This is a genomic window from Pedobacter terrae (assembly GCF_036946585.1).
Classification (GTDB): domain Bacteria; phylum Bacteroidota; class Bacteroidia; order Sphingobacteriales; family Sphingobacteriaceae; genus Pedobacter; species Pedobacter terrae_C.
Genome location: NZ_JAQIIV010000011.1, coordinates 115,343 through 159,733, shown reverse-complemented (window position 1 = coordinate 159,733; position 44,391 = coordinate 115,343). Strand labels below are relative to the sequence as shown.

Sequence of the window (44,391 nt, the reverse complement as noted above, 5' to 3'; positions counted from 1 at the left end):
GATTTCAGAAATCGTGCTGTAGTTGAAGAATTAAAATACTGGGGAGAATGGATCGTGGAGACCACCAAAGTGGATGGATTTAGGTTAGATGCTGTTAAACATATCAATCCTGATTTTATTGTAGAGTGGATTGATCACCTGAATCAAAAATATAACCGCGAGTTTTTTATCGTGGCCGAGGATTGGAATGTGGTGGATGTAGCCGGACAGTTGAACTATATTGAAATTACCGGCGGGCGAACGCAAATATTCGATTCGTTATTACACCATAATTTTTTCCTGGCGAGTAAGGAAGAAGATTTTGATATGCGGACGATTTTTGATGGAACGCTGGTACAGGTAAAGCCTGATTTAGCGGTAACCTTTGTCGATAATCACGATTCGCAACCGTTGCAAGCGCTGGAATCGTATGTCGATTTTTGGTTCAGGCCTTTAGCTTATGCCATGATCTTATTGCGGATTCAGGGCATTCCGTGTTTGTTTTTTCCTGATTTGTATGGAGGAATTTATGATGATAAAGACAAAGAGGGTGATGAGGTGCATGTTGAGCTGGTGGCCATTTCTGCGGTAGAAACCATGAGCAAAATCCGTACAACCCTGGCTTATGGCGAGCAACGTGATTATTTTGACCATGGCGTTTGCGTAGGCTGGACCCGTGCCGGTGATGAAGAACATGAAAATAGTGGTTTAGCCGTATTGTTAAGTACGGGAGAAGAAGGTTTTAAAGAAATGGAAATTGGAAAACACTTTGCCGGAAAAACCTTTGTTGATGCGCTGGGCTATCGCCAGCAGGAAGTAGTGATTGATGAAAATGGCTGGGCAGAATTTCACTGCAATGCGGGCAGTGTTTCGGTGTGGGTGTTGAAAGTGGGATAGGAGGAGGCTCGTGTCGTCTGTGGGGACACAGACCACAGCGAGGTTATTAATGAAAATGGCTGTGCGGAATTTCATTGCAATGCAGGGAGTGTTTCGGTATGGGTGTTGAAAGTGAGGTAGGAGAAGGAATGGCTGTTGTGGTCTGTGAGGACACAGACCACGGGATGGGATGACCATTCTTTTGATATCTGTCTGGACTTGCTATCTTTAACTATAATTTATTTTGTCAGATTTAAACGGCATGAAATCGTCATTGCGAGAAGGCTCTTTCAGCCGACGAAGCAATCTTCCCTGCAAGGATTACCAGAATGAAAGATTGCCTCGTCGTTCCTCCTCGCAATGACGATTTTTACTGTGGGATTTTTTAACTATCTACAAAAAATTATCCTCACTTCTATAAGCCGAAATTACGGCCAGCTCACCTTCTTTTCCGCCTTTTGAGTTGCCATGTTCCATACCCATCACACCTTTGTAACCTTTGCTATGCAGGTGTTTGAATAGGTTTTTATAATTGATTTCTCCGGTTGTAGGTTCTTTTCTGCCCGGATTATCGCCAATCTGAATGTAGGCAATTTCGTCCCAGCAACGGTCGATGGTTTTAATTAAATCACCTTCGGTACGTTGCATGTGGTAAATGTCGTAAAGGATTTTACACGAAGGACTGTTTACCGCTTTGCAAACGGCATAAGTTTCATTTGTTTTTTGCAGGAAAAGCTCTGGTGTATCGCTCAACGTTTCTAAAACCATAATCAGGCCATGGGGTTCAAAAATTTCGGCACCTGCACGCATCGCATCAATTACATTGGCGAACTGATTACCATAAGGTAAGTTGCGCTCATAAAAGCCGGGCACTACGGTAAGCCATTTGGCATTACAGCGTTTGGCCGCTTCTACTGATTTCTTGCAGGTTTCCACAAATTTATCTTTAAACTCCTTTTTGCCTGTAGTTAAAGAAGTTTTCCAGTTATCGCCACCATCTACTACAAAAACACCCATGCGCATGCCCAGTTTAGCCAGTAAATTTCCAATTTTCTCCTGTTCTTCAACGGAACGGCCCAGGTAACCGTTATCTTCAATAGAACGGAAACCTTTATCGTACATAAACTGGATCTGATCTAAAAAACTTTTGCCTGCATGGTTTTGGAACATGCCCTGGTGTGGTGCATAATCAAGATTAAAAACCTTGTCACCAGCGATAGTTGTCTTTTCAGCGGCAAAGGTATTGGTAATTCCTGCGCCGGTAGCCATTGCGCCTGCGGTAAATAAGCTGTTTCTTATAAATTCACTTCTTTTCATCAGTTTGTTTTTGAAAGGATCATGGTGTAATTAATTTTCTAAATCCCGTAGTTAGGGTGTCAGCTACCTTGCCATCCTTTTGGCGGTATACAAAATAAGCTTCGAGGTTTTTTCTGCTTTCTACAAAGGCTATGGCATCTTTGAGGTGCATGGCCATTAAGGCATTATCATATCCATCGGCTGTAATGGCATCATTGGCGTAAACGGTAACGCTGATCATCTCATTATCTAAAGGATAGCCAGTTTTAGGATCAATCAGGTGAGAAATTTTTTTCTTTCCACTCTGGTGAAATTTCCGGTAGTTACCTGAGGTCGTAATGGCGCCAGAATTTATCGCGGCGATATGCCTGATTACCGGGGTTCCATCTTTATCGGGACCTTCAATACCGATTTTCATGGTTTCGCCATTAGGTTTAGGTCCTGAAATGCGAATTTCCCCGCCCAGCTCGGCTACGTATTGTTTAATTCCTTTTTTTTCGAGATAAGCAGCAATTAAATCAACACTGTAACCCTGCGCAATTCCGTTTAAATCGATTTGAATACAGGGTTTTAATTTAGTCAGTACGCCTTCTTTTAGCTTTAGCTTTTGCATACCCACACAAGCCAATATTGATCTAATTATTGGCGAATCGGGTTCATTTTTTGCCTCTTTTGGCCCAAAACCCCAGGCTTGTACCAATGGCGCAATGGTTATATCGAAAATTCCCTTTGTATCCTGATTGATTTCGAAACTTCGTTTAAGCACGTCGTTCATAAAACGATCGGTTTTAATTTCTTTTCCGGCCGTATTAAATTGATTTATCAATGATCCCTTTTTGTAAAGCGACATCGATAAATCAATTTCGTTTAGTAAGCTATCTATGCCCGCTTTAGTGGCCACACTATCAGTAGCATAGTACATAATGGCATAATCGGTTCCCTGTGCAAAACCATTAATTTTATACTGCTTTAACTCTTTTTTCAGGGCGAAAGCAAAGATTAATGGCAAGATAAAAAGCAAAAACCTATAACGCATCTATTTAGTTTTAGATCACCTTTGTTTGTCCGGGTATGGCGATAGGGTATAATCCTTTTTCATCAGGCATTAACTTTGGATTGGCATCCCATGCAAAACGATCTGGCATTAAACTGATGTTCGAAGCTAAAGCCTCATCCCACTTAATGGTTTGACCAGAATAAGTAGCATAACGGCCAATAATAGACGAAAATGTACTGGTAGCGGCATAATCGACGTTACTGAATTTATATTCTCCCTTTGAAACCGCATCAAACAATTCATCATGCTCGGTTTGATATGGATTGGCGTTCCCTTTGGTATTGTGGTTATATAATTCTTTGCCGCTATAATCTTTCATAATGGCCTGGTTACTGCCTGAAAGATAAATTTTGCCTTTTGTACCCTGAAAAGTTTCATCCACACGGTTACTGATCCCTTCGAAATGGCGGCACTGGCTATTGATTACTGCACCATCGGCATAGGTTAATTCGATAGAGTGATTATCATAGATCTCTCCGTAGTCTTTTCCTGTTCTCCAGGCACGGCTACCCGTTCCCTGTACCGAAACCGGATGTCCGTTTTTGATCCAGTTGGCAATATCAATATTATGCACGTGTTGCTCTACAATATGATCGCCGCATAACCAGTTGAAATAATACCAGTTTCTCATTTGATATTCCATTTCGGTTTGGTTTGCTGTACGCGGACGTACCCAAACGCCACCGCTGTTCCAATACACCTGGCCCGACATGATATCGCCAATGGCACCATCGTTAATGCGTTTCATCGACTCGCGATAGTTGGTTTGGTAGCGACGCTGTAAGCCTACTACCACATTTAATTTTTTCTTTTTCGCTTCCTCCGCTGCGGCCAATACTTTTCTGATACCCGGTGCATCTACGGCAACCGGTTTTTCCATGAAAATTTGTTTATTCTGTTTAACCGCCTCTTCGAAATGGATCGGGCGGAAACCAGGAGGCGTGGTTAGCAGCACCACATCGGCTAATGGAATGGCTTTCAAATAAGCATCGAAACCCACAAACTGGCGTTCTTTCGGAACATCCATTTTTGCTGCAAATTTCGAACTTAAGGATTGGTAACTGCCGTCCAGGCGATCCTGAAAGGCATCGGCCATGGCCACCAGTTTAATATTAAATTTCGTGCTTAATGCCTGAAAAGCTGCTCCGGTACCACGGTCGCCACAGCCTATTAAGGCAATTTTAATCGTGTCTGACCCTGAAGCATAAGCGCCGGCCAATGGAATACTGCTTAACATCGCGCCGCCGGCCAGCATGGCTGTTGCTTTTAAAAAATCGCGGCGATCTTGTTGGTTGATTGGTTTTTTCATGTGTTTAGTTTTTATTTTTGGTTAGATAGTGTAGGGTTAAAAGTCTTTTATGGGTTGTTTATTATAATAAGCATCAATTTCGGCTTTAGATGGTGTTTTAGTTGGTCGGACTAAACGCATACCAACAAAGGGCGCTTCAGGGAACCACCAGTTACTTTTCGGAATCTGTGGATCTAACTGTTTCCATGCCGGATCGGATGCCAATCTGGCTGTTGAAGTTAAATTGTTGGGTGTTTCATCATAAGAACCACCGCGAACTACATTTGGATAAAGTTTATCGGGTATGGCCACCGGGTTTTCTGCAATTTTATCTTTGCTCTTACTGTAGAAATCTGGAAGGTATTGGTCGTAGGTCCATTCGCTCACGTTTCCGTACATATCAAATAATCCCCATGGGTTTGGTTTTTTTTGTCCTACCTGGTGTGTTTTGTTATCGCTGTTATCTTTATACCAGGCATAATCGCCTAATTTGGAAGCATCATCGCCGAAAGAATAATTGCCTTCTGTTCCGGCTTTGCAGGCATATTCCCATTCAGCTTCTGTTGGCAAACGATAAAAAACACCTGTACGCATGTAAAGCCATTTACAAAACTGGATGGCGTTATATTGGGTCATGGCTACTGCAGGCTGGTTTGCTTTACCCATACCAAAAGTCATATCGAGATAGGGTTTTGTAGGTCTGGTAACGGCATCCACTTCAGCAGGAATAGCGCCAACGCTGGCTTGCTTTTCGTAATCGCGGTAGAGGAAAGGCTCAAAGATATCCCAGGTTACTTCATGTTTTCCGATCCAGAAAGCATCGAGTTTAACCTCGTGAACGGGTTGCTCATCTGGTTTTCCTGTTTTACTGCCCATTTTAAATTTGCCTGCCGGTATAGCCTGCATATCGAATTTTAATTTGGTTCCATTAATGGATTGTGTGTACGATTGGTTGTTCGTTTGTGCTAAAATCTGTGCGCAAGGAGAAATGATTAACGCTAAGGCAATTAACTTTTTAAACATGATTATTGGTTAGATATGCTTGATCTTCTAGTGTTTATCTGGTAACTTTCTAAAACACTAAAGTAAATAACCACATTTAAAACAAAGAAAATTTATGTAACAATAAAGGTAGGTATATCAATATTAAAAGTCAATTTGACAATTATAGCTAAAGTCATCTTAAAAGATAATTTACGGCATAAAAATCAACATTATTGATGTAGATAACATCTTGCCACACAGCACAGTCTTGCCTCGGCTCGCCGCCGCCGGTTAGCTCCTTCTTTTTGGCGTCAAAAAGAACCAAAACCGAGGCCTTGCCGAGTTCATTAATACAAATAAAAACAGCACACAACCATTAATAAAACGCCGGCTGAAAATTTATTCATTCGTTTTAATAGTTTTCAGCTGCATTCATGAGGGCTACGCCGTTTTCTTTCAAAGCCAGTAGTAGGGCTCGGTCGGTGGAGTCCGAAAAATTTGTTAGGCCGGTTTTAAGTAGAACGAGGATGCAATGCTACGGCCTAGCTATGCGGAAATGCATGATGCCGTAACAAACTCATTAATAGGTAATCATAAAATAATGTCAATGGTAGGAATAATTTTTTTATAAAAATCAATATAAATGGACAGATGTTAAAGAAGGCGAATGGTATTGAAGTATCGTCATTTCGACCGTAGTGCCCGCCTGTGCGGACAGGCCTGCCCGTACAGGCGGGGAGAAATCTTTAAACTATGTTAAAAGATCTCTCCACTCCGCGTTGCTTCGGTCGAGATGACGACCACACTATTGGATTGTGTCAATGGTAACTAGTTTCAGGATCTAATTGGTGAGGAACCTTTGAATAAATTCCACTTGTATCTGGTTATATTAGACCGTTACAGGCAAAGGGTTTTACCATATAAGGGATGTAAGGTCATTTAAGCTTATGATTTTGTAATGGTACTGCTTACCTGTTGTCTGAAATTTTATTGCTTAAATTGGTAAAACCAACCAGTGTATTTCAGCGTGCACCCGGGCGGCGATAATAAACAAAAATCTGGTAACTGTTTTCGGTCTGGAAAAATGCACCCTCGAAAGGTCTGGTTTCCATTACTTTCGTATCCTGGTTGTACCAGGCATACTCGTAATCATAAAGACCTTGTTTAAGCATCACATTGCCATAAAATTGTTTTCTATTGGCATCATAAAGCAATTTGTTTTCATTGCTCATGGTATAATTATTAAACCGGCCAACCACATAGGCATCGCCATTAGGGCTGGGAGCAGGGGCATTTAAGGTAAATAAAACGCTCATATATTCTGCTTCCGTTTTATCGTCGCGCCCATCGGTATTGCGGATAAAAAAGTTTCCGTCTTCATCGAACTGGTTGGCAAAAGCACCTACTGTTCGCGGTGCATCCTGAAAAAGTATCACATTTACGGATTGATTATCGCGATAAATGTCTTTTACATTATCTGCCTTGTAACGCAAACTCCTGGTGTCAAACTTTCTAAACTCATTGTCTCCCCAAAAATCATTGGTATTGAGGTCGTTATAAACCAGTTGATTTGGTCGTACAAAGGCTGGTTTCGTATTCACCTGGATGGTATTGGCATTAAAATTCTGCATCACCACAGCTTTTATATCCTGATAGGGGTTTGAGATAGGGAAGGTATGATTGATGGTAAAGTTGATTTTCTGTTTGTAGTTCCGATTCTCCACCTGCATGGAATTGCTGATATCTGCTGCTACTGCTACCTGATTATCAAGCAGGTAGAAGCGCTGCGAAATAACCGGTTTGTTTTTATCGCCATCTAAATAGACTTTTAATACATAATTACCCCCAATTTTGGGTTGGATCTGATTATTAGGCAAGCTGATTTCGTAGTGCGTATATTTCCGTGCCGTGTTGGATGAATAGCGGTAGTTGATGATGCGGTCGTCGTTAAAACTCCCTAAATAATCGACGCTTGAGATTTTAGAGGTCTCCCACTCTGCGGTACAATGTTCAATAGTGTACCAGTAGTTTTGGGTGCCGGCAAGCAGATCATCAAAAGAAAAAGTGATGGTTTCTGAAGAATTAAGCGTGATTACCGGTAAACTTTGCTCTTTATTGCTGTTATAGCAAAGTACAGTTTTAATATTCGGGAGATAAATTTTGTTCTCGTTAGTAAACTTGCTATCATTTTGCCCAAAGGCGGATATAGAGATGAAAAATAAAACTGTAAATACTATCTTCTGCATGGTTAAAAGTAAAGTTTTATTGGGAAGGGACAAAATGGAGTTGTGAAGGGTTGCCACGGAAATACGGATTATTCGTGGTGTCAGCTATTATTATCTGACACAAATCTAATTTTCAGTTTGTACATCAATCCTGTTTCTATGGATTCAATTCAGGTCAGATGGTAACATCTGACCGCACAAAACAACAAAAAAGCCGTTCCGATGTAAAATCCGAACGGCTATATCTATACTAACTGGTATTTAAAACTAACCTTCCAGCTCCATAATTTCTGCAGCCAGTGTTTCCCATTTATTTTGGCTGTGATCTAACTCTTGTTTGGCTGCTAAATAACGTTTGTTCGCCTCGGCCAATTTATCGGCTTTGCCGTATACATTTTCATCGGCCAGTTCTGCCTCAATGCTTTTTATATTTTGCTCCAGTTCGGTAATCAATTTCTCTGTTTTTTGCAGCTCGTCGTTCAGCTTTTTTAACTGGTTAGCCGTGTTAGGCGTAACTGGTTTCGGCTGTTCCTTTTGTTTCTCAGGCATTTTAACCGGAATAGGTTTGGCTGCTGGAATTACCCTTTTGCTGTTCCATTCTTCATACTCGGCATAAGTACCAGGGTATTGTTTAATTTTTCCGCCTTCTATAAACCAGATTTTGTTGGCCACATTATCTAAGAAATACCTATCGTGAGATACGGCAATAAAAGTACCTTCAAATTGGTCTAATGCCTGGATCAGGATATTTACCGATTGGATATCCAAGTGGTTGGTAGGCTCATCCAGAATCAGGAAATTTGAATCCGTGGTTAAAGATTTAGCCAGGGCCACACGCGATTTTTCCCCTCCGGAAAGCACTTTGATCTTTTTGAAAACATCATCGCCGGTAAATAAGAAACAACCTAAAATGCTTCGTAATTCGGTATCGCTATGTTTTGGCGCAAATGCCTGTAATTCTTCTAAAATTGAATTTTCTAAATGCAGCGACTCTAACTGGTGCTGTGCAAAGAAAGTAGTGGTTACATTATGACCGGTTTCGCAGAGACCTTCAAATTTTTCGGTGCCGGCAATCATTCTCAATAAAGTAGATTTACCCTTACCGTTTGCACCGATTAAAGCAATTTTATCACCTTTTTCGATCACTCCTTCCGCATCATCCAAAATATGCACATTTGGGTAGCTCTTAGTAGCGTGTTCTATGCGCACCACGTGCCTGCCCGATGGTTTTGAGAATTTGAAAGCAAAATTTACGGTTGGGTTATCATCATCCACATCATCAATACGCTCCATCTTGTCTAAAGCTTTCATGCGTGACTGGGCCATTTTAGCCTTACTCGCTTTCGCTTTAAAACGCTCAATTAAACGCTCTTCTTGTTTAATTTTGGCCTGTTGATTTTTGAATTCACCTTTCTGGATTTCTCCACGTAAGGCTTTTTCTTCCACATAGAAGCTGTAGTTACCCGCATATACGGTTAACTTGCCTTTACGCGATTCTACCGTGCGGTTTACGATCTTATCCAGGAAATACCTATCGTGAGATACAATTACAATGGCACCTTCAAAACTCATTAAATAGTTTTCCAGCCACTTAATGGAAGGTAGATCCATATGGTTGGTTGGCTCATCCAATAAAAGGATATCAGGTGTTTGCAATAAAATCTTCGCTAACATTACCCGCATCCGCCAACCTCCTGAAAAGGTGTTTAACGGGCGCAATTGGTCTGCCGTACTGAAACCTAAACCCGCTAAAATCTCGTTTGCTCTATATTCGATGTTGTAGCCGTCCAAAGCTTCAAATTCCTGCTGTTTGTCGCTCAATTTAAATAAAACCTCTTCGCTATAATCCGTTTCGATTTTTTTTAGCAGTTCTTCAATCTCATCATGCAACTGGTTTTGGCGCTCAAAAGCTTCCATGGCCACGTGCAAAATGCTATGGTGCGAATCGTAAGAAAGTAAATCCTGGTTTAAGTAGCCAATTTTCAAGTCTTTAGACATGGAAACCGTACCTGAACTTGGTGCGTATTCGCCTACAATTATTTTTAAAAGTGTTGATTTTCCTGTTCCGTTGGCGCCAATTAAACCGGCTCTATCACCAGGTTTGATGTGCCAGTTTGCGTCATCGTATAAGGCTCTTGAGCCAATCAGGAAAGTTAAATTATTTATTGAAATCATTTCGGCTGCAAAAGTACGAAATTTAAAGGCTTTTCTCAGGGGGAAAGTTAAATAGGGAAACCTTGTTTTTTTTTATTAATAATTTGTTTTATAAAAATTAGTATGGATGACTTATCTGATTTCTTATGGCACGCAGCACCACCTTGCCTCGGTCTTGCCGCCGCCGAAGGGCTCTTTCTTTTTGGCATCAAAAAGAAACAAAAAATGCCGGCTGAAAATTTTTCTTTTAAAGTCAGTTATAGGGCTTGGTTAGTGGAGCCCAAAAATTTGTTAGGCCGGATTTAAGTTCAACGGAGATACAGTGCGAAGGCCTTGCTAAGTGGAAATGCATAATTTATCAAATAACCTATTAATAAATTACAAGATAACGTCAGTGGTAGCTCGGTAAATTTCTTTACCTACCGGCATAAACTCATTTATTATAAATAAATTTTGATATCTATAAAACCTTCTTACCTTTGTACTGTAATAAAAATAATTACAGAATGAGCACGAGCAGGTTTCCGATTGCCTTACATATTTTAACCTTATTAAATGAGGCAAAAGGTACTGTAGTGAGTTCGGCTTACCTGGCCGGAAGCATCAATGTCAACCCTGTTTTAGTGCGAAAGGAAATCATAAATCTACGTAAACATGGTTTTGTGGAGAGTAAAGAGGGGAAGGGGGGAGGCTCATTTCTGGCAAAAAATGCCAAAGATATTAACCTGGGCGAAGTCTATCAGTCGGTTAAAAGCGATAATATGTTGTTGGGGCAGCATAAAAATGAACCGAATCCTAAATGTCCGATCGGTAGGCAGATCAATCAACATTTAGATACCCTATATAGTGCTGCCGAGCAAGCGCTGATCGTAAATTTATCCAAACAGACATTGGCAGATTTTGCCGCTAAGTTTGAATAATTTTTTTTGAATATAACTGTAATAAAAAACATTACAATTTAAAATAGATACATAAACTAAAAATTAAATCACATGAAAGTAGCATTAATAGGCGCCTCCGGATTTGTAGGCAAAGCGATTTTAAACGAACTGGTAAGCCGCGGAAATGACGTGATTGCCATTGCGCGCAATACCGAGAAGATTGAAAGTAACGATGAAAAAGTAAGTAAGGTAGCTGTAGATGTTTTGGATACTGAAAAATTAGCAGCAGTTTTAGCAGGCGCTGACGCCGTAGTAAGTGCTTTTAATGCAGGGTGGACCAACCCAAATTTATACAATGATACTTTAGCAGGTGCAAACGCTATTCAGGCAGCAGTAAAAGCATCCGGTGTTAAACGTTACATATTTATAGGTGGAGCAGGTACACTGCAGATTGATGGTCAACAGATTGTAGATGGACCGGATTTTCCTGCCGAAATCAAACCGGGCGCAACGGCTGTAAGGGATTATTTTAACATGCTGAAACAGGAAAAAGAATTAGACTGGTTGTTTTTTAGTCCGGCAATTGAGATGCATCCAGGCATTACCATTGGCCGTACCGGTAAATATCGTTTAGGTAAAACCAGCCCGGTTTTTAATGAAGAAGGTCGTTCAATTTTATCAGTAGAAGATTTAGCGATCGTAATTGCCGATGAACTGGAAAACAATGCACATCACCAGGAGCAGTTTACGGCGGCGTACTAGAAAGGTAAGAGGGAAGATGTAAGACGGAGGAGGTAAGGGCAGGATGTAAAAGGGAAGATGTTGGGTGAGAGATACTGGATGGCTCGTATTCTGTTGCTACCTGGTTATTATCTGGTAGATTAGTGTATCATCATTCGGCTGATTGAGCCATCACCAGATTTTATAAACCGTAGGGTTCCCATCTTCCCTTTTCCATTTTACATCTTCCATATTTACCTATAAGTTCTTATCTTCGTGGCATGTATCGCCTTATTAAACCAATATTCTTCAAATTTGACCCGGAAAATGTTCATTATTTTGTAGTCAAGCGGTTAAAATGGTTTAATGATAACTTTCCACTAGGCAAAACCATAATTCGTAGCAGCTTTGATGTACATATTAAAGGTTTGGAACGCGAGGTTTTTGGCATAAAATTTAGAAATCCTGTTGGTTTGGCTGCTGGTTTTGATAAAAACGGGGAATATGTAGAGCCACTCAGTAATTTGGGCTTTGGCTTTATTGAGGTGGGTACGGTTACACCCATGCCGCAACCTGGAAATGATAAACCAAGGATGTTCCGCCTGCCTAATGATGAAGCGTTGATTAACCGTATGGGTTTTAACAATAAGGGGGTAGATGTGATGGCAGAACGCTTGCGCTTGCTAAAAGATAAACATCCTGATATTGTTGTAGGTGGAAATATTGGTAAAAATAAAGCTACTCCAAATGAAGATGCGGTAAGCGATTATATTAAATGTTTTGATCGTCTTTTTGATGTAGTAGATTATTTCGTGGTAAATGTAAGCTCACCCAATACGCCAGGCCTACGCGAATTGCAAGAAAAGGAACCGTTAAAGAGAATTCTCAACACCCTACAGGAGCGCAACCGCAAAAATGACATTTCACGTCCGATTTTATTAAAAATTGCACCTGATTTAACGGATGCGCAACTAGATGATATCATCGAAATTGTTGCGGAAACGAAAATAGCAGGCATTATCGCCACCAATACCACCATCAGTAGAGAAAACCTGGCTACAGAACAGCATTTAAAAGCCGAAACTGGTGGATTAAGCGGAAAGCCAGTTAAAGAACGCTCAACTGAAGTAATCCGTTATCTTTCAGAAAAATCAAATAAATCTTTCCCGATTATTGGGGTCGGGGGTATACATTCAGCCAAAGATGCTCAAGAGAAACTGGATGCAGGCGCCAGTCTGATTCAGTTATATACTGGTTTTATTTACGAAGGGCCAGGATTAATTAAAAGTATCTGTAAAGCGCTGGTTTAGTTGCAATTCGGCTTTGTCTCTCCCCACAGGATCGTCATTGCGAGAAGGCTTTTTTCAGCCGACGAAGCCTGTCGGCAATAGGCTGGCAATCTTAAAAGTAATAGTTTCTGGCAGGAAAGATTGCTTCGTCGTTCCTCCTCGCAATGACGACCAGTTGATTGAAAACAATCATTGTAACTCATCAAGGAATCTATTTAAGGCCGTTATTATGATATTCATTTTAGAATCCTACTTCTAATGCAATGTCCTAATTACGCGCTTTGTCAGTCTGAGCTTGTCGAAGACCTTGATTAGTTGAAAACAAAAAAGCATCCTTTGATCAGAAGGATGCTTTAAAATCTTTAAGAAAAATTTCTAAAAACTATTTTGCCAAAGCAGCTAAAACAGCATTGTTTTTAGCTAATTGATCGTTTTTAGGTTGGGCAGAGCGGCTACCTAACTCGATGTTAGTTGCTCTTTTTAAAAATGCTACCTCTTGGTGAGCTGTATTTTTATTTCTTCTGTCTTTTCTTTTTAATCTGGTAACTGCCATGGTAATAACCTTTTAATTATTTTATTTGTACAAATGGAGGTCGAGAGCGGATTCGAACCGCTGTAGAAGGTTTTGCAGACCTCTGCCTAGCCACTCGGCCACTCGACCTTAAATTCAAGGCTGCAAAAATAGCAATTATTAGTTAGCGCGCAAACATTATTTCAATAAATATCTAATTTAATTGCGAACTCGCACTAATTCAGCACAAAAGATTGCCGCACTTACGGCTACATTTAACGATTCGGCTTGCCCAACTCTCGGAATGGTAACCGGCTTATCTATCTTTTTGATCACCTCTGCCGATATTCCCTTTCCTTCGTTACCTAAAATCACCAATCCTTCGGTTCCCCATTGTGTTTTGTAAATCGACTCGCCATCTAATAGTGCACCAAATACGGGTATGGTATTTTTCGCGAGCAATGCCGGTAAATCGGCTTCCTGAATATTTATCCGCGACAGAGAGCCCATGGTGGCCTGTACCGTTTTTGGGTTGTATATTTCCACACAGTCGGGAGAACAGATGATGTGTTTAAAACCGAACCAGTCTGCCGTACGGATAATAGTCCCCATATTACCCGGATCCTGAACGCCATCTAATACCAGCGTAAATTGATTTTTTAATTCTTTTAGTGTCAATGCGCTGCTTTTGGGGATATGAACAAGCGCTAAAAAGCCTTGTGGTGTTTGCAGCGTACTAATCTTCTCTAATTCGGCATTCTTTACTTCAAATAAGTTTATATTTGCAGGTAATTTGGGTAACAAATGATATTGCTCGCTGTTATAAAATATAGTGTGGATCTGGTAGCTTGATTGAAAAAATTCTTGTATGGATTTTATACCTTCAACAATAAACAAACCATGTTCTTTACGATATTTTTTTTGATGTAACGATTTTATAAAACTAATCTGTGATTTTGAAAGCATACCAAAACTCAATAAATATTAAACTGAAAAGCACTGCAATATTACTATTTATTATTGTTTTAATTCAGGCCTGCTCCTCAACTAAGTACATTGCAGACTATCAATCGATAGTGAAAAAGGTAACTATTGATAGTGTTGATGCTAAATTTGAAGAACAGGCTTATAATTATGTTCAGAAAGACATCAGACCTGCATCGAAGCTGAGCATCAATGTGCCGATATATAATTTCTTCAATACCAAAGATGGCCGATACAAAACCAGTGATATAAAACCTTTCGGTACGCCACCAGCCATTTTAGATAGCACGTTGGTCGAAATTTCGAGAACACAGATACAGAAGTTTTTAAAAAGCAAGGGCTACCGCAGGGCCGAAGTAAAAGCGGCCATAAATGTTGCAGAGAAAAAGGCGGAAATTGTCTTTACGGCAAAACCAGGACCTGCTTATATCATCGATAAAATTTCTGATTCTATACCCAATGCCAACATTAAAAACCTTTACGAATCAAATAAAGCTGCAATAACTCATTTACATAGGGGAATGCAGTACGATGAAGATTCTTTAACGTACGAAAGGGAGCAGATTTATCGAATCATGAAAGAAAATGGGTATTTCTATTTTTTAAGACCCTACGTTAATTTCGACGTTTACGGTGCTGAATCCACCTCTAAAACCAATAAAATTGATTTAAACCTGAATGTAACCAATCCTGAAAATGGTGAGCATAAGCAGTTCAATATTGGTTATACCCATATGATTATTGCGCCTAATCCGGATGGTTTTCCAGATTCGGTACGATATAAGCTTAATAAAGACACGATTAATGGCATCATATTCACTGATTTTTCCAAGCGTTACCGCAGAAATCCGATAGTAAGATATGATTTTCTGAAACAGGGCGATCTTTATGATATCCGGAATGAAAACCTCACCTATGATCGATTATATGAACTCAACATTTTTAAAAATGTAAAGATTGACTATTATAGGAGGGACAGTACTTCAAATAAAATAAATACGGTAATCCAGCTGATTCCACAAAAGGTGATGAGTAACCGGGTAGAAGGTGAGGTGCCTTTTAATGGTGGTACGGTAGGGTTTACGATCGGAAATACGTATACCAATAACAATATTTTTAGAGGGGCCGAACGTTTTGAACTTCAAGTAAAAGGTGGTTTGCAATCAAGAATTGGTAATGGCGCCAAGCCCTTTAGCGATATTTATCAGCGTGATTTTTCAATCAGTTCGAGTATTACCGTACCAAGGTTGCTGATTCCTTTTTACAATCCGGTTTTGGGTGGCAACGGTATGCCGCACACTACTTTTGCATCAAGCTATATTTATGCGCTTCAAAAAGATGTATCGGTTAGAAGGATCTTTATCAACTCCATTACTTATGATTGGTTTGAAACCAAATCTAAATTACATTCTTTTACACCTCTAAATTTTGAATACCGTTTTGGCTATTTAGACCCCAACGTTGATGCGCAAACCGTATTGAACAACCTTTATTACTCCACCTTGTTAGGTCGTAAAGATTTAACGCTTGGGATGAAATATACCTACACCTTAAATGCAAATAAATTAAATGAATACCGCTCTTTTGTTTATTTACGGGCCGGAATGGATATTGCGGGTAATATGCTGCAGGGGATATCGGCATTAATCGGCAAAAAAGGAGATCCTGCCAATAACAACCCTGCAAGAATATTGGGTTTGCCATTTAATCAGTATACGCGTCCTGAGGTTGACTTAAGATGGTACAAACATTTAGGCGGTGAACGACAGTTTATTGCCCGTTTGAACGCTGGTGTAGCTTATGCTTATGGAAATTCAATATTAACAGGTATACCTTTTGAAAAGCAGTTTTTTGCTGGTGGATCAAGCGGGATAAGAGCCTGGCAGGCAAGAACCATCGGGCCTGGTAACTATGATAGAGGTCTTTTAAGGAGTGATACGCTCAGGAGGGCATTTTTTGGGCTTGACCAGCTAGGGACCATGCGGATTGAAACCAATTTTGAATACCGTTTTACCGTGGCCAAGAAGTTTTTGGGCGCAACATTAAAAGGTGCGGCATTTGTGGATATCGGTAATGTATGGAACCTGCGAAGAGGTGAATCAATTCTCGTTTCTAGTCCTACGCTTGATGAACAAACCATTTTTAGACTAAGTAAATTGGCACAACAACTAGCTGTTGGAACAGGTGTGGGACTAAGGTATGATGTGCAATATTTTGTATTTAGGTTTGATGTGGGTTTAAAGCTTAAAGATCCGCAGTTCGCAGGATCAGATCAATGGGTGATTAGTAAGTTTTTATCCGGGGCAAGAGATTTTAAAAATAGTTATAACGCCACACACGGACCTGATACCTATCGCTTCATACAATACAACTTTGGTATTGGAATGCCTTTTTAATTAATCGAAAAGGCTTAACACTTTGGGTTTTGTATCAGGATTTTTAAAAGGAAATTCTCTAAAGGGTTTCCATCTTTTATCCACGTGTTTATAAACTGAGAAAGATGAAACTAAAAATTCACGTTTAAATTTACGATCTTTAAATTCTAAACAAATCTGCCTAAATATAGGTCTTATATCTCTAAAGGCCAGGGTTAAATGTGGATTGAATTTTTCTTTTTTCTCGATCAGTTTGAAAGGTTGTAATGCTGTACTTATTTGTTTCTCCAGAAGCATTATTCCTTCATTTTGCTCTACATCGAGGTAAAAGGTATGTTCCGGGAAAGAATTGAAATTTCTGAGCACCTGTGTAAAGGGCTGATGGAAAGTGACATCTGACAAAGCTTTAAAAAAATTTTTTTCTGCATTATATCCTGAAATTTTTACCGGAGGATATAAAGTAATGTGTGCCGGACGCTTTAATGATTCATGTACATTAAATTTATTTGAAATGTAAGCTCTGATTTCGTCTATATCTTCCGCGATAGAAGCTGGTGGAATTAAACACACTAAAAATAGATTTTCCATAAAACAAATTTACTAAAAATATTAGTAAATATAAAATGGTTTTATGAAGCGGTAATTACAGCTTTAACTAATCTAAGCCATGGTTAATGTCCTCACGGACCATCTTATTTTAAATAAACTTTTTTCTGGCTAATTTATTGGTTTTGTGTCAGATGATATCAGACACCACAAAAATAACCCCTTTATATTTTTGCCACTAATACATGTATGAGCACGGAGAAATTCGATAGCGCAACAGACTTAGGTTCAATAAACTCAGATACCAAGGAAAATAAATTCAGGATCACGACCGTTTATGCAATTGTTCTCTCCAGACATCAAATCAGATTCTTTAACCCATCGAATATACTTTCGAAAAAGGTAGCGAGGTTAAGCCCGTTACTGTGGTTAAAATAGACGAACACTAAAAATACAATTACCACAAAAATGATGAGTTTGCGAAAAGCAAATGCAATGATAATAAGTGCAATAGGAATGATAAATAACCATAAACTATTGATGGTGTAAGGACTTAAATCAGTATCTTTTTTATAAACATATACGAGTTTACTATGTGTCCCCGCATCGTTTTGATGTTTGATATAAACGAAAGTAGATTTATCGATTGGTAAGGGCAGTACAGCTATACCATCGTTAAATTTTAGTACCTGTGTAAAACCACTCACACTAAAAGTATAGGTCCCGTTTATATTTTCGTTAGGGTTGTTAAGCGAATCGGCTGCTATAATGGCCAGTTTGCTATTTTTAAGCAGATTCTCTTTTACCAGAAAATTATTGATTGACGCGTTTTGTGCAAAGCTGAAAAGACCAGTTAAACACAGTGATAGCATGAGTACGATTTGTTTCATTCGATAGAACGTTTATTGTAAATTAAATAACCGATATGCAATAATACACCATTTCTTTTAATCGCATCATTATATAAATTATAACTTAGGCTAACCGGGCCCAAAGGGGAGTGATAAACCAGACCGGCTGTACCTGCATAACGTAATTTTGTAATGGCCTTCGCATAACTGATATCCTGGAAATTATTCAGCTCAAATTCTTTATGCGGTAAAAATAAATAACCCTCTAATCTAATGTCAAGATTTTTTTTAACATTATAAATGTTTTTTATTCCGCCTGCTGCATATGTCGTTGCCCTAAACTTATCCAGAAATAGTGAGCGGCTATCCTGCAGCGGATAAAAGGCCGGGGCGGTTAATAGTGTTGCATAATAGTTGCTGAACAAAGGCTGGTTCGAAATTACACCTTCTACAATATAGCCCAGCGTGTATTTTTTAAGGTGTAAAAAATAGTTCTCCTGTGTAAGCTTAATGCTGGCCCAATGGTGTAGCTGGCTACTACTTGGAACTGTCACAAAACCAGAGGTATTACGGAAAATGTTACCGGGATTGTAATTTTCGCGACCGGTGGTGTAATTAAAACTTAACGAAAAGCTTTGGCCATTGGTGGCATATTGTTTTCTGTTCAGCGAATTTTTTTCCAGGTTTAGCGAGCCCCTGAAGCCATTGAATATCGTTTGATCTAACAAATCGCCTACTGCAAAGGTATTATTTGGACTATAACGGTCGTTATTATTGATAAAGTTTGCATGGAGCACAATTTTGGTATTGTAATTTAGGGGCATTCCCATCATGAGATCGATCTTCCTGTCTGATTGCTCAATATAAATAGGGCGTGGATTTTCGATAAAGATCTGGCTGGTGTTATAGAAGTTCCAGTGATTATAGGTTAATTCTGCAGCCAGAAACAAAGGCAGTCTGGTTGGGTAATCTACCCGGCCATTTACCTGTACCGATTCATAAAAACGACCGGAGTAAAAGCTGGTTCCGAATGTGTACGATTTGCGGTTGAGGTAGTTGTACTGTGCACCCAGAAAAACATTACTGATGGGCCGGGTTGAAATATTGCCACCTAATTCGAGCTTAAAGCTCTTTTTCGGCTGTGCCACTACCTCAAAAGTGTAACTGTCTGTTGCCGCCTGATAAGAAATTTTAGGATATACCGTTTCGAAAGTCTGATCGGCAACGAGTTTGTAATACCCGCGTTTAACATCTTGCAGGTTAAATGTGGTTTTATCGCTTTTGAAAAGCCTTTCTACATACTTTTTCTGTTGACTGTTTACTCCGGTTACAATGATGTTGCTGAATTTGAGATCTGGTTTTTTCGAATTAAATTTTTCCCTTTTCTGCGCCAGTTCTTCATCACTCACCCTTCTGCTGATCAACGCTTTAATCCTTGGCATATCAGCCATGGTGGCATCATATCCTTTTCTGATTAATTCTTCTACCGGAGCGAAATTGGTAACGCTATAGGTAGCTAAATCGGGCTGGATGTAAACGCCGTTTTTACCGATCATGGTAGAATCTGATTTAGACAGAAACATGTATACCAGAAAGCGGTTCATTAAACGATCGTCGATATTTTTAGGATATTCGTTGTAGGTTTTGGAAGAGACATTGGCGCCAATCATATAATCGGGCTTAAAATCTCTTTCCATTACATCGGCTGGGAAATTATTGTAAAGCCCACCGTCAAAAACGTACTTGCCATCTAATTTGATCGGTCGGTAGATAATAGGTACCGTCATAGTGGCCCTTACGGCCTCAGCCAAACTTCCCTTGCTTACGGTGATGCTTTTTTGCGAAAGCACATCAGCCACCATACAGCGATAGGGAACGAACAGGTTATCAAAATTATCTTTGGAAACGGCTGAAGCCTGCGAGAAAAGCTCAAGAAAAGCAAAATTTAATGGGATATCATTAATCAGGTTAGAACGGAAACTAAAATGGAAACCGGTATCAATAGCCACTTTTGCGGTAAGCATCGAGGCATTAGGCGCATTTTTCTGGAAATAGTAGGTGTAGTCGCTCGTATAACGTCCGTTTACCCAGTTCTGAAAATCGCTGCTGATCGCTATTTCCTCAATCTGTTTTGGACTATAACCTGCGGCATACATGGCGCCAACAATGCCACCCATTGATGTGCCGGTAATGTAATCAATAGGGATGTGATTTTCTTCCAGAGCCTTTAGCGTGCCAATGTGCGACAATCCTTTTGCACCGCCACCACTAAATACAAGACCTACCTTTTGCGCCTGCAATTGGCTACAGCACAGAACGAACAGGATCAGCAAATATCTTTTAAAAGTTACCACCCCTAAAAATAAGTGTTTTTCTTTTAAAATCAGTTCAATATGAAAATGTTATAAGTTAAAAATGTAGCAAAACTTACCCACATGATGTATGGGATAAAGAGGAGTCCTGCCCAATTATTGATTTTGTAAAAAGTGAAGGCATTAATCACGATAATCAGCAATAGGAAAATGATTTCTGCCAGGGCAAAACCTATTTCATGCAGATAAAAGAATATGAAAGACCAGGCGAGATTTAAAATCAGCTGGATCAGGTAAATGGCAACTGTGCGCGGAAAATGAATAATTTTATCTCGTCTTATCCAAACCAGATAAGCAGCAATGCCGATCAGTACATAAAGTGTTGTCCAAACCGGAGCAAAAAGCCAATTTGGTGGATTAAAAGATGGTTTATTTAATGTTGGATACCAGGTTTTAACCGATTGGGCCGTTGCCCATCCTCCTAAAGCACCAACACCCAATGTGACGGCAATATTGATGATAAAAGCCAGCGGTTTGAATTTCATGCCTAAAATTTGAGTTTAAACAAAGACAAACCCAAAATGTTTTTAATTATCTGCCAATGCCTGGTACTACAGGTAAACTTTCGTTTCCATCATTTCCGATACTCTGAACAGCAAATAAATAATTGTCTTTACTGTAGGGCAATCTTAATTCGGTAGCTGAAGTGAAAAATTTCTTTTCCCAAACAGGACTGCTGGTTTCGCGCATTAATACATAGTAACCCTTTATGGTACCATTAAGCGGAGCTTTCCAGTATAAAAGAGTAGAATTGCTAAGGTTTTTAACATCAACTTTTACTTCGGTTGGGCTGGAAGGCGCTTTGGCCAGATTGGCCAGAACCGAAATATTCACACCAGTGTTTTTGCGTAAATATTCAAAATCCATAAATTCCTGCAGGTCGCCATACCGCACACCATTTTCTATTCTTAGGTCTTGGTGCTGGTGATCAAAGTTCTCGTTCATTTCGGTGATGCGTACGGCTGTAAAGCCATTTTCTACAAATGGGGTATGGTCTCCGCCACGCAGAAACCTGTCGTTTCTGTAAATGAGTTTAACTTCCAGCTGATCTACATACCGCTCGCCTATTTCTTTAACATAGCGGGCTAACTGACGGCTTTTACCATCGTTTTCTAAACCAAACTGGCGGATACTCTTCGAATTTTTATCCAGGTCAAAGCTGGGCAAACCCTCACTAAATACACGCAGCCTGGTATTATCAATAATTTGTGTTTCGCTACTGTTATTGCTGCCAATCATATCGTTGTTCAGCATGGCATCCACATTCCAGTTTTCTTTTTTTGCTTTTGCGGCCATAAAACCGGAGCCCAGTAGAGATTGTTCTTCGCCACTTACGGCCACAAATACGATGGTTGCAGGGAATTTATACTGACTCATAATTCGTGCAGCTTCTATTACGCCTGCAACGCCACTACCATCATCGTTGGCACCGGGTGCATCACTGGTTCTGTTCATTACGTCGGTAACGCGGCTATCCAGATGCCCGCTCACCACATAAACCCGTTTGTCATTTGTATCCGTGCCTTTTAATATGGCTACTGCATTTCCTAAAAGTGTAGGCTTGTCTACCCTTTTTCCATCAGGTTTAAATGTAATGGTATCCAGGTATGCCGTAAGTCTGCCATCGCTGTGCTTTGCAAATTGATTAAACTTATTGACAACCCAATTTCTGGCCGCTCCAATTCCCTTTGTGTTACTTTTAATATCGCTAAGTGTATTTCTTGTTCCGAAAGAAACCATTTTACTGATGTACGATTTTAATGAATCGGGATTTACGGCCTTAACCATTTTATCGATATCCTGATTTCTGTTAATTACAACCTGGGCGTTAAGTGTTAAACTAATGGCAGTAAAAGTGAGTAGGATATACGCTTTTTTCATTTGAAGGCTTTTTTAGGAAATGGTGGCTCTATTTAAAACGAAGATATTAAATGATTACTGGAATATGAACGGTTATAGCTCAAAGTCATGTAACAATTAAAGCATAAAAAAGCCCTTTGAAATGAATCAAAGGGCTTAAGCCTAATTTTAATATTACTTTGTGAGTTCTTGTGAACGGTTCCAGTTGCCAAACGCTTTTTTTACGGAAGCTTTTGCTGTATTTAAATCAACATTACCTGCAATGGTCAAAAATGTTTTTTCTGGAGAAATCTGGCTGTAAAAGTTTTGCACATCAACCAGGGTCAGGGCGCTGATCGAATTTTCAGTTACGGTCTGGTCATAATCGTAATCCTGATTTTTGATACTCGTCATTAATTTAGCCTTTGCTACATCAAAAATTCGTTGATCGAAACCTGGATTTTGAATTATTGAGGCCATTTGCACCAGGTCCTTCTCCAGATCGGTATTTAATGTGGACATCTTGCCACTATTATCTTTGAAACTGATGTTGGCGTTTTTGCTCACATTTTCATTTAATAAGGCATTTAATAGCTCAACTATGCCATCTTTTTTGTTATTGAATGCGTTAGCATCCAAAGTGAAGCTAGAATAAGCCTTTGAGGATTTACTATTTTCAGAAATAATAATGTTCATGCCATTCTTAAGTTTGTAGCCAAGCGGCTCTTTAAAAGTCTGTGCTTTAGTCGTAAATACAGAAAGGATGGCAATAGTAAAAATTGCAATTGTTTTAATTTTGTTCATTTTATTTGTATTGATATAAGGATAATCTTAGTCGATAGTGTTGCACAATACGATCTGATTGCATTCAAACAGGGTGGGGCACAAGAATCAAACTGGCCTATATACGTGGCATAAAGCCTATCGGATTTTGATAAATGTTTATTTCATTCATTTTGTTCATGATTTTAAACTTTGCCATTTACACTTCGTTTAAATGACTTCACGTCGGATGCAATTTTTAAGGTTTACAATTAACAAGAGGTTACTTCAGCTTTAAAAACTGATTGACAAGGCGAAAAATGTAAAGGTGCCAATAGGGATTATGCCATTAAAAAAAGGCTGTTGTTAACCCTGATTGATATCTAGGGTATGAATAACAGTTAAGACTTTCTGAAGGCAGTATGGGTGGCTGAGTCATTCAAACAAAATTACAACAATACAACAATTTAAGCACGCAATATTTGGCAATAAAAGTATCTTTGCGGTTATGCAATTGGCCAAAGAGGTTAAATATTTAATTCACAAAGAAGTATTGTTAGAGTGGCGTTCCAAATATACCATTAACGGCGTATTGCTCTATGTTGTTTCTACCATTTTTACCTGTTACCTCTCTTTTGTTAGCCTGGGCGATAAATTAACCTGGAATGCGTTGTTTTGGATCATCATGCTTTTTGCCTCCATTAATGGCGTATCGAAAAGTTTTTTACAGGAAACTAAAGGTCAGCAGCTGTATAGTTACGTTTTGGCAAGTCCGGCTGCGGTTTTGATTTCTAAAACGGTATATAATATGCTGCTGATGTTGGTGCTTACCACAATTGCTTTAGGTTTTTATACTTTGGTTTTCGATTCCTTTACCCCGCCGGATTTATTGTTGTACTACGTAGCTGTGGTATTGGGGAGCATCAGTTTTTCTACCGTATTTACTATGGTGTCGGCTATTGCGAGTAAGGCGGGTAATGGGGGAATGTTAATGGCGATCTTAAGCTTTCCGATCATCATTCCGGTACTGATTTTATTGATTAAACTGGCTAAAAATGCAGTCGATGGTTTGCCCTGGGAAAATAGTTACGATGAAATAACCATGTTGCTGGTGGTGAATGTACTTGTAGTGGCCACGTCTTTGTTGTTATTTCCTTACCTTTGGAGGGATTAAACACGGATGATGGAAGATGGAAAATGGAAAACGGGTAATGGAGTTAACATTCAAAATTAAATATACGCATGAATAAAACTTGGTGGAAAATCTTAGGTTCGGTTTTGGTAATTTATACTGCAATAGCGGGTTTATTGCTTGGTGTACCTCATTTGCCAATATTGAACGAAACGATCAGAAATCTTTATTTCCATGTACCCATGTGGTTTGCCATGATTGTACTGTTTTCGATCTCTGTTTTTTACAGCATAAAATCATTGAGTACCAAAAGTGAAATCGATGATATTAAAGCCGTTGAAAGTGTTAATGCCGGCATTGTTTTTGGCATTCTAGGTCTAATTACTGGTGCCATTTGGGCAAAATTTACCTGGGGACAGTTCTGGAGTTTCGATCCTAAACAGAATTTTGCGGCCATTTCAATCTTGCTTTATTTTGCATATTTGATTCTCCGGAATGCAATTGACGAAGAACAAAAAAGAGCGAAGATTTCTGCCATTTACAATATTTTTGCCTTCCCAATGATGGTGGTACTGCTTTTTGTTTTACCCCGTTTAAAAGATTCATTACATCCAGGCAATGGTGGTAACCCTGGTTTTAACAGTTACGACTTAGACAGTCGCATGCGCATGGTATTTTACCCTGCATGTTTAGGCTGGATCTTAATTGGTTACTGGGTGTACACCATTCGTTTCAGAATACGTACTATTGAGAATAAACAACAACATAACTAAAATGAAGAAGATATTTTTCTCCCTGATATTAATGATGGCTACACTACAGTTATTCGCACAGGATAATGGCGTAGAAATGGCCGATAATCTTCGTAGCAATGGAAAAATTTACGTCGTGGTCATCTGCATCGTAATTATCCTCGTAGGCTTACTCGCATATCTTTTCTCGATCGATAAAAGATTAAAGAAAATCGAAAAAGAAAACCACATCAGCAAATAAGTAAAGGCTCGTGATTACGAAAGCCAGAATAATTTTTTAGAGGGGATCAAATAATATTGATCTCCTTTTTTATGTTGCAAAATTATGATATTCGTAATTGTGGTGATGTTTTGAGCTATCAATTGATCAACATCGTAATAAAATAGCCGTGTGGATATTTTTTTTATAATTTTTTTTCAGTCAGATATAGCGTAATATAGCCTATCAAATTAGTCGTTTTATCCCCGCTAACGAATCGCGATATCCTGGTTTAAACCTGTTTAAATATTGTTTTTGGACGGATTTGCATGATCGGTATAAACTCTTTTATATGAGCTCCGGAACGTAGTGTTAGCTGTACACTAAGTATTTTTGCATTTGGATATGTGCATTTTTTTTAGGCAATTTTGCACCGAAAACTTATTCAATATAAAAAATAAATAATGGCTAATCTAGCAGACGAGAACAAGTTCTTTGCAGATGTTTGTAAGAACTTTGACAGTGCGGCTCAATTTACCAATCATCCCGAAGGTTTATTGAACCAGATTAAAACATGTAATAGTGTATATCGTTTCCAGTTCCCCATCCGCCGTGGAAATGGTTTTGAAGTAATTGATGCCTGGCGCGTGGAACACTCTCACCACATGAGTCCTACAAAAGGCGGTATCCGCTACAGCGAAATGGTAAACGAAGATGAAGTGATGGCACTTGCTGCCTTAATGACTTACAAATGTGCCATTGTTAACGTTCCGTTTGGTGGCGCAAAAGGTGGTATCAAAATTAACACTAAACAGTACAGTGTTGCGGAATTGGAAACCATTACCCGCCGTTATACTACAGAATTAATTAAGAAAAACTTTATCGGTCCCGGTATAGATGTTCCTGCGCCTGACTACGGATCTGGTGAACGCGAAATGAGCTGGATTGCCGATACTTATATGACCATGAACCCGGGTCAGCTTGATGCATTAGGTTGCGTTACCGGTAAGCCGATTGCTTTACACGGTATCCGCGGACGTAAAGAGGCTACAGGCCGTGGCGTGGCTTACGCTGTACGTGAGTGTGTAGAAGTTGCAGAAGATATGGCTAAGCTAGGCTTTAAGGCTGGTTTAGGTGATAAAAGAGTAATTGTTCAGGGTTTAGGTAACGTAGGTTATCACTCTGCTAAATTCTTAGCCGAATTTGGAGCAACCATTGTTGGTCTATGCGAGTTTGAAGGTGCTATTTACAATCCTAACGGATTAAACGTTGATGAGGTTTTTGCACACCGTAAAAACACAGGTTCTATTTTAGATTTCCCTGGTGCTACCAGCTTTAAAAATTCAATGGAAGGTTTAGAGCAAGATTGTGATATCATTGTTCCGGCAGCTTTAGAAAACCAGTTTACAGAACTTAATATCCGCAATATCAAAGCAAAAATTATTGCTGAAGGTGCCAACGGACCAACTACGCCGGAAGCTGAAGCCATTTTTACTGAAATGGGTGGTATTATCATTCCGGATATGTATTGCAATGCTGGTGGTGTTACGGTTTCTTATTTTGAGTGGTTGAAAAATCTTTCGCACGTGGCTTTCGGTCGCATGGAAAACCGTTATGCGGCTAACTCGAATGCAAATCTGATCAATACTTTAGAAAACCTGACCGGTAAAACGATCCTTCCGGAGCACCGTTTAATGATTGTGAAAGGCGCATCTGAGATGGAGCTGGTTAACTCTGGTTTAGAAGATACCATGATTCATTCGTACCACGAAATCCGCGAAACTTTAATGACCAAACCAGGTACACAAACGTTAAGAACTGCTGCTTTTGTTAATTCAATTGATAAAATTGCGGTTTCTTATATGAATTTAGGTGTTTGGCCATAAGGGCGCAAAGCCGAAAGACTAAAGCTTAAAGCTAAAATCCCTGCAGATTTAACATTTGCAGGGATTTTTGTTACTTGCCAGTTTTGCTTACTGTTCTTTAACAACCAGATGTTTTCTATTTATTTGGCTTTTAAACCGGCCTTAAGATGTAATACTCAACTCTTCTAAATCCAGCCTCCATTCTTCTTTTCTGATCACTTCATCATCATATTTTTTGTTCCGCTTTAAATGATGTAACTCGTCCCGCTGGAGTTGAATTAAAGTCAGCACGATTTCCTGATAAGCTTTTAAGTCCTCTTTGTCAATTTCGCCTCTTTTATAAGCGTGGATATTATCCCTTTTTTCTTTTAAAGAATGGTGTAGTTCTGCTTTCAAATTAACCATTAACTCATTGTGCGTGCATTGGTGCTGATAGTCAGCATTTAGTTTATCCAAAGAAAGATCAATCAATTTTAGTTTAATCTGATTAGTTTGCTCCTGTTCTGTTAATTTGCTTTTAGGCTCGGGAATTTTAAGCCATTTAATTACCAGCGGAAGGGTAAGTCCCTGCAAAACCAATGTAATGAAAATGACCACGAAAGTGATGAACAGAATCAGGTTTCTTAAAGGAAAAGCCACCGAATCAGAAATCATTACCGGAATGGAAAGTGCCGCGGCTAAAGATACCACGCCTCTCATTCCCGCGTAAATGATCACCACATAAGAATGCCATGTCATATCCCGATAACGTATGCGTGTTTTTTTATTGAAGAGTAGTGTAATCTGAGCAGTTGAAACCAACCATACCATGCGAACAACAAGCGCCAGTATACTGATCCCAACTCCATAACCGATGGCTTTGGTTATTGGATAATCAGGACCTAAGCCATTTACAATATCGGGTAGCGCCAGGCCGATTAATATAAATACGACACCATTGAGCATAAATATTAACGACGACCATACATTAACCGTTTTTATCCTGGAATTTGAGGTTAAGATGATATGCGATTGACTGGAGAGTAACAAACCTCCGGATACGACTGCCATTACGCCAGATGCTTCGAAATGCTCGGCAATAATGTACATAAAGTATGGTGTAAGTAAGGTAAGTACCGTATCAATATTATCGGTTGTAGGTAACCAGCGGTGAATAACATAAAATATGCCGCCAATGGCAAGACCAATTAAAATTCCCAGGCCCGCAACAGTCACGAAGCTTACTGCGGCATCCTGCATTACAAATGTGCCGCTAAGTATAGTAGCTAATGCAAATTTAAATACAATTAAACTGGAAGCATCATTTACCAAACTTTCTCCTTCCAGTAAAGCGCTTACCACTTTCGGAATCTTCATACCTTTTAATACTGCTGCTGCGGCAACGGCATCAGGCGGTGAAACAATACCGCCCAATAAAAAGCCGAGAGCGAGGGTAAAACCAGGTATAAATGCTACAGATGCATAAGCAACAGCCATTGAAGTAATGAAAACTAAACCCACGGCCATTAAAAATATGGCACCTTTATACTCCCAAAAATCTTTCCAGGAGGTAAACCAGGCCGCTTCATAAAGTAAGGGTGGTAAAAAAAGTAAGAAAACAATATCCGGGTCAATTTTGATATGTGGAATACCTGGAATAAAGCCAATAAGTAAACCGGCCAATACCAAAAAGATAGGATAGGAGATTTTTATCTTTTGGCCAATCATCACTAATAAGGTTACACCTAAAAGTAAAACCAAAATAAGAATCAAATTATCGTGAAGCATTTAAGATGTTTTTAGATTATTAACTTACGAATATACCAACGTTTAATTAAGAAAATAACGAACAAACAGAATAGGGCATATTTCTGTTTTATTTTGGAAAGGAGAGGCCTGTGTTCATAGCAGTGGGTTAGTCCTGCTGTACCTCCTGCCAATTGAAGGAATTGGCATCCGTCCCATCAGGTTTAGGTACAAAGGTCTGTTTTTAATTTCCCTATTGCATAGGGGGCTTAACCTGTTTTTTAAATCAACCTGTCTCCAAGGGAAATATTTTATTTGCTTACCGGAATGTCAACAGATAAATTAAGATCCAGCGCACTTTTGAAGCCATTTTGAAAAACTTTTAAAACTTGCATGAGGGCGTTAGCATCCTTGTTTAAAAATAAAAGTTCCGATTCCAGTTTAATCTTGTTTTTACCTATACTTTTTGCTTTAATCTCCAATTGACTAAAAGTACCCAATTTGTCTGCAATCAAGGGTATTGATGTTTGATTAATCAGTTTTTTAAAATCAACTTTAAAATAAAAAAAGTCGTCAGATGATGCCCTTTTCACATCTGGTTTAGCACTTTTAATCGTACTTAACTGAACATTACCATTGCTGCCTCTAAAATAAAACTGGTATAAAGGAATCATCGCGCTGCTAATCTTACCGGTAGATTGATCTAATGCGCCAAGCGATTTAAGATAATTGCTTACTGCTTTATCATCGGAATTCAGATTTATCGTAATCGAGGGAATTTTACGGTCCCGAAGTATTTTTTTCTCCACCTGCTCAAAGTCATCATTGTATTCATAGCCTACAATGGTATCTACCTGCGTAACGGTTTTTGTCCATTCAAAATCCACATAATCCTGATAAAACCTGAAAAAACTATCTTTTGAAAGCAGAGAAAGACTCATCGTATGATTTTTTTCAGTCAAATCCGATTTAATTTTTCCGTTTAACCAAAAACTCAATGTACTTTCAGGATTTAGCATCCGGTGCCTGGGTTCAGCAGCAGGTTCTATCCATTTATTCTCAAATTCACTGCTAAAATCAATTTTTCCATCTGTAAAATTGATCTTGCTTAAATTTTCTGCATCTTGAAAAGAGAGGTGATCGGAAAGGCTGGCCATTTGTGCGAACTTGCTATCGCTAATTTTAACCATGTTATTTTGATCATGTATCTCTTCCAGTATATGTCTTATTGGCTCCTTTGCCATGTTAAATGCAATGCTTACGGTTTTTTTGTTCACCAGCAGGCCAAATGTTGAGTCTGCAGATTCAAAAAAATGGGCATCCTTTTTTAGTAATGCAAGCTTTTTCAGGATAAAATGGTTAAATGCCGATGTATCGGCTATCTCTAAACGGGTAAAAAGCGTATTTTTAGCCGTTCCTTTTAAGGCGTATATATAAATGTTTGCCGGTATTCTTAAACCTGAATTTAAATCGGCTATCTTTTCCCTGATACTATTTTTGTCTGTTCCGGCATATTGACTGGGATGTTTGAGATAACTTACGGCCAAGGTTTTGTATAGTTCATCCACATTTATTTTGAACAAAGTTTGGGTAGTAGCAGGAATTAATATTTTGTTGGCCTGGATTTGCCTGTATTTAAAAAAAACAAAATAAAAAAGAAGCAGCAATATGACTATCGCTGCTGTTATTTTTAGAAATTTCACCATAATAAGATTAATTGTTGAAATCGGTTAACTGCCAATTGTAAATTGTTAACTGAAAATTGAACTACTTGGCTGCATTTTCAATTAGCGAGAACAAATATTTCAATGCATTTTCATGTCCGTTTGGAATTTCTGCACTGATATCCGCCGATACCACATTACCTTTAATTGGGTTAGATTTCATGTATACATTACCCATTTTTTCTAAAGTACTGTTGAATTTTTTAGCAGTTTCCTCGCCACCAATTTCAGAGGCAGGTACTTTGCCTACCAGGTTTTGGGCGTTAAATAAAAAGCTAAAATTGTTTTTGCTCAATAGTTGCTTGTGCATTTTACTTAATTTATAACTGCTGTATTGATTGTTTTGAATGCCCTGCATTTCAGTTAACGAACTACCAAAAAACACGATACCATCTTTTATCTGTAAATAAATATCAACGGGACTTTTCTTCTCCATTATTTTATAAATGGTACCCTCGGCACTTACAAAGTTTTTGTTTATACCATATTTAATCAATTTATTGATCAATCTGGTATCATCAGATGAGAACATGAAAAGGAAATCGGGTAACGTTTCATTTTTTGTTTTTGTTACTTCTTTCTGTTTGTAATCGTCATCATACTCATAAGCGGTATAAGTAACCTCTTTTGTTTTTAACCCATTAATCACAAATAAGGCGTCGCCCTTAATTACCTTGCTTACGGCTTCCTCGTCTAACAAAAGAGAAATCAGTTCAGCACCCAGGTCCATTTCTTCATCCATTCTCGCCCCCATAAAAGAACCATAAGTTTGTTTTAATAATTTGGGCAATTCTTCCAGGTAAGCTTTGGTATCAATAGCATAGCTCATGAAACCTAATGTTTTTTCGCTGTTCACATATTTCAAAAACTTTTTGTTTAACTTTCTGTCCAGGATTTTTTTGTAGGAATCTGCTTGTTCCTGTGATAATTCTAGGCGTGTGGAGATGCGGAAGCTTTTTTTATCCATAAAAAGTTTTGCATTTAAGCTGCCATAACCTTTCATTAGGCCTGCTTTTCCATACGTGCCAAAACCTGGCGAAATTGTGTTATAGGCATCCTGAAGGCTTGAAACCCATAGTTCCGCAATAGCTTTGGTGTCTAAACTCTCCGCGTATGATTTATTATTTTCTATAGACTTATAATTCCCATTAAAAATTTGATCGGCTTGAGCGGTCATCCAAACCAATGCCAGCCTTTTTTTCTTGGCATCCTGTTCTGCGCGTTCTTGCTGGTAGGTATCAAATTGTGCATCAATATTAGCTTTGGCAGTTGCAGTAGAATCAATAACTTCTTCGCTGGGATCTGCTTCCATTTCAAAATCGACGTTCTGAGTCCACGTTACTTTCTTTGATTTGACAGCTTTTTTCTTCCCTGTTTTTTTCTTTATGCTTCTTTTTTTTGATGTTTTGCTAAGAGACGCTTTTTTCTGAACTTTTGCTTTTTTAATAATTGGGGGGGCAACCACCTCTACCATTGGTTCGGCCGTAGTGGTGTAGACGGTATCTGACACGACAGCGCTACTATCTGCAATGGCTACATCATCATAATTATTCTGAAACCTGATTTCTTTTATCCCATAACGGGCAGATTTAGTAGAATCGGAAAAAAAAGAACTGTTAATGCTCCCTGTTACAAAATATAGCATGTTGTTGTTCCATTTAATGATGCTCGTACTATCTGGCATAATCATGGTGCGGATATCGCCCTGTTGCGTAAACTTTTTCTCTTTATTTTCAATCAGGCTCTCAAATTTATTAGCATCTTTTATCGGAATCAGGAAACAGTTGTAGGTAATACTATCGCTTAACTTGTTAAAGTAATACATGTTTTGCTCTACGTTAATTCCAAAATCTTCTATGCTGTTAAAGTTTTTATCAAGTGATTTTGAAGTTTCAGTCAATAGTTTCTTACCAAGAAAAGATTCGTTAAAATCTTTAATGAACATGAGCTTAAAAATATTATCGCCCTTAATGGTCGCAACGGTAAAAGCGTCTGAAGGTATTTTTTTGACCAAATCCTGTGCTTTGGTCAAATTAAAAAGTAGCAGGAGGGAGAAGGAGAATAGAATTTTTTTCATTGGTGATCAGTGCTATGCGCTATACGGCCTGCAGATGGGCAGGCAAGCTGCTATTTGTTATTTAGATAGTTGAATGTTATTAGATACGTTAACTTTGCCATTTATTAAATCGGTAATGCTGCTTTTTAACATCACTGCTTTTTTAGATTTTGATATGTTTGATGCAGGATTGCTACTACTTGTTACAACAGATTCAAAACGATAGATACTGGTGTAGGTGGCGCCGTTAAAAACGGCTTTGTCTTTGGCTTTCAATTTATTGAATTCCGTTTTAGCAGTGCCTGTAACCTGGTATTTTCGACTAAAGGTTTTGGTAGCCTTATTATAGGCATAAAATGAGGTATTGGCCGCCTTTATTTTTTGCCGGGCGAGAATGTTTTTGGTGATGTTATTGATATTGGAAACATCTTTGAAAGAAAAGCTAATGGCTGCAATGTAATTATCAAAATCGCTTGTGCTTTTTACGTTGGAAATACCTTCTGATTTTCTTAAATAGGCCACTGCCTCATTTAATTCTTGCTGTATTTTTTGTTTACTGGGCACTTTGTATCCCTGTACACTATCTAATAGCATAACTGATGCTACCTTAGTTTTACTTTGACTAAGATTGATTGTCAAAACAATGTCGCCGGTACCATCGTTTTTCATGGAAATTTCTTCAATGACCTCAAAGCAGGAGCTTAAAAGCGGGACTAAAGCAATAAATAACAAAAGTTGGTAAAACTGTTTCAAATTCATATTAATCCGGTTAATGTTTTACGGTAAATGTGTAAAGGAATGGTTATCTGAAAGGCCAAACTTAGCAATTTCGCCACAAACTTTTAAACGATTTAAAATATTCGTTTAGATTGATTATAAATACCGGTATGGTAAGAAAATATTTTGCTTCAAAAATCAGCTGATTGTCAATATAAAGACAAGAAAAATGTAAAAGAATGCTGGCTAAGCCTATTTTTCTATCTTTGTTGCCAGCTTTTACAACCAGTATAACCATGAAGAAAAGTGCCATCATTGGATTGATTACCATCGCAATTTCTGTTGGAATTTTATTTAGCTTAAACGCAAATACCGACACCTATTCTAATTTTAAACAGGCAGCCCTTTCTGAAAAAGAAGAGCACGTAATGGGCTATTGGGTTAAATCGATGGGTACTCACTACGACGCGGTAAAAGATGCGAACCGTTTTTCATTCCACATGAAGGATGAAAAAGGGGAGGTAAGAGAGGTTATTTACGCAGGTACCAAACCGCAGGATTTCGAAAAATCAGAAAAACTGGTACTTATTGGTAAAATGGATCAGGACAAATTCTACGCGTCGAAAATTTTAATGAAATGCCCTTCCAAGTATAATGATAATTTGGTAGAGATTAATAAAGATGGCAAAGTAGACACTGTAGGGAAGTACGGCGAGAAAAAATATAACTAATTTTAATGGATATTCAATTTGTAGGCGAACACCTGTTACCAGGTAAAATCGGACAGTTTTTTATTGTTTTGGCATTTAGTGCATCATTACTATCAACCATATCGTATTTTTTTGCCAGTCGCGATAAAAATCTAGAAGAAAAATCCTGGCGAAACTTAGGCCGGATTGGATACCTGCTTAATTTTGCCAGTATTATCGGTATCGGTGCCATTTTGTTCTACCTTGTATTGGGTCATTATTTTGAATATTATTACGTTCAATCCCATTCTTCGAAGCAACTTCCGGTATACTATATCATATCTGCATTTTGGGAAGGTCAGGAAGGCAGTTTTTGGCTGTGGGCTTTCTGGCAGTCCTTTTTGGGCGCTTTATTGATCTGGAAAGCTAAATCATGGGAAAGCCCTGTGATGACTGTTGTGGCCTTCTCTCAGGTATTTTTAACCTCTATGCTTTTAGGCGTTGAGATTTTTGGCGAGCGGATTGGAAGTTCTCCATTTATCCTTTTAAGAGATGCCATAGATTTAAAAGCACAGGCACCTGTAGTTTTTGCAAATCCTGAAAATTATAAAAACTATTTGAAGTTCATAACCGATGGAAAAGGTTTAAATCCATTGCTGCAAAATTACTGGATGGTGATTCACCCGCCGACCTTGTTTTTAGGTTTTGCCAGTATGGTGGTTCCTTTTGCTTACGGGATTGCAGCTTTGTGGCAGAAAAGATATAAAGAGTGGATTAAACCCGCTATGCCATGGACGCTTTTTGCTGTAATGGTTTTGGGAACAGGTATCATCATGGGGTCTTTCTGGGCTTACGAGGCATTAAATTTTGGTGGTTTCTGGGCATGGGATCCTGTTGAAAATGCTTCTTTAATTCCATGGTTAACCTTAATCGGTGCAGTACACGTCATGATCGCGTATAAAAACACCGGTCATGCTTATTTCACCGCCATTGCTTTGGTATTTTTAAGTTTCTTATTGGTATTGTATGCCTCTTTTTTAACACGAAGCGGAATTTTAGGTGATACTTCAGTCCACTCATTTACCGATATGGGGATGTTTGGTCATTTGGTGTTATACAATGTAGTATTTGCTGTTTTGGCAGTTGCTTTGATCATTAAGAGATGGAAAGAATTGCCTATTACAACCAAAGATGAGGAAACTTACTCTCGCGAGTTCTGGATGTTTATCGGTGCTTTGGTAGTAACCATCGCCTGTATTCAGGTGATCTTCTCCACTTCGGTGCCTGTGTTTAACAAGGCCTTTGGAACTAACTTTTCTCCTCCAATTGATGCTGTAAAATATTACAACCAGTGGCAGGCGCCTTTTGCGGTATTAATTACCTTAATTTCTGGTTTCTCTCAATATTTAAAATATAAAAGAACAGATCCGCGCAAATTTTACAGCAGTCTGGTATCTGTAATTATTTTTTCCATCGTATTAACAGCAGGTTTGGTATATATCACTCAGGTTTATACCAATACCATGTACATTCTGATTACTTTCAGTTGTTTATTTGCAGTGCTTTCTAACGCTGCCGTATTATATCAGGCTTTCGGTGGCAAGGCAAAATTGGCCGGATCGGCGATTGCACACATCGGTTTTGCTTTATTGATTTTAGGTGCTTTAATTTCTGCCGCTACCAATAAACCTTTATCCATTAATGCGAATAATTTCATTCCGGTAAAGGATTTTGAAAAAACAGAGAAGCCTGGCGAGAATATCATGTTGTATAAAAATGAGCCTAAAAAAATGGGCAAGTACACGGTAACTTATGTAAGCGATACTACTCAGGCCCCAAATACTTATTATACGCTTAATTTTAAGGTTGTAGATCAAGACGGTAAGGTTAAGGAAGATTTTAATTTACACCCTCATACCCAGGACAATGAAAAAATGGGTTTAATTGCTTCTCCTGATACCAAACATTATCTTACCTATGATGTGTACACACACATTACCAGTGCAGCAGTTAAACAAACTGCTCATGATGATCATGAAGGGCATTCTGATGATGAAAATTATAAGGCACCACGTATTGTTAAGGTTTCAGTAGGCGATACCATTCATACCTCGAGCGGAGTGGTTACGGTTAAAGAACTGGATAGAAAACCTACTGCCAAAGATTTAGCGCTGGCTCAGGGCGATTATGCTGTGGGTTTACCTTTAGAGGTTAATGCTGCAGGAAAAATTTACAATACAGAGCCTATTTTCTTGATAAAAGGAAACAATACATTCGATTTTGCACGTAAGATAGATGAATTAGATCTGAAATTCCGTTTTTCGAATGTATTGCCAGATGAGAAAAAAGTAGAACTTCAAATTTTTGAGAAACCACAGCAGGCTAAAGATTGGGTAGTTTTCAAAGCGATAGAATTTCCTTTCATCAATTTATACTGGGCTGGTACCATTGTCATGGTTGTGGGTTTCCTACTTTCAATTTTCAGGAGGAGAAAAGAGGCCAAAACCGCATAAAATCATGAAGATCGTTTTACTGGGGTCGGGTAATGTTGCCACAAACTTAGCAAAAGCACTAAAAGCTAATGATGAAGATGTAATACAGGTATACAGCCCGAATGTAGACCATGCAAAATCATTAGCTGATTTGATAGGAGCTGAAGGCATAAATGATCTTAGTGATGTTGAACAAGATGCTGATTTATATATCATCTCAGTAAAGGATGATGCCATTGAAAGCGTTGCTAAATCATTAAAAAATGTAACTGGCCTGGTGGTACATACCTCTGGCACTACCGATATTAATATTTTATCATCACAAGTTAAGCAGGCCGGCGTTTTTTATCCGCTGCAAACTTTTTCAAAAGATAAAGAGGTTTCATTTGAAAACGTTCCGCTTTGTATTGAAGCAAACGGTGAAATTCAATTATCGGTTTTAAAAAATCTCGCTGCCAAAATGAGTAGCGAGGTGTATGGGTTAAATGGCGAGAAGCGGAAAGTATTACACCTTGCAGCCGTATTTGCCTGTAATTTCCCGAATCACCTTTACGCTTTGGCTAATAAAATTTTAAGTCAGAACGGTTTGGATTTCGACATCATCAGGCCTTTAATTGCAGAGACAGCTGATAAGGTAATGAGTAACCTGCCAGAAAATGTGCAAACCGGGCCGGCAATCAGGGCTGATGAAAGTACTTTATCTAAGCATTTGAGCATGTTAAGCGATATGCCCGAATTGCAGAACATTTATCAAACATTGAGCAATAGCATAAAATTAACGCTGAAATAGCATAATTACGGCTTTTGCTTATTACTTTTGCAAAATAATTATGAGCATTTTTAAACTGAAAATAAATTTTGAAGAGGCAGATCACGAATCTATTGAGTTGCCAATAGCAGCTGGTGAATCTGTTTTAGACGTTTGCCTGGATAATGGAATCGAATTACAACACAACTGCGGAGGTGTTTGTGGTTGTAGTACCTGCCATGTATATGTAACCAAAGGGATGGATAATATCGAAGAGATTTCTGATAAAGAAGAAGACTTTATTGATAGGGCTGTTCGTCCGAAAATTACTTCGCGTTTAGGTTGCCAATGTGTAGTCATTAACGGCGATATCGAAGTGACCATTCCTGATCAGTCTGGTTTTATGGGGCACTAGCTAGTTTAGAGTTTAGCGTTCCTAGTTTGGAGCCTGAACTTTACAACATTAAAACATTTCAACTTTACAACAACAAACGAACAAAACATGAACAACGATAAATTTGCTTTACCTTTTTACTGGAACGATTATGAAGATATCGCCATGTCTTTATATGAGAAATTTGGCGATGATTTTACGGAAGCCAAAATTTACCGCGTTCGCTTTACCGAACTTTTAGAATGGGTTTTATCATTGCCCAACTTTAAAGGAACCCGTGAAGAAAGCAATGAAGGCCATTTGGAGCAAATTCAATCTGCCTGGGTTTACGAATGGAGAGATAACCAGTAATTTAGTTTGGAGTAAAGAGTTCGGAGTTTAGAGGCTCCATTCAACTCTCAACTCCAGGCTCTCAACTCCCAACTAGAAAATGTTCCTTCAGAAATTAAAAGAAATCACCACGTTCATTTTTGACGTAGACGGTGTGCTTACAGATGGATCAGTTCAGGTTACTGATAGCGGTCAGTCGTTGCGCACTTTTAACATTAAAGACGGTTATGCCATGCAGCTGGCCGTTAAAAAGGGCTATAATATTTGTATTATATCAGGAGGCGATGGGATTGCGATGGGCAAGCGTTTCTTTAATCTGGGTATAACCGATGTTTTCCTTGGAACAGGAGATAAGGTCGCCATCTTTAATCAATATCTTCAGGATAAGCGTATCAAAGCAGGAGAAGTGCTTTACATGGGTGACGATATTCCTGATTTAAAAGTAATGAAACTTGTTGGGCTTCCAACCTGCCCGGCTGATGCCGTAGAAGAAATAAAAGCGATATCTACCTTCATTTCTCCTTACAAAGGAGGCAAAACTGCTGTGCGTGATATTATTGAGAAAGTGATGAAAGTACAGGGCAGATGGCATGATGAAAATCCAAATGCGGCTGATTCGGGGAAATAGGTTTATTTCTTAGCTCAATAGTTGTTACCATTGGTTCATTCGTCATTAGTTGACTAGTGATCAGTTTATTATAACCGTTATTAGGTAATATTCCTCAAGAAATCGTCATTCTCAACATGATTGGGAATCACGTGGTGCTCATGAATGCTGATAAAAAAGAACTCATGAATTATCTTCGTGCAAGCGCTTTAAGATTAGCTTCGCTGAATACTTCTTGGTTCGAGCATACGCGGGATCCGATCGCTATCAGGTGACGCCTTGTAGATTCTGTCAATAGGAGCATAGTCGATGGATCTATTCTTATATTATAGATTTCTCCGTTTCGCTGCGCTTCAGTCGAAAGGAAGAAATTAAGAGTCAGAATGACCTTCCCATTATAATTCTTCCACTAGAAAATTTGCAATACATCGTATTATAGACGAAATTTGTTTAACAATATTAATCAATCGATTGATTAATATTAGGGTTTAAAGATGTAATTTTAATCATATGAGTAAGTACCTTGTACCTGTCGATTTTTCTAAAACAGCTGATCATGCTGCGAAATACGCAGCCAGATTGAGTGTCGCAATGGCGAACGCCAAAATTATATTACTGAATGCTTATTATGTTTCGACATACGAAAGCATCCTGCCGACTCCTGATTTAGTGGTTACTACAGACGAACATATTGCCGATGAAACAACACGCAGGCTTGAAGCACTTGAAAAACTGAAGTTGAAAATGTTGGAGATTAATCCTGATGCCGAAATCGAGATTTCTTTAACAAGAGAGACGATATTGAGATCAATCATCGAGCGGGTTAATAAAGAAGAAATCGATTTAATTATTATTGGCAGCAATGGTAAAAAAGCCAAAGATGAAAGTGATATTGGCTCAAATGCCATTAAAATTTCCAAATCCAGTCCTGTGCCGGTTTTAGTAGTACCGCCTAAAGCTGATTATCAATCCATCCGTAAGGCCGTTTTAGCCTGTGATTTTAAAAAGGTTAAAGAGGAGGTACCTATGCAGGCCCTAAAAAATATCTTAAGCAAGCATGCCCTACAACTTTTGGTACTTAATATTAATTCAGGTGATGCTGTTAACCAGGATGAGGAGCAGATTTTACACGAAATGCTCAAAGATTTTTCACCTGCATATCACTACGCTGATCATCCCGATACCATTAAGGGAATTGTAAAATTTGCCAAAAATGAAGAAGCCCAGTTAATTATCGCGCTTCCAAAGAAATATAGTTTTTTTGAAAGCTTACTGCACGAAAGTGTCTCTCAAAAGTTAACCATTAAATCGCATGTTCCGGTATTATTGTTGAAAGATTGATTTATGAATCTGCAACAGTTAAGTTACATGGCGCAGTTAAACTTTCAATTTCTTTTGCACTCCAATAGGCTCAATTTGGACCAAAAACAACAAAAGAACAACATGAAAAAATTAATGATGATTTGCGGATTAATGCTGGGTATAGCTGGTTTCGCTAATGCGCAACAAGGCGGTGGACCAGGCAGAATGATGATGAAACCTGAAGAAAGGGTAAAATTCTTAGACGAAAAATTAAAGTTATCTGATGATCAGAAAACAAAGCTGACCACTGTTTTTACAGAGCAGGCTGAAACCATGAAAAAAATGCGCGAAGAAATGCAGGGCAGTGACAGAGATGCGATGAGAGAGAAAATGCAAAAAATGCGCGCAGATAACGATGCGAAAATCACTGCAGTGTTAACAGATGATCAGAAAAAAGCTTACGAAGCCTGGCAAAAAGAAATGCGTGCCGAAATGGAAAAACGCAGACAGGGTGGCGGAAATAATTAATCTTTGAAAAATACAAATAATAAAAGCGGCTTAAGGTCGCTTTTATTATTTTAGCGGAAAATTAAGATATGTCAGTTCAATTTCCACCAATCATTTTAGCTTCTAAATCACCCCGTAGACAAGAACTTTTAACACTTATGGGCTTAAATTTTAAAGTTGAGCTAAAAGATGTAGATGAGAGCTATCCATCAGATTTAAGTCCGGCAGAAATAGCTGTTTACATTTCAGAAAAAAAGGCCAGGGCCTTTAACGGTGATGGTGAAATAGTGATTACTGCAGATACCATTGTAGCCTTAAACGGTGAAATTTTAGGTAAACCAGAGGATAGGAAACATGCACAGCAAATGTTGAAAAAGCTATCGGGCAGTAAACACGAGGTTTTTACAGGGGTAACGCTCGCTAAAGGAGGCCAGATATATTCATTTTATGACCGCACTATCGTTTACTGCAAGGCAGTTACAGCTGAAGAAATTGATTTCTATATCGATCATTATAAACCTTTTGATAAAGCAGGTAGCTATGGCGTGCAAGATTGGTGGGGTATTGTTGTAGTAGAACGCATAGAAGGCTCTTATACAAACGTAATGGGTTTGCCAACAGAAAAGCTTTACAACGAGCTTTTGAAGTTTATTTAAAACTTCTTGTGGAATCCGGCTGAAAGTTTCATCATCTATGAAAATTAGCCTGATGAAAAACAAAATTAACGAAGTGACCATAGCTGAACCCTGTACCCAAAACTGGGATGAAATGGAAAAAGGCGAAGGCTTTAAGTTTTGTTCAGCTTGCAGTAAAAATGTAATTGATTTTTCGGGTTATACCAATGCCGAAATTATCAATGTGCTGACAAATGCAGCTTCTGCTGTATGCGGTCGAATAAGTCAAAACCAATTAAACCAGCTCAATTATCATTTAACTGTTGTTCCAACAAGGAATAGAGATTGGATGAGGTACCTTGGTGTTTTAGCCATTGGCATGAGCATCTTTGTAACGGATGCAAAGGCCGGGAAGTTGAAAACACCAATTGAAATCGCAAAAACGATTGGCTACAAAGCCGATGATAAAAAGCCGGTTGTGCCCGCAAAAATATATGGTTATGTTATTGGAGCGGATAAAAAGCCAATCGCTGGAGTTAGATTATCTATCTTAGATACAAAATATGCCACCTTAACCGATAAAAATGGCCGATACGAAATCCTATTGGATAAAAAATTTAATATCAGTAAAAATCAACTGATGGTAGAGAGCCTACGTTATTCAGCATTTCTAACCCTCGATTTTTCTAAACAAAAACAAAATATCCTTGAGCTTAAGAAAATTGAACCGATGATTATGGGTAGAGTATTGATGGCACCAAAGAAGAAATAATACTAAATTAACATACGCTATATTCTTGGTGATCCATCTGCTGATGGATCATTTTTATATCAGACCGGCCAATACACCCATTTTTAAATCATAAGTGGAGAGCATTAATCTGTTTATTTTCGCCCTGCCTAATACATAGTTCGTAATTAAAGCGGCAATCACAATCATATCAACCCGCAACGGAATAATACCTGTCATTTCTACGCGCTGCTGGTGTGTAGAGTTGATCAGCTTCAGTGCAACGTCGATATAATCATCGTAATTAAACTGATAAGTTTTTAGTTGTTCAATCATTATATTTTGATGCTGCTTTTCAGTAATCAATTCGGCAAATGTTTCGAATGCACCTGCCGATCCAATTAAGATTTGGGGTTTATATTTTTCACAGATTTTGAAAAGATCTTCCAACTGTTCCTGGATGTGGAAAAGAATATGCTGTTTGTCAAAATCGGAAAGCGGATCGGATTTAAAGAATTTCTGCATTAACCGTGCCGCACCAATGTTATAACTTTTCTTCCAGATTAATTTTTCGATATCGCAGAAGATAAACTCCACACTGCCGCCACCAATATCCATAATTAATGATGGTTCCTGTATAGCACCGCTCAGTTTTACACCCTGGTAAATGAATTCAGCTTCCTCATCACCACTAATGGTTTCGATCTTTATCCCGGTTCTTTCATTTACTGCATTTACGAAATCTTTTCCGTTTTCTGCACTTCTAACCGCTGAAGTTGCGGTGGCCCTAACTATAGCAACTTGATATTCAGTGATGGTTTTACCAAAATCTTTCAGACAATTAATCCCTCTTTCAAAGGCTGCCGGAATGATCATGTTATCGTTAATTCTACCTTCTCCCAATTTAACAGGTACATTGGTCTTATATAAAATTTCTGGCTGGCTTTCTGCTGTTTCAGCAATAAGTAAGTGGAAGGTATTGGTTCCAAGATCGATAACGGCAACACGCATAATATTTGTTTTTTATTTTTTTGGAAAGCAGAAACAGTATTTCTTCGGGAGCTGCAGTCCTGCTATCCATTAAATTTCGTTAATGTTAGTGCTAAATTAATTTAGTACACCGAACTATCATGGCTATCAGGTTTATTTTTTACGTTAATAGGTTTGGCAAGATAGCAAAGGGCATAAAAAATTGGTCTGTTGTCAGGTTTCCATAAATTCCCGTGGTATAAGATGTTACCCGCTTACACTCTTAACACAAAATAACAATCTTTACCCGATTTATTAATATGATCGAAGGAGTCAGATGGTAACAGCTTAACTCCATCATAAACCTATTTTATTAAGTGCTGCAATTGTTTTACATTATGCAATGCACCAACGCCCCAGGTATTGTTAAAATAAACAAATACTTCCTCACCCTCTTTAATCTGACTTTTGAAACCTTGAATCGTTTTCAAATCATATTCTGATTTGTACAATACAGGTTTTCCATGAAAACGGTAATAAATAGTTTCTGTATTCCTAATTACATCATCAGGTAGAGCAGAAGGATAACTTTGTCCGCTAAAGGTGATCTTGTTTTTAGCTAATTTTTTATAAATCTCTTCATCAAACCAACTGATGTGGCGAAATTCTACTACATTTTTTAAATCGGATTCTAAAATTTCGATCAATAGATTTAACCGTTCTTCACTGTAATTAAACTTTGGTGGAAACTGAAAAAGTACACAGCCCAACTTTTCCTTTAGTCCGATTTGAATGGCCTCGTAAAAATCATCTATAAGTTGCTCACATTCGTGGAACTGTTTATAATGCGTAATTAACCGTGGCGCCTTAATGGTAAACAAAAAGTCATCCGGACTTTCATCGTACCACTTATCAAATGATTTTTGAGGCGGCATTTTATAGAAGGTAGAATTAATTTCTATGGTATTAAAATGCTCACAATAATACTTAAACCAATTTTTTTGCGCCAAACCTTTCGGATAGAAAACCTCTTTCCATTCTCGGTAATAGAAGCCTGAACAACCAATTCTCCATTTCATATATAAAAAACAGGCATCAGGTAGAAAGGTTTATGAGCCATTAGCTATAGCTATAAAAAGGATCAGAGAAATACCAATATATGCAGATAGCTTTAAATAAATGTTGTTTTTCTTACCCAGAAAATCTAAACTAAGGTTAATAAGGAAATAGAGCGGTTAATTTAGTATTCTTTTCTCTATCCCTATCGTCAGCTGAACTTGTTTTACAAGTAGTGCTAGCTTTTTAAATTGCCTTGTAGCTACTTCGTGGTCAGCATCTTTCTTGCTTGATAGACCCTGAAATAAATTTACTTCGTAGCTTTCCGCTGCGCTACAGGTCAGGGTGACAAACTCAATTGAAAACATTACTTGAAAATCTTCTATAAAGGCGTTTTATTAATCGAGTTCAGGTTTTAATGTTTTTGGTAAACTTAGTCCTAATCAGTTTAATTACTTGGAAGATAACCAAAAGCTATTAAAATTATAAAACGCGCAAGTGGTTACAACTTTTTGGTTTAAAAATTGCTCTGATCGGGAATCAAATTATGAAAACAATTTATACTATGAAAACGATCTTGAAATTAACAGCCCTTGCGCTTGTATTGTCATCTACTGCGTGTAAAAATGATAAGAAAAAAGAAAACAACGCCAAAACTGCTTATGCCGAAGCAAATGAAAAAGATGTAAATGCCATTATTGAATATAATAATGTGATGGTGAGTTTTACGGATAAAAATAACGATTACATCAAACGTATTGAAAGTAACATGATTAAAATTGAAAAAGGATTGC

The 44,391-nt window shown here is 38.4% G+C and carries 41 protein-coding genes and 1 tRNA gene (1 of these 42 running past the window's edge); 21 read left to right on the top strand and 21 right to left on the bottom strand.

What is annotated here, in order from left to right; translation table 11 throughout:
- Positions 1-876: alpha-amylase domain-containing protein (locus PGN18_RS15435; RefSeq protein ID WP_335320469.1), on the top strand; the 876-nt coding region annotated here is incomplete at its 5' end.
- 372 nt (positions 877-1,248) lie between these two features.
- Here PGN18_RS15435 and PGN18_RS15430 read toward each other — a convergent pair.
- From PGN18_RS15430 to PGN18_RS15405, 6 genes are all read right to left on the bottom strand, one after another.
- On the bottom strand, positions 1,249-2,172 hold the full coding sequence (locus PGN18_RS15430) for a hydroxypyruvate isomerase family protein (RefSeq protein WP_335320468.1): 924 nt from the start codon (positions 2,170-2,172) through the stop codon (positions 1,249-1,251).
- Positions 2,173-2,191: 19 nt separating this feature from the next.
- A complete protein-coding gene (locus PGN18_RS15425; RefSeq protein WP_335320467.1) occupies positions 2,192-3,187 on the bottom strand; it encodes an FAD:protein FMN transferase in 996 nt (331 codons plus the stop codon).
- A gap of 10 nt (positions 3,188-3,197) precedes the next feature.
- Complete coding sequence (locus tag PGN18_RS15420; protein ID WP_335320466.1) at positions 3,198-4,517, bottom strand: Gfo/Idh/MocA family oxidoreductase; 1,320 nt, start codon at positions 4,515-4,517, stop codon at positions 3,198-3,200.
- Positions 4,518-4,553: 36 nt separating this feature from the next.
- On the bottom strand, positions 4,554-5,519 hold the full coding sequence (locus tag PGN18_RS15415; RefSeq protein ID WP_335320465.1) for a formylglycine-generating enzyme family protein: 966 nt from the start codon (positions 5,517-5,519) through the stop codon (positions 4,554-4,556).
- Between the two features lie 983 nt (positions 5,520-6,502).
- Entirely contained in the window at positions 6,503-7,726 is a 1,224-nt protein-coding gene (locus tag PGN18_RS15410; RefSeq protein ID WP_335320464.1) for a type IX secretion system plug protein, read from the bottom strand.
- A gap of 246 nt (positions 7,727-7,972) precedes the next feature.
- Positions 7,973-9,880 (bottom strand): ABC-F family ATP-binding cassette domain-containing protein, encoded by a 1,908-nt coding sequence (locus PGN18_RS15405; protein WP_335320462.1) that lies wholly within the window; start codon positions 9,878-9,880, stop codon positions 7,973-7,975.
- A gap of 102 nt (positions 9,881-9,982) precedes the next feature.
- On the opposite strand from PGN18_RS15405, the gene PGN18_RS15400 reads away from it, so the two are divergent.
- The 4 genes from PGN18_RS15400 to PGN18_RS15385 all read left to right on the top strand — a co-directional run bounded on the left by PGN18_RS15400 (position 9,983) and on the right by PGN18_RS15385 (position 12,770).
- Positions 9,983-10,165: a hypothetical protein gene (locus PGN18_RS15400; RefSeq protein WP_335320460.1), complete on the top strand. Its 183-nt coding sequence runs from the start codon at positions 9,983-9,985 to the stop codon at positions 10,163-10,165.
- A gap of 200 nt (positions 10,166-10,365) precedes the next feature.
- Positions 10,366-10,779: an Rrf2 family transcriptional regulator gene (locus PGN18_RS15395; protein ID WP_335320458.1), complete on the top strand. Its 414-nt coding sequence runs from the start codon at positions 10,366-10,368 to the stop codon at positions 10,777-10,779.
- Positions 10,780-10,851: 72 nt separating this feature from the next.
- The gene (locus PGN18_RS15390; RefSeq protein WP_335320457.1) at positions 10,852-11,502 is read left to right on the top strand and encodes an NAD(P)-dependent oxidoreductase; all 651 of its coding nucleotides are present in this window, start codon (positions 10,852-10,854) and stop codon (positions 11,500-11,502) included.
- 239 nt (positions 11,503-11,741) lie between these two features.
- Positions 11,742-12,770 carry a quinone-dependent dihydroorotate dehydrogenase gene (locus tag PGN18_RS15385; protein WP_335320456.1) on the top strand — a complete coding sequence of 343 codons (1,029 nt, stop codon included), beginning with the start codon at positions 11,742-11,744 and terminating at the stop codon, positions 12,768-12,770.
- A 361-nt stretch (positions 12,771-13,131) separates the two neighbouring features.
- Here the strand turns inward: PGN18_RS15385 and PGN18_RS15380 are convergent, their stop codons facing one another.
- The 3 genes from PGN18_RS15380 to PGN18_RS15370 all read right to left on the bottom strand — a co-directional run bounded on the left by PGN18_RS15380 (position 13,132) and on the right by PGN18_RS15370 (position 14,226).
- A complete protein-coding gene (locus tag PGN18_RS15380) occupies positions 13,132-13,302 on the bottom strand; it encodes a hypothetical protein (protein WP_029275070.1) in 171 nt (56 codons plus the stop codon).
- Positions 13,303-13,336: 34 nt separating this feature from the next.
- Positions 13,337-13,410: transfer RNA gene (locus tag PGN18_RS15375), tRNA-Cys, on the bottom strand.
- A 69-nt stretch (positions 13,411-13,479) separates the two neighbouring features.
- Positions 13,480-14,226 (bottom strand): TrmH family RNA methyltransferase, encoded by a 747-nt coding sequence (locus PGN18_RS15370; RefSeq protein ID WP_335320454.1) that lies wholly within the window; start codon positions 14,224-14,226, stop codon positions 13,480-13,482.
- Here PGN18_RS15370 and tamL point away from each other — a divergent pair.
- Complete coding sequence (gene tamL, locus PGN18_RS15365; RefSeq protein WP_442955365.1) at positions 14,211-16,640, top strand: translocation and assembly module lipoprotein TamL; 2,430 nt, start codon at positions 14,211-14,213, stop codon at positions 16,638-16,640. The two genes, PGN18_RS15370 and tamL, sit on opposite strands and share 16 nt — an antisense overlap.
- On the opposite strand, the gene PGN18_RS15360 is transcribed toward tamL, so the two are convergent.
- The 6 genes from PGN18_RS15360 to PGN18_RS15335 all read right to left on the bottom strand — a co-directional run bounded on the left by PGN18_RS15360 (position 16,641) and on the right by PGN18_RS15335 (position 23,031).
- Complete coding sequence (locus PGN18_RS15360) at positions 16,641-17,207, bottom strand: 2'-5' RNA ligase family protein (RefSeq protein ID WP_335320452.1); 567 nt, start codon at positions 17,205-17,207, stop codon at positions 16,641-16,643. It lies immediately after the preceding gene.
- A 317-nt stretch (positions 17,208-17,524) separates the two neighbouring features.
- Positions 17,525-18,055: a hypothetical protein gene (locus PGN18_RS15355; protein ID WP_335320451.1), complete on the bottom strand. Its 531-nt coding sequence runs from the start codon at positions 18,053-18,055 to the stop codon at positions 17,525-17,527.
- A complete protein-coding gene (locus tag PGN18_RS15350) occupies positions 18,052-20,349 on the bottom strand; it encodes a patatin-like phospholipase family protein (protein WP_335320450.1) in 2,298 nt (765 codons plus the stop codon). Before PGN18_RS15350 ends, PGN18_RS15355 begins: the two co-directional genes overlap by 4 nt.
- 50 nt (positions 20,350-20,399) lie before the next feature.
- On the bottom strand, positions 20,400-20,873 hold the full coding sequence (locus tag PGN18_RS15345) for a TspO/MBR family protein (RefSeq protein WP_335320449.1): 474 nt from the start codon (positions 20,871-20,873) through the stop codon (positions 20,400-20,402).
- Between the two features lie 46 nt (positions 20,874-20,919).
- Positions 20,920-22,269 carry a M28 family metallopeptidase gene (locus PGN18_RS15340; RefSeq protein WP_335320448.1) on the bottom strand — a complete coding sequence of 450 codons (1,350 nt, stop codon included), beginning with the start codon at positions 22,267-22,269 and terminating at the stop codon, positions 20,920-20,922.
- Positions 22,270-22,422: 153 nt separating this feature from the next.
- On the bottom strand, positions 22,423-23,031 hold the full coding sequence (locus PGN18_RS15335; RefSeq protein WP_335320446.1) for a hypothetical protein: 609 nt from the start codon (positions 23,029-23,031) through the stop codon (positions 22,423-22,425).
- Between the two features lie 466 nt (positions 23,032-23,497).
- Between PGN18_RS15335 and PGN18_RS15330 the strand changes: the two genes are divergently transcribed.
- From PGN18_RS15330 to PGN18_RS15315, 4 genes are all read left to right on the top strand, one after another.
- Positions 23,498-24,163, top strand: a complete 666-nt coding sequence (locus tag PGN18_RS15330) for a heme exporter protein CcmB (RefSeq protein WP_335320445.1) — start codon at positions 23,498-23,500, stop codon at positions 24,161-24,163.
- 68 nt (positions 24,164-24,231) lie between these two features.
- A complete protein-coding gene (ccsA, locus tag PGN18_RS15325; protein WP_335320444.1) occupies positions 24,232-24,894 on the top strand; it encodes a cytochrome c biogenesis protein CcsA in 663 nt (220 codons plus the stop codon).
- Position 24,895: 1 nt separating this feature from the next.
- A complete protein-coding gene (locus PGN18_RS15320; protein ID WP_335320443.1) occupies positions 24,896-25,114 on the top strand; it encodes a CcmD family protein in 219 nt (72 codons plus the stop codon).
- Positions 25,115-25,536: 422 nt separating this feature from the next.
- Entirely contained in the window at positions 25,537-26,958 is a 1,422-nt protein-coding gene (locus tag PGN18_RS15315) for a Glu/Leu/Phe/Val family dehydrogenase (protein ID WP_335320442.1), read from the top strand.
- 141 nt (positions 26,959-27,099) lie between these two features.
- On the opposite strand, the gene PGN18_RS15310 is transcribed toward PGN18_RS15315, so the two are convergent.
- From PGN18_RS15310 to PGN18_RS15295, 4 genes are all read right to left on the bottom strand, one after another.
- Entirely contained in the window at positions 27,100-28,704 is a 1,605-nt protein-coding gene (locus PGN18_RS15310; RefSeq protein WP_335320441.1) for a Na+/H+ antiporter, read from the bottom strand.
- 269 nt (positions 28,705-28,973) lie between these two features.
- The gene (locus PGN18_RS15305; protein WP_335320440.1) at positions 28,974-30,368 is read right to left on the bottom strand and encodes a hypothetical protein; all 1,395 of its coding nucleotides are present in this window, start codon (positions 30,366-30,368) and stop codon (positions 28,974-28,976) included.
- Between the two features lie 61 nt (positions 30,369-30,429).
- Entirely contained in the window at positions 30,430-32,463 is a 2,034-nt protein-coding gene (locus PGN18_RS15300) for a hypothetical protein (protein WP_335320439.1), read from the bottom strand.
- 57 nt (positions 32,464-32,520) lie between these two features.
- Positions 32,521-33,201, bottom strand: a complete 681-nt coding sequence (locus tag PGN18_RS15295) for a hypothetical protein (RefSeq protein ID WP_335320438.1) — start codon at positions 33,199-33,201, stop codon at positions 32,521-32,523.
- 254 nt (positions 33,202-33,455) lie between these two features.
- Here PGN18_RS15295 and PGN18_RS15290 point away from each other — a divergent pair, with 254 nt between their 5' ends.
- From PGN18_RS15290 to PGN18_RS15245, 10 genes are all read left to right on the top strand, one after another.
- Entirely contained in the window at positions 33,456-33,890 is a 435-nt protein-coding gene (locus tag PGN18_RS15290; RefSeq protein ID WP_335320437.1) for a cytochrome c maturation protein CcmE domain-containing protein, read from the top strand.
- 5 nt (positions 33,891-33,895) lie between these two features.
- Positions 33,896-36,361, top strand: coding sequence for a heme lyase CcmF/NrfE family subunit (locus PGN18_RS15285; RefSeq protein WP_335320435.1), 2,466 nt, complete (start codon positions 33,896-33,898; stop codon positions 36,359-36,361).
- A gap of 4 nt (positions 36,362-36,365) precedes the next feature.
- Positions 36,366-37,130, top strand: a complete 765-nt coding sequence (locus PGN18_RS15280; RefSeq protein ID WP_335320434.1) for a Rossmann-like and DUF2520 domain-containing protein — start codon at positions 36,366-36,368, stop codon at positions 37,128-37,130.
- Between the two features lie 40 nt (positions 37,131-37,170).
- Complete coding sequence (locus PGN18_RS15275) at positions 37,171-37,503, top strand: 2Fe-2S iron-sulfur cluster-binding protein (RefSeq protein WP_025143142.1); 333 nt, start codon at positions 37,171-37,173, stop codon at positions 37,501-37,503.
- Positions 37,504-37,590: 87 nt separating this feature from the next.
- Positions 37,591-37,833, top strand: coding sequence for a Fe-S cluster assembly protein IscX (gene iscX, locus PGN18_RS15270; protein ID WP_090499518.1), 243 nt, complete (start codon positions 37,591-37,593; stop codon positions 37,831-37,833).
- 79 nt (positions 37,834-37,912) lie between these two features.
- Positions 37,913-38,440, top strand: a complete 528-nt coding sequence (locus PGN18_RS15265) for a KdsC family phosphatase (protein WP_335320432.1) — start codon at positions 37,913-37,915, stop codon at positions 38,438-38,440.
- A 489-nt stretch (positions 38,441-38,929) separates the two neighbouring features.
- Entirely contained in the window at positions 38,930-39,760 is an 831-nt protein-coding gene (locus tag PGN18_RS15260) for a universal stress protein (RefSeq protein ID WP_335320431.1), read from the top strand.
- Between the two features lie 102 nt (positions 39,761-39,862).
- Positions 39,863-40,249, top strand: coding sequence for a hypothetical protein (locus PGN18_RS15255; RefSeq protein ID WP_335320430.1), 387 nt, complete (start codon positions 39,863-39,865; stop codon positions 40,247-40,249).
- A gap of 68 nt (positions 40,250-40,317) precedes the next feature.
- Positions 40,318-40,884, top strand: a complete 567-nt coding sequence (locus tag PGN18_RS15250; RefSeq protein WP_335320429.1) for a Maf family protein — start codon at positions 40,318-40,320, stop codon at positions 40,882-40,884.
- A gap of 52 nt (positions 40,885-40,936) precedes the next feature.
- Positions 40,937-41,614 (top strand): carboxypeptidase-like regulatory domain-containing protein, encoded by a 678-nt coding sequence (locus PGN18_RS15245; RefSeq protein WP_335320428.1) that lies wholly within the window; start codon positions 40,937-40,939, stop codon positions 41,612-41,614.
- Between the two features lie 54 nt (positions 41,615-41,668).
- Here PGN18_RS15245 and PGN18_RS15240 read toward each other — a convergent pair whose 3' ends face one another.
- Both PGN18_RS15240 and PGN18_RS15235 read right to left on the bottom strand, forming a co-directional pair.
- A complete protein-coding gene (locus tag PGN18_RS15240; protein WP_335320427.1) occupies positions 41,669-42,583 on the bottom strand; it encodes a Ppx/GppA phosphatase family protein in 915 nt (304 codons plus the stop codon).
- 323 nt (positions 42,584-42,906) lie between these two features.
- Positions 42,907-43,620: a DUF72 domain-containing protein gene (locus PGN18_RS15235; RefSeq protein ID WP_335320426.1), complete on the bottom strand. Its 714-nt coding sequence runs from the start codon at positions 43,618-43,620 to the stop codon at positions 42,907-42,909.
- A gap of 542 nt (positions 43,621-44,162) precedes the next feature.
- Here PGN18_RS15235 and PGN18_RS15230 point away from each other — a divergent pair.
- Positions 44,163-44,391, top strand: partial view of a hypothetical protein gene (locus tag PGN18_RS15230; protein ID WP_335320425.1) — the beginning only. The gene runs 722 nt beyond the window's last position; only the first 229 of its 951 coding nucleotides appear in the window; the start codon lies at positions 44,163-44,165; the stop codon falls past the right edge of the window.

Bases quoted from the DNA above. Each gene is read 5' to 3' on its own strand.
- PGN18_RS15305 (WP_335320440.1), bottom strand. From the start codon at position 30,368: ATGGTGAAATTTCTAAAAATAACAGCAGCGATAGTCATATTGCTGCTT.
- PGN18_RS15430 (WP_335320468.1), bottom strand. From the start codon at position 2,172: ATGAAAAGAAGTGAATTTATAAGAAACAGCTTATTTACCGCAGGCGCA.
- PGN18_RS15280 (WP_335320434.1), top strand. From the start codon at position 36,366: ATGAAGATCGTTTTACTGGGGTCGGGTAATGTTGCCACAAACTTAGCA.
- PGN18_RS15265 (WP_335320432.1), top strand. From the start codon at position 37,913: ATGTTCCTTCAGAAATTAAAAGAAATCACCACGTTCATTTTTGACGTA.
- PGN18_RS15250 (WP_335320429.1), top strand. From the start codon at position 40,318: ATGTCAGTTCAATTTCCACCAATCATTTTAGCTTCTAAATCACCCCGT.
- PGN18_RS15345 (WP_335320449.1), bottom strand. From the start codon at position 20,873: ATGAAATTCAAACCGCTGGCTTTTATCATCAATATTGCCGTCACATTG.
- PGN18_RS15405 (WP_335320462.1), bottom strand. From the start codon at position 9,880: ATGATTTCAATAAATAATTTAACTTTCCTGATTGGCTCAAGAGCCTTA.
- PGN18_RS15300 (WP_335320439.1), bottom strand. From the start codon at position 32,463: ATGAAAAAAATTCTATTCTCCTTCTCCCTCCTGCTACTTTTTAATTTG.
- PGN18_RS15245 (WP_335320428.1), top strand. From the start codon at position 40,937: ATGAAAAACAAAATTAACGAAGTGACCATAGCTGAACCCTGTACCCAA.
- PGN18_RS15295 (WP_335320438.1), bottom strand. From the start codon at position 33,201: ATGAATTTGAAACAGTTTTACCAACTTTTGTTATTTATTGCTTTAGTC.
- PGN18_RS15380 (WP_029275070.1), bottom strand. From the start codon at position 13,302: ATGGCAGTTACCAGATTAAAAAGAAAAGACAGAAGAAATAAAAATACA.
- PGN18_RS15235 (WP_335320426.1), bottom strand. From the start codon at position 43,620: ATGAAATGGAGAATTGGTTGTTCAGGCTTCTATTACCGAGAATGGAAA.
- PGN18_RS15415 (WP_335320465.1), bottom strand. From the start codon at position 5,519: ATGTTTAAAAAGTTAATTGCCTTAGCGTTAATCATTTCTCCTTGCGCA.
- PGN18_RS15355 (WP_335320451.1), bottom strand. From the start codon at position 18,055: ATGAAACAAATCGTACTCATGCTATCACTGTGTTTAACTGGTCTTTTC.
- PGN18_RS15260 (WP_335320431.1), top strand. From the start codon at position 38,930: ATGAGTAAGTACCTTGTACCTGTCGATTTTTCTAAAACAGCTGATCAT.
- PGN18_RS15410 (WP_335320464.1), bottom strand. From the start codon at position 7,726: ATGCAGAAGATAGTATTTACAGTTTTATTTTTCATCTCTATATCCGCC.
- PGN18_RS15340 (WP_335320448.1), bottom strand. From the start codon at position 22,269: ATGAAAAAAGCGTATATCCTACTCACTTTTACTGCCATTAGTTTAACA.
- PGN18_RS15420 (WP_335320466.1), bottom strand. From the start codon at position 4,517: ATGAAAAAACCAATCAACCAACAAGATCGCCGCGATTTTTTAAAAGCA.
- PGN18_RS15330 (WP_335320445.1), top strand. From the start codon at position 23,498: ATGCAATTGGCCAAAGAGGTTAAATATTTAATTCACAAAGAAGTATTG.
- PGN18_RS15335 (WP_335320446.1), bottom strand. From the start codon at position 23,031: ATGAACAAAATTAAAACAATTGCAATTTTTACTATTGCCATCCTTTCT.
- PGN18_RS15310 (WP_335320441.1), bottom strand. From the start codon at position 28,704: ATGCTTCACGATAATTTGATTCTTATTTTGGTTTTACTTTTAGGTGTA.
- PGN18_RS15315 (WP_335320442.1), top strand. From the start codon at position 25,537: ATGGCTAATCTAGCAGACGAGAACAAGTTCTTTGCAGATGTTTGTAAG.
- PGN18_RS15390 (WP_335320457.1), top strand. From the start codon at position 10,852: ATGAAAGTAGCATTAATAGGCGCCTCCGGATTTGTAGGCAAAGCGATT.
- PGN18_RS15425 (WP_335320467.1), bottom strand. From the start codon at position 3,187: ATGCGTTATAGGTTTTTGCTTTTTATCTTGCCATTAATCTTTGCTTTC.
- iscX (WP_090499518.1), top strand. From the start codon at position 37,591: ATGAACAACGATAAATTTGCTTTACCTTTTTACTGGAACGATTATGAA.
- PGN18_RS15395 (WP_335320458.1), top strand. From the start codon at position 10,366: ATGAGCACGAGCAGGTTTCCGATTGCCTTACATATTTTAACCTTATTA.
- PGN18_RS15275 (WP_025143142.1), top strand. From the start codon at position 37,171: ATGAGCATTTTTAAACTGAAAATAAATTTTGAAGAGGCAGATCACGAA.
- PGN18_RS15360 (WP_335320452.1), bottom strand. From the start codon at position 17,207: ATGGAAAATCTATTTTTAGTGTGTTTAATTCCACCAGCTTCTATCGCG.
- ccsA (WP_335320444.1), top strand. From the start codon at position 24,232: ATGAATAAAACTTGGTGGAAAATCTTAGGTTCGGTTTTGGTAATTTAT.
- PGN18_RS15255 (WP_335320430.1), top strand. From the start codon at position 39,863: ATGAAAAAATTAATGATGATTTGCGGATTAATGCTGGGTATAGCTGGT.
- PGN18_RS15370 (WP_335320454.1), bottom strand. From the start codon at position 14,226: ATGCTTTCAAAATCACAGATTAGTTTTATAAAATCGTTACATCAAAAA.
- PGN18_RS15320 (WP_335320443.1), top strand. From the start codon at position 24,896: ATGAAGAAGATATTTTTCTCCCTGATATTAATGATGGCTACACTACAG.
- PGN18_RS15385 (WP_335320456.1), top strand. From the start codon at position 11,742: ATGTATCGCCTTATTAAACCAATATTCTTCAAATTTGACCCGGAAAAT.
- PGN18_RS15240 (WP_335320427.1), bottom strand. From the start codon at position 42,583: ATGCGTGTTGCCGTTATCGATCTTGGAACCAATACCTTCCACTTACTT.
- PGN18_RS15400 (WP_335320460.1), top strand. From the start codon at position 9,983: ATGGATGACTTATCTGATTTCTTATGGCACGCAGCACCACCTTGCCTC.
- PGN18_RS15290 (WP_335320437.1), top strand. From the start codon at position 33,456: ATGAAGAAAAGTGCCATCATTGGATTGATTACCATCGCAATTTCTGTT.
- PGN18_RS15285 (WP_335320435.1), top strand. From the start codon at position 33,896: ATGGATATTCAATTTGTAGGCGAACACCTGTTACCAGGTAAAATCGGA.